This window comes from Pseudomonas moraviensis subsp. stanleyae (assembly GCF_036283065.1).
In the GTDB taxonomy this organism is placed as follows: domain Bacteria; phylum Pseudomonadota; class Gammaproteobacteria; order Pseudomonadales; family Pseudomonadaceae; genus Aquipseudomonas; species Aquipseudomonas stanleyae.
Genome location: NZ_JAADJI010000017.1, coordinates 57,033 through 100,938 on the forward strand (window position 1 = coordinate 57,033; position 43,906 = coordinate 100,938).

42 protein-coding genes, 4 tRNA genes, 1 pseudogene and 1 riboswitch (1 of these 48 running past the window's edge) are annotated in these 43,906 nt (G+C 60.7%); of the genes and pseudogenes, 35 read left to right on the top strand and 12 right to left on the bottom strand.

All coding sequences use genetic code 11. From position 1 onward, the window contains the following. The 5 genes from GXB78_RS26395 to GXB78_RS26415 all read left to right on the top strand — a co-directional run. Window positions 1-47, top strand: partial view of a DUF2066 domain-containing protein gene (locus GXB78_RS26395; protein WP_329517625.1) — the final stretch only. 1,012 nt of this gene lie to the left of the window's left edge; only the last 47 of its 1,059 coding nucleotides appear in the window; its start codon lies beyond the left edge, outside the window; its stop codon occupies window positions 45-47. Between the two features lie 34 nt (window positions 48-81). Beyond that, entirely contained in the window at window positions 82-1,155 is a 1,074-nt protein-coding gene (locus GXB78_RS26400) for an AI-2E family transporter (protein ID WP_329517626.1), read from the top strand. Between the two features lie 205 nt (window positions 1,156-1,360). Then, the gene (gene hda / locus GXB78_RS26405; RefSeq protein ID WP_007919828.1) at window positions 1,361-2,065 is read left to right on the top strand and encodes a DnaA regulatory inactivator Hda; all 705 of its coding nucleotides are present in this window, start codon (window positions 1,361-1,363) and stop codon (window positions 2,063-2,065) included. A 190-nt stretch (window positions 2,066-2,255) separates the two neighbouring features. After that, a complete protein-coding gene (locus GXB78_RS26410) occupies window positions 2,256-2,873 on the top strand; it encodes a C40 family peptidase (protein WP_016773699.1) in 618 nt (205 codons plus the stop codon). Window positions 2,874-3,089: 216 nt separating this feature from the next. Then, on the top strand, window positions 3,090-3,626 hold the full coding sequence (locus tag GXB78_RS26415) for a C40 family peptidase (RefSeq protein WP_329517627.1): 537 nt from the start codon (window positions 3,090-3,092) through the stop codon (window positions 3,624-3,626). A gap of 126 nt (window positions 3,627-3,752) precedes the next feature. Here GXB78_RS26415 and GXB78_RS26420 read toward each other — a convergent pair whose 3' ends face one another. Together GXB78_RS26420 and GXB78_RS26425 are read right to left on the bottom strand one after the other, a co-directional pair. Beyond that, window positions 3,753-5,066 (bottom strand): PQQ-dependent sugar dehydrogenase, encoded by a 1,314-nt coding sequence (locus GXB78_RS26420; RefSeq protein ID WP_329517628.1) that lies wholly within the window; start codon window positions 5,064-5,066, stop codon window positions 3,753-3,755. Between the two features lie 66 nt (window positions 5,067-5,132). Beyond that, window positions 5,133-5,717: a hypothetical protein gene (locus tag GXB78_RS26425; protein ID WP_329517629.1), complete on the bottom strand. Its 585-nt coding sequence runs from the start codon at window positions 5,715-5,717 to the stop codon at window positions 5,133-5,135. A 163-nt stretch (window positions 5,718-5,880) separates the two neighbouring features. Next, window positions 5,881-6,109, top strand: a riboswitch (cobalamin riboswitch). Window positions 6,110-6,191: 82 nt separating this feature from the next. On the opposite strand from GXB78_RS26425, the gene cobO reads away from it, so the two are divergent. The 14 genes from cobO to GXB78_RS26495 all read left to right on the top strand — a co-directional run bounded on the left by cobO (window position 6,192) and on the right by GXB78_RS26495 (window position 17,776). Then, window positions 6,192-6,803 carry a cob(I)yrinic acid a,c-diamide adenosyltransferase gene (gene cobO, locus GXB78_RS26430; protein ID WP_329517630.1) on the top strand — a complete coding sequence of 204 codons (612 nt, stop codon included), beginning with the start codon at window positions 6,192-6,194 and terminating at the stop codon, window positions 6,801-6,803. After that, window positions 6,800-8,200, top strand: coding sequence for a cobyrinate a,c-diamide synthase (locus GXB78_RS26435; RefSeq protein ID WP_329517631.1), 1,401 nt, complete (start codon window positions 6,800-6,802; stop codon window positions 8,198-8,200). Before cobO ends, GXB78_RS26435 begins: the two co-directional genes overlap by 4 nt. Then, window positions 8,197-8,847, top strand: coding sequence for a 5,6-dimethylbenzimidazole synthase (bluB, locus tag GXB78_RS26440; protein ID WP_329517632.1), 651 nt, complete (start codon window positions 8,197-8,199; stop codon window positions 8,845-8,847). The genes GXB78_RS26435 and bluB overlap by 4 nt, the downstream gene beginning before the upstream one ends. Continuing rightward, complete coding sequence (gene cbiB, locus GXB78_RS26445) at window positions 8,844-9,752, top strand: adenosylcobinamide-phosphate synthase CbiB (protein ID WP_329517633.1); 909 nt, start codon at window positions 8,844-8,846, stop codon at window positions 9,750-9,752. Before bluB ends, cbiB begins: the two co-directional genes overlap by 4 nt. Further along, window positions 9,745-10,737, top strand: coding sequence for a threonine-phosphate decarboxylase CobD (gene cobD, locus GXB78_RS26450; RefSeq protein ID WP_329517634.1), 993 nt, complete (start codon window positions 9,745-9,747; stop codon window positions 10,735-10,737). Before cbiB ends, cobD begins: the two co-directional genes overlap by 8 nt. Continuing rightward, window positions 10,734-12,185 (top strand): cobyric acid synthase, encoded by a 1,452-nt coding sequence (locus GXB78_RS26455; RefSeq protein WP_329517635.1) that lies wholly within the window; start codon window positions 10,734-10,736, stop codon window positions 12,183-12,185. Before cobD ends, GXB78_RS26455 begins: the two co-directional genes overlap by 4 nt. 120 nt (window positions 12,186-12,305) lie before the next feature. Further along, window positions 12,306-12,827 carry a bifunctional adenosylcobinamide kinase/adenosylcobinamide-phosphate guanylyltransferase gene (gene cobU, locus GXB78_RS26460; RefSeq protein WP_329517636.1) on the top strand — a complete coding sequence of 174 codons (522 nt, stop codon included), beginning with the start codon at window positions 12,306-12,308 and terminating at the stop codon, window positions 12,825-12,827. After that, window positions 12,824-13,879, top strand: coding sequence for a nicotinate-nucleotide--dimethylbenzimidazole phosphoribosyltransferase (gene cobT / locus GXB78_RS26465; protein ID WP_329517637.1), 1,056 nt, complete (start codon window positions 12,824-12,826; stop codon window positions 13,877-13,879). Before cobU ends, cobT begins: the two co-directional genes overlap by 4 nt. After that, a complete protein-coding gene (gene cobC / locus GXB78_RS26470; RefSeq protein ID WP_329517638.1) occupies window positions 13,876-14,451 on the top strand; it encodes an alpha-ribazole phosphatase family protein in 576 nt (191 codons plus the stop codon). The genes cobT and cobC overlap by 4 nt, the downstream gene beginning before the upstream one ends. Window position 14,452: 1 nt before the next feature. Further along, window positions 14,453-15,175 (top strand): adenosylcobinamide-GDP ribazoletransferase, encoded by a 723-nt coding sequence (locus tag GXB78_RS26475; RefSeq protein ID WP_329517639.1) that lies wholly within the window; start codon window positions 14,453-14,455, stop codon window positions 15,173-15,175. 201 nt (window positions 15,176-15,376) lie between these two features. Continuing rightward, entirely contained in the window at window positions 15,377-15,781 is a 405-nt protein-coding gene (locus tag GXB78_RS26480) for a MarR family winged helix-turn-helix transcriptional regulator (RefSeq protein WP_329517640.1), read from the top strand. Between the two features lie 52 nt (window positions 15,782-15,833). Beyond that, a complete protein-coding gene (locus tag GXB78_RS26485) occupies window positions 15,834-17,042 on the top strand; it encodes an MFS transporter (RefSeq protein WP_329517641.1) in 1,209 nt (402 codons plus the stop codon). After that, window positions 17,039-17,161, top strand: a complete 123-nt coding sequence (locus GXB78_RS26490; protein ID WP_329517642.1) for a hypothetical protein — start codon at window positions 17,039-17,041, stop codon at window positions 17,159-17,161. Before GXB78_RS26485 ends, GXB78_RS26490 begins: the two co-directional genes overlap by 4 nt. Window positions 17,162-17,215: 54 nt before the next feature. Beyond that, complete coding sequence (locus tag GXB78_RS26495; RefSeq protein ID WP_329517643.1) at window positions 17,216-17,776, top strand: glutathione peroxidase; 561 nt, start codon at window positions 17,216-17,218, stop codon at window positions 17,774-17,776. 204 nt (window positions 17,777-17,980) lie between these two features. On the opposite strand, the gene GXB78_RS26500 is transcribed toward GXB78_RS26495, so the two are convergent. The 3 genes from GXB78_RS26500 to GXB78_RS26510 all read right to left on the bottom strand — a co-directional run bounded on the left by GXB78_RS26500 (window position 17,981) and on the right by GXB78_RS26510 (window position 20,377). After that, complete coding sequence (locus GXB78_RS26500; protein WP_329517644.1) at window positions 17,981-19,252, bottom strand: OmpP1/FadL family transporter; 1,272 nt, start codon at window positions 19,250-19,252, stop codon at window positions 17,981-17,983. A gap of 146 nt (window positions 19,253-19,398) precedes the next feature. Continuing rightward, entirely contained in the window at window positions 19,399-19,881 is a 483-nt protein-coding gene (locus GXB78_RS26505; RefSeq protein ID WP_024012180.1) for a hypothetical protein, read from the bottom strand. 271 nt (window positions 19,882-20,152) lie between these two features. After that, window positions 20,153-20,377 (bottom strand): hypothetical protein, encoded by a 225-nt coding sequence (locus GXB78_RS26510; RefSeq protein WP_016773719.1) that lies wholly within the window; start codon window positions 20,375-20,377, stop codon window positions 20,153-20,155. Between the two features lie 911 nt (window positions 20,378-21,288). Between GXB78_RS26510 and GXB78_RS26515 the strand changes: the two genes are divergently transcribed. Next, window positions 21,289-21,612: an SEL1-like repeat protein gene (locus GXB78_RS26515; RefSeq protein ID WP_329517645.1), complete on the top strand. Its 324-nt coding sequence runs from the start codon at window positions 21,289-21,291 to the stop codon at window positions 21,610-21,612. Window positions 21,613-21,787: 175 nt separating this feature from the next. Then, entirely contained in the window at window positions 21,788-23,152 is a 1,365-nt protein-coding gene (gene rmuC, locus GXB78_RS26520) for a DNA recombination protein RmuC (protein WP_329517656.1), read from the top strand. A gap of 659 nt (window positions 23,153-23,811) precedes the next feature. On the opposite strand, the gene GXB78_RS26525 is transcribed toward rmuC, so the two are convergent. After that, on the bottom strand, window positions 23,812-27,282 hold the full coding sequence (locus GXB78_RS26525) for a hybrid sensor histidine kinase/response regulator (RefSeq protein WP_329517646.1): 3,471 nt from the start codon (window positions 27,280-27,282) through the stop codon (window positions 23,812-23,814). Window positions 27,283-27,504: 222 nt separating this feature from the next. Then, window positions 27,505-28,047 carry a TetR/AcrR family transcriptional regulator gene (locus GXB78_RS26530; protein WP_329517647.1) on the bottom strand — a complete coding sequence of 181 codons (543 nt, stop codon included), beginning with the start codon at window positions 28,045-28,047 and terminating at the stop codon, window positions 27,505-27,507. Window positions 28,048-28,150: 103 nt separating this feature from the next. On the opposite strand from GXB78_RS26530, the gene GXB78_RS26535 reads away from it, so the two are divergent. The 4 genes from GXB78_RS26535 (at window position 28,151) to GXB78_RS26550 (ending at window position 32,925) form a co-directional block, all read left to right on the top strand. Then, the gene (locus GXB78_RS26535; RefSeq protein WP_329517657.1) at window positions 28,151-29,338 is read left to right on the top strand and encodes an MFS transporter; all 1,188 of its coding nucleotides are present in this window, start codon (window positions 28,151-28,153) and stop codon (window positions 29,336-29,338) included. A gap of 49 nt (window positions 29,339-29,387) precedes the next feature. Further along, window positions 29,388-29,699 (top strand): cupin domain-containing protein, encoded by a 312-nt coding sequence (locus GXB78_RS26540; protein WP_227973954.1) that lies wholly within the window; start codon window positions 29,388-29,390, stop codon window positions 29,697-29,699. Window positions 29,700-29,804: 105 nt separating this feature from the next. After that, a complete protein-coding gene (locus tag GXB78_RS26545) occupies window positions 29,805-30,956 on the top strand; it encodes a TDT family transporter (protein ID WP_329517658.1) in 1,152 nt (383 codons plus the stop codon). 97 nt (window positions 30,957-31,053) lie between these two features. After that, window positions 31,054-32,925 carry an MFS transporter gene (locus GXB78_RS26550; RefSeq protein WP_329517648.1) on the top strand — a complete coding sequence of 624 codons (1,872 nt, stop codon included), beginning with the start codon at window positions 31,054-31,056 and terminating at the stop codon, window positions 32,923-32,925. 114 nt (window positions 32,926-33,039) lie between these two features. Here the strand turns inward: GXB78_RS26550 and sugE are convergent, their stop codons facing one another. The 3 genes from sugE to rdgC all read right to left on the bottom strand — a co-directional run bounded on the left by sugE (window position 33,040) and on the right by rdgC (window position 35,501). Continuing rightward, on the bottom strand, window positions 33,040-33,354 hold the full coding sequence (gene sugE, locus GXB78_RS26555) for a quaternary ammonium compound efflux SMR transporter SugE (protein ID WP_041479526.1): 315 nt from the start codon (window positions 33,352-33,354) through the stop codon (window positions 33,040-33,042). 117 nt (window positions 33,355-33,471) lie between these two features. After that, window positions 33,472-34,437, bottom strand: coding sequence for a bile acid:sodium symporter family protein (locus GXB78_RS26560; protein ID WP_329517649.1), 966 nt, complete (start codon window positions 34,435-34,437; stop codon window positions 33,472-33,474). Window positions 34,438-34,580: 143 nt separating this feature from the next. Continuing rightward, complete coding sequence (gene rdgC, locus GXB78_RS26565) at window positions 34,581-35,501, bottom strand: recombination-associated protein RdgC (protein WP_329517650.1); 921 nt, start codon at window positions 35,499-35,501, stop codon at window positions 34,581-34,583. A 159-nt stretch (window positions 35,502-35,660) separates the two neighbouring features. On the opposite strand from rdgC, the gene GXB78_RS26570 reads away from it, so the two are divergent. The 4 genes from GXB78_RS26570 to GXB78_RS26585 all read left to right on the top strand — a co-directional run bounded on the left by GXB78_RS26570 (window position 35,661) and on the right by GXB78_RS26585 (window position 36,194). Beyond that, window positions 35,661-35,736, top strand: a tRNA-Val gene (locus GXB78_RS26570). A 19-nt stretch (window positions 35,737-35,755) separates the two neighbouring features. Then, window positions 35,756-35,832, top strand: a tRNA-Asp gene (locus GXB78_RS26575). A 190-nt stretch (window positions 35,833-36,022) separates the two neighbouring features. Continuing rightward, a tRNA-Val gene (locus GXB78_RS26580) sits at window positions 36,023-36,098 on the top strand. 19 nt (window positions 36,099-36,117) lie between these two features. After that, window positions 36,118-36,194 (top strand) — tRNA-Asp (locus tag GXB78_RS26585). Window positions 36,195-36,358: 164 nt separating this feature from the next. Here GXB78_RS26585 and GXB78_RS26590 read toward each other — a convergent pair. Both GXB78_RS26590 and GXB78_RS26595 read right to left on the bottom strand, forming a co-directional pair. Beyond that, entirely contained in the window at window positions 36,359-37,537 is a 1,179-nt protein-coding gene (locus GXB78_RS26590; RefSeq protein WP_329517651.1) for a catalase family protein, read from the bottom strand. Beyond that, window positions 37,534-39,343, bottom strand: a pseudogene (locus GXB78_RS26595) (di-heme-cytochrome C peroxidase). Before GXB78_RS26595 ends, GXB78_RS26590 begins: the two are co-directional and overlap by 4 nt. Window positions 39,344-39,612: 269 nt before the next feature. Between GXB78_RS26595 and GXB78_RS26600 the strand changes: the two are divergent. The 6 genes from GXB78_RS26600 to GXB78_RS26625 form a co-directional block, all read left to right on the top strand. Then, a complete protein-coding gene (locus GXB78_RS26600) occupies window positions 39,613-40,329 on the top strand; it encodes an FKBP-type peptidyl-prolyl cis-trans isomerase (protein WP_329517652.1) in 717 nt (238 codons plus the stop codon). 292 nt (window positions 40,330-40,621) lie between these two features. Beyond that, window positions 40,622-41,077 carry a YkvA family protein gene (locus GXB78_RS26605; RefSeq protein WP_016773733.1) on the top strand — a complete coding sequence of 152 codons (456 nt, stop codon included), beginning with the start codon at window positions 40,622-40,624 and terminating at the stop codon, window positions 41,075-41,077. Between the two features lie 112 nt (window positions 41,078-41,189). After that, window positions 41,190-41,531 carry a helix-turn-helix domain-containing protein gene (locus GXB78_RS26610; RefSeq protein WP_329517653.1) on the top strand — a complete coding sequence of 114 codons (342 nt, stop codon included), beginning with the start codon at window positions 41,190-41,192 and terminating at the stop codon, window positions 41,529-41,531. Beyond that, window positions 41,528-41,899, top strand: coding sequence for a hypothetical protein (locus tag GXB78_RS26615; protein WP_003223109.1), 372 nt, complete (start codon window positions 41,528-41,530; stop codon window positions 41,897-41,899). Before GXB78_RS26610 ends, GXB78_RS26615 begins: the two co-directional genes overlap by 4 nt. After that, complete coding sequence (locus GXB78_RS26620) at window positions 41,900-42,307, top strand: SEL1-like repeat protein (RefSeq protein ID WP_329517654.1); 408 nt, start codon at window positions 41,900-41,902, stop codon at window positions 42,305-42,307. A 240-nt stretch (window positions 42,308-42,547) separates the two neighbouring features. Then, window positions 42,548-43,906: DUF6531 domain-containing protein (locus GXB78_RS26625; RefSeq protein ID WP_329517655.1), on the top strand; the 1,359-nt coding region annotated here is incomplete at its 3' end.

The window sequence follows — 43,906 nt, forward strand, 5'->3', positions numbered from 1 at the left end:
CGCCAGCACCGGCAGTTGCGGCACCGTCGTTGCGGTTTCGCTGGTAAGTCTTTCCTTATATAGAAGCATCAGGAGTGGTAAATGGCCGATACGCGGCGTTGGTTCTGGCTCGGTGGGGTAGTCCTGCTTTGCGCGTTTATATGGTTGCTGCACCCGATCCTCACGCCGTTTCTGGTCGCGTTGTTGCTGGCATATCTGTTCGATCCGCTGGTGGATCGTCTGGAACGCCTCGGTTTGTCGCGAACCTGGGGCGTGATATCCGTGTTTGCCTTGTTCACCCTGATCGTCACCGCGTTGATGCTGGTGCTGGTACCGATGCTCGCCAAGCAGTTGCTGCGTTTGTACGAACTGGCGCCGCAGATGCTCGACTGGTTGCAGCACACTGCTGTGCCGTGGGCGCAAGCGAAATTGGGTTTGTCGGACGGTTTCTGGAAATTCGACAAGGTCAAAGCCGCGATCAGTGAGCACATGGGCCAGACCACCGACATCGTCGGCGTGGTGCTGAGTCAGGCTACCGCCTCGAGCCTGGCGCTGATCGGCTGGCTGGCGAATCTGGTGCTGATCCCGGTGGTGAGCTTCTATCTGTTGCGCGACTGGGATGTGATGATGGCCAAGATCCGCAGCCTGTTGCCGCGTGATCGCGAAGAGCGCGTGGTTGCGCTGGCGGGTGAGTGCCATGAAGTGCTCGGCGCGTTCGTTCGCGGGCAGTTGCTGGTGATGGTTGCGTTGGGCGTGATTTACGCCGCCGGCCTGATGATCGTCGGCCTCGAGCTAGGGCTGTTGATCGGCCTGATTGCCGGGCTCGCGGCGATCGTGCCGTACATGGGCTTCGTCATCGGCATCGGTGCGGCGTTGATCGCCGGGTTGTTCCAGTTCGGTGGCGATCTGTACCCGATGGTCGGAATTGTCGCGGTGTTCATGGTTGGTCAGGCTCTGGAAGGCATGGTGCTGACGCCGCTGCTGGTCGGGGACCGAATCGGCCTGCACCCGGTGGCGGTGATTTTCGCGATTCTCGCCGGTGGCGAATTGTTCGGTTTTACCGGCGTGCTGCTGGCGTTGCCGGTGGCGGCGGTGATCATGGTGCTGGTACGGCATGTCCATGATCTTTACAAGGATTCCGAGATCTACAGCGGCGTCGACGAACCTGAGCTGTAGTGTCGCGAGCGGCCCGGCGCTTGGCCGGGCTGGCTCGTGTGTACGGGCGAGGGCGCCAGAGAAACTGTCACAAAAGCAGTGCGTCAACGCAAACCTTTGATTTTGCTTGGAGTCTGTCGCATTGTGCGCTCAGCCTCACGGGTATAAACTTCGCCAACTTTACACAGAGGCCACTAACGGTTCCTTTGAGAACTGTTCAGTCAGCATGAAACCGATTCAGCTGCCCCTAGGTGTGCGTCTGCGTGACGACGCCACCTTCATCAACTACTACCCAGGCGCCAATGCCGCTGCACTCGGCTATGTCGAGCGTCTCTGCGAAGCCGACGCCGGGTGGACGGAGAGCCTGATCTACCTGTGGGGCAAGCACGGCGTCGGGCGCACACATCTGTTGCAGGCCGCGTGCCTGCGCTTCGAGCAGATGGGCGAACCGGCAGTGTATCTGCCGCTGGCCGAGTTGATGGACCGCGGCGTGGAAATCCTCGACAACCTTGAGCAGTACGAACTCGTTTGCCTGGATGACTTGCAGGTAATCGCCGGCAAGGCAGACTGGGAAGAGGCGATGTTTCATCTGTTCAATCGTCTGCGGGACAGCGGCCGGCGCCTGCTGATCGCCGCGTCCACTTCGCCGCGCGAATTGCCGGTGAAACTGGCCGACCTGAAATCCCGGCTGACCCTGGCGCTGATCTTCCAGATGCGCCCACTTTCCGATGAAGACAAATTGCGTGCGCTTCAATTGCGCGCCTCGCGTCGTGGTCTGCACCTGACCGATGAGGTCGGGCACTTCATTCTCACTCGCGGCACGCGCAGCATGAGCGCGCTGTTCGACCTGCTCGAGCAGCTCGATCAGGCTTCCTTGCAGGCGCAACGCAAGCTGACCATTCCCTTCCTCAAGGAAACCCTGGGCTGGTGATAGTGGGCTTTTGCCAGCTTTCAGGCGCCAGAAAACCCTGTTCCAAGGGCGCTTCACCGGCCAGGCGGGTTAAGCGCTTAGATGTAAACGCGAAACCGGGAAGTCACATAAAGTTCGATTGAATTTGCAAATGAGGACGATAGGGGGCATAGTCTCGGCTTCTTTACAACTACCAGCCACGGTCGTGCCCATGCTAAAGCGCTTCGCACCCCTCGTGCCTCTCGCACTCGTTACCCTGTTATTCGGTTGTGCTGCTCATTCTCCGGTTCAAGAGCCGCCGCAACAGGTCAAGAATTCTGCTACTGCCCAGTCCTCCGTTATTTACCAGGAAGAGCTGGACACCGAAAAAGAACTCAACCAGTTCAACGGCAGCAAGCCTTATCAGCTGCCTGTGCTGGCTGACAGCATCCTCGAACGCGGCATGTCCCTGATCGGTACCCGTTACCGGTTCGGCGGTACCTCTGAAGCCGGCTTCGATTGCAGCGGTTTCATTGGTTACCTGTTCCGCGAAGAGGCCGGCATGAACCTGCCTCGCTCTACTCGCGAAATGATCAACGTTGACGCGCCGCTGGTGTCGCGCAGCAACCTTGAGCCGGGCGATCTGCTGTTCTTCGCCACCAACGGTCGTCGCGGTCGTGTCAGTCACGCCGGGATCTACCTGGGCGACAACCAGTTCATCCACTCCAGCAGTCGTCGCAGCGGCGGTGTTCGCATCGACAGCCTGGGTGACAGCTACTGGAGCAAGACCTTCATCGAAGCCAAGCGTGCACTCGCCATGGCGCCGACCGTGGTCACCGCGCGCAAGTAACCCCGATGTCGCTGCGTTCGCGGCGACAAAAACGGCACGGCGACGGAGTAGACGTAAACTTTACAAGGTGAAGTTAAAGTCTTACTTGAAGTTTGCCGCGTAGCCGCTAGAATCCTGAATCTATATTGATGGCAAACCGCCTGCGTGATGACGCAGGCGGTTTTGTTTCTGTCCATTCGGCAGAGAAAGCCGCAGCCAGATCAGGATGTTCTGCTTATGACGATGTCGGCCCGCCTCACCTTGATCCTTTGCGCCGCGCTGCTCAGCGCCTGCGCCAGCCGCCCACCGCCGCCAGCCCCCGTGGTTCGCGCGCCGATCGTGTTCGGTCCTTCCCAGGCTTTTTCTCCCGTTGCTGAAGACGTGCTGTTCCGTGCCCTCGGCCTGGTCGGTACGCCGTATCGCTGGGGTGGCAATACGCCGGATTCCGGTTTCGATTGCAGTGGCCTGATCGGATTTGTCTACCGCGACGCGGCAGGTATTTCGCTGCCACGCTCAACCCGCGAAATGATCGGCATGCAGGCGCCGAATGTCGGCAAGGAAGGCTTGCAGACCGGCGACCTGATCTTCTTCGCCACCAATGGCGGCTCGCAGGTCAGTCATGCGGGAATTTACGTAGGTGAGGGGCGCTTCGTGCATGCACCGGCCACGGGCGGCACGGTCAAGCTCGACAGCCTGTCGAAGGCCTATTGGCAGAAAGCCTATCTGAGCGCCAAGCGGGTGTTGCAGCCGGGGCAGTTGGCGCATAACCCCTAGCTCGCACACATAACGAACTGTGGGAGCGAGCCTGCTCGCGAAAGCGGTGTATCAGCCAATTCAATGGAGGCTGACACTAAGCATTCGCGAGCAGGCTCGCTCCCACATTTTTGCGTTGCGCTCAGCTTATTTACTGGCCGAAACGCGCCACACCTTGTTCCCCACATCATCCGCCACCAGCAAACCACCCTGCTGATCGATCACAACGCCCACCGGGCGGCCCAGCGCGTTCTCGTCCTTGTCGAGGAAACCAGTCAGCACATCCACCGGTTGACCGGTCGGTTTGCCGCCAGCGAATGGCACGAAAATCACTTTGTAACCACTGTGCGGTTTGCGGTTCCACGAGCCGTGCTGGCCGATGAACGCGCCTTCCTTGAATTGCCCCGCCAAGCGGTTGCCCTCGGCGAAGGTCAGGCCCAGCGAAGCCGTATGCGGGCCGACGGCGTAATCCGGAGCGATGGCCTTGGCCACCAGCTCAGGATTCTGCGGTTTGACTCGCTCATCAACGTGTTGCCCGTAATAGCTGAACGGCCAGCCGTAGAAACCGCCGTCCTTGACCGAGGTGATGTAGTCCGGGACCAGATCGCTGCCGATTTCGTCACGCTCGTTGACCGCCGTCCACAGCGCGCCGCTGGTGGGCTCCCAGGCGAGGCCGTTGGGGTTGCGGATGCCCGAAGCGAAGATTCGATGATTGCCGGTTGCACGATCAACTTCCCAGATCGCCGCGCGGCCTTCTTCCTGATCCAGACCGTTTTCGCCGACGTTACTGTTCGAGCCGACAGTGACGTAGAGCTTGCTGCCGTCCTTGCTGGCGATAACGTTTTTCGTCCAGTGATGATTGAGCGTGCCACCCGGCAGGTCGACGACCTTGATCGGTTGGGTCTTGATCTCGGTGGCGCCGGGCTCGTAGTTGAAGCGCAGCAGGCGATCGGTGTCGGCGACATACAAATCGTTGCCCACCAGCGTCATGCCAAATGGCGAGTTGAGGTTCTGCAGGAACACCGTGCGGGTTTCCGCGACGCCATCGTGGTCAGCATCACGCAGCAGGGTGATGCGGTTCGGGCTTGGCACGCCAGCGCCGGCCTTGCCCATGACCTTTTTCATCACCCAGCCGCGAATGCCTTTGCTGTCATCGGGCTTGGGCGGGGCGTTGGTTTCCGCCACCAGTACATCACCGTTGGGCAGCACATACAGCCAGCGCGGGTGATCGAGGCCTTCGGCAAACGCCGCGACCTGAGTGCCGGCCACTGCCGTCGGTTTCGCACCCTGCGGCCAGCCCACCGCGGGGGCAATGTTCACCGTCGGGATCAGCGTCTTGTTCGGTTCGGGCAGTTTCGGTGACGGGCCAGTGCCGTCGGAGACTTGCAGGCTGGAGGTTTCACCGCAGGCGGCGAGCCCGCCAGCGACAGCGACGATAAGAGCGAGTTGGGCCTTGCGCATTGCTGATCTTCCCTATGAATGCATTCCTAAACATAGAGGAGAGCGCAGGCCCGATGGTTCAACCGCTCAGCCGCGGGCCTCCTTGAACAGCACGGCGATGCCCGGATGATAGTTGCCCGCCTCGCTGCGTAATTTGCGATAGGCATAGGGAAAATACCAGGCCACCGCGCAGGTGTGTTCCTTTTGCAGGTCATCGACCATGTCCTGCAATTCTTCGGGACTGGCGCTGTGCTGGGCTTTTTGCGGAGCAACGAACAGGCAGCCGAGCTTGAGATCGCTGGCGTAGCTGATGCGCCTGGCGTCAACAGTGATGTCGAGCAGGGCCTGGGTCAGGTTGAGGTTGTTGACCCGTGGCCAGCGTTGCGTGGCCTGGATGAATGCGCGGTCGTCGCTGCCGGCGATCAGCAGATCGGCGCGGGCATTGCGCTCGCCTTCTTCGTTCTGTTTGCGCGTAGTCGTGTCGTTGAGTGTCACAAGTTCGGCCGTCCACGCCGCTGCCGAGAGCAGGCCGAGGTTGGCTTTTTCGTCGTGCCAGTACGGCGTGTCATTGTCCCCGCGCACGCTGTTGTAGCGATCAATACAGTCAAACCAGCGTTCCAGCACCGGGCGCAGAAATTCCAGGCGCGGGTTGCTGATGATCATGCCTTGCATCGTCGTCATCCTTATTGTTGTAGTGGGCTTTTCGGGTAAAATCATGGCTCTTTGATATCACTTGTCACAGTCTGGCACAAGATTGCCGCTGCACAATTGATCAGCGGCAGTTATTCGCGCGCAAAGCTCCTCTTCAATTGACGCTCCACCCCCAACCCTCTAACCTTCGCCGCTTGTTTCAGGTGCTCTGTGACATGCGTCGACAGAGTGAAACAGGGAAGCCGGTGAGGGTGGACTTCATGCGAAGCCACGACGATCCCGGCGCTGCCCCCGCAACGGTAAATGAGTGAAAACTGCGCCATGTGCCACTGCCTCGAAAGAAGCGGGAAGGCGCGCAGTCCGGCGAAACGCCGCTCATGAGCCCGGAGACCGGCCTGATCCATCTCAGCGGCATCACGGTGGGCGATGCCAGGCTTTTTGCCGTCTATTCTTGTGCCTGCCCGCCGTTACCCAGCCTCAACGGAGAGCTCCCCCATGACTGATTCCCCCGAGCGCGACGAACGCCATCTGGCGCGCATGCAGCGCAAGAAAGCCGTGATCGACGAACGCATCGCCAACTCGCCCGACGAGTGCGGCCTGGTGCTGGTGCTGACCGGCAATGGCAAAGGCAAGAGCAGCTCGGCGTTCGGCATGCTCGCCCGTGCCATGGGCCACGGCATGCAGTGTGGCGTGGTGCAGTTCATCAAGGGCCGCAACAGCACTGGCGAAGAATTGTTTTTCCGCCGCTTCCCCGAGCAGGTGCGTTTCCACGTCATGGGCGAGGGCTTCACTTGGGAAACCCAGGACCGTCAGCGCGACATCGCCGCTGCGACCGCCGCCTGGGAAGTATCCCGCGAACTGCTGCGCGACCCGGCGATTGGGCTGGTGGTGCTCGATGAGTTGAACATCGCCCTCAAGCACGGCTACCTCGATCTCGATCAGGTGCTCAGCGATTTGCAGGCGCGCCCGCCGATGCAGCATGTGATCGTCACTGGTCGCGGCGCCAAGCCGGAAATGATCGAAATGGGCGACACGGTCACCGAAATGGGCATGCTCAAGCACGCCTTCCAGGCCGGGATCAAAGCGCAGAAAGGCGTCGAACTTTGAAGCAACCACGCCACTGCCCGGCGGTGCTCATCGCCGCGCCGGCCTCCGGTCAGGGCAAGACCACCGTTACTGCGGCGCTCGCCCGTTTGCATCGCAATCAGGGGCGCAAGGTCCGCGTGTTCAAATGCGGTCCGGACTTTCTCGACCCGATGATTCTCGAGCGCGCCAGCGGTGCGCCGGTCTATCAATTGGACATGTGGATGGTCGGCGAGCAGGAAAGTCGCCGGCTGTTGTGGGAAGCAGCTGCCGAGGCCGATCTGATTCTGATCGAAGGCGTGATGGGCCTGTTCGACGGCACGCCATCCAGCGCTGACCTGGCGCGCCACTTCGGTGTGCCGGTGCTCGGCGTGATCGACGGCACCGCCATGGCGCAGACCTTTGGCGCCTTGGCGCTGGGCCTGGCGAAGTATCAGCCGGACTTGCCATTCGCTGGCGTGCTGGCCAACCGCGTCGGCACCTTGCGCCACGCACAATTGCTCGAAGGCAGCCTCACCGAAGGTTTGCGCTGGTACGGCGCGCTGTCCCGCGAGACCGGCATCGAATTGCCGAGCCGCCACCTCGGTCTGGTCCAGGCCAGCGAATTGTATGATCTGGACCTGCGCCTCGACGCGGCCGCCGATGCGCTGGCCAGCAGTTGCGAAGTCGCGCTGCCGCCAGCCGTAGAATTCGCCGCGCCTGACATCATCGAAGCCGAGCCTCTATTAAAAGGTGTGCGCATCGCCGTTGCCCGCGATGAAGCGTTCGCCTTCACCTATGGCGCCAGCCTCGATCTGCTGCGGGCGATGGGCGCCGAGCTGCAGTTCTTCTCGCCGATCCGCGACACGCAATTGCCCGAGGCGGACAGCCTGTATCTGCCGGGCGGTTATCCGGAGTTGCATCACGTCGCGCTGGCGCAAAATTCCTCGATGCTTGCAGCGATCCGTGCGCACCATGCGGCGGGCAAGCCGTTGCTCGCTGAATGTGGCGGGATGCTTTATCTGCTTGATTCGCTGACTGATGTCGAAGGCACTCGCGCGGAATTGGTCGGGTTGCTCAAGGGCGATGCGGTGATGCAGAAGCGTCTCGCGGCGTTGGCGTTGCAAGCGGTCGAGCTACCGGAAGGTTCTTTGCGTGGGCACACGTATCATCATTCGCTGACCACAACCGAGCTGACGCCGATTGCCCGGGGCTTGAGCCCTAATGGCGGGCGTGGCGCCGAGGCGGTTTACCGGGAAGGGCGGATGACGGCTTCTTATGTGCACTTTTATTTTCCGTCGAATCCGACTGCGATGGCCGCATTGTTTGCGCCAGATCGTGAGGTCGCCTTCGCGAGCAGGCTCGCTCCCACATTGAATGGTGAGCTTCCTGAAGAAATGAGATCCCCTGTGGGAGCGAGCCTGCTCGCGAAAGGGCCATGACCGACAACACATTCTCCGAAGCCGAACGCGCAGCGGTTTACAAGGCCATCGCCGAGCGCCGCGACATGCGCCACTTCACTGGCGGCAGCGTCGAGCCGCAGCTGCTGCGACGTTTATTGGAAGCCGCCCATCAAGCGCCAAGTGTCGGCCTGATGCAGCCCTGGCGCTTCATCCGCATCAGCGATCGCGTTTTGCGCGGGCAGATCCGCGATCTTGTCGAAGAAGAACGCATCCGCACCGCCGAAGCCCTCGGCGAGCGCAGCGATGAGTTCATGCAGCTCAAGGTCGAAGGCATCAACGACTGCGCCGAAGTGCTGGTCGCGGCGCTGATGGACGATCGCGAAAAACACATCTTCGGTCGGCGCACGTTGCCGGAAATGGACATGGCCTCGTTGTCCTGCGCGATCCAGAATCTGTGGCTGGCGTCCCGTGCCGAAGGCCTGGGCATGGGCTGGGTCTCGCTGTTCGAGCCGCAGGCCCTGGCGGATTTGCTCAAGTTGCCGGCCGGTGCCAAGCCGCTGGCGGTGTTGTGTCTGGGGCCGGTCAAGGAATTCTATCCAGCGCCGATGCTGGTGCTCGAAGGCTGGGCGCAAGCGCGGCCGCTGACCGAGTTGCTGTATGAAAATTATTGGGGAGTGAGTCAATGAGTGTGGCGTTGCTGAGTGTCGCTGCGGTGGCGCTGGATGCGCTGCTCGGTGAACCGAAACGCTGGCATCCGCTGGTGGCGTTCGGCAATTTTGCCGGGCGCATCGAGCAACGCTTCAACGCCGGCGGTCGTGGCTGGCGCAGCCATGGTGTGACCGCTTGGGTGCTCGCGGTGCTGCCGCTGACCTTGCTCGCCACGGCATTTTCCTGGGCGCCCTACGTAGGCTGGATCGTCGAGATTCTCGCGTTGTATTGCGCCCTCGGCATGCGCAGCCTCGGCGAGCATGTCGCGCCGGTCGCGGCGGCGTTGCGCGCCGATGACCTGGACGAGGCGCGCAAGCGCGTCGGCTATCTGGTCAGCCGCCAGACCGATGAGCTCGACAGCACTGCCGTAGCCCGTGCGGCCACTGAGTCAGTGCTGGAAAACGGCAGCGATGCGGTGTTCGCTGCGCTGTTCTGGTTTGTCGTCGCCGGTGCCCCGGGCGTGGTCCTCTATCGCTTGAGCAATACGCTGGATGCGATGTGGGGTTATCGCAACGAACGCTTCGAACGTTTCGGCTGGGCAGCGGCGAAAATCGACGACGTGTTGAACTACATTCCTGCGCGTCTGGTGGCATTGACCTACGCGCTGCTCGGCAAAACCCGGCTCGCGCTGAAGTGTTGGCGCACCCAGGCGGCCCAGTGGGACAGCCCCAACGCCGGCCCGGTGATGGCGGCCGGTGCCGGTGCGCTGGGCGTCGAGTTGGGTGGGCCGGCGATCTATCACGGCGAACTGCATGAGCGCCCGCAACTGGGCGAGGGCGCGCCGGCCGATGCCGATTCCATCGACCGTGGCTGGCAATTGGTCCAGCGCGGCGTATGGTTGTGGCTGCTGATGCTTTGCCTGGGGGCGGAATTTTATGCTTGAGCACGGTGGCCGGCTGCGCAAGGCTGCACTCGATTACGGGATTGCCGAGGCTGACTGGCTCGACCTGTCCAGCGGCCTCGCGCCGTGGCCGTTCCCGATTCCGGAAATTCCGCTGCGCGCCTGGGCACGCCTGCCGGAAACCGATGACGGTCTGGAACAGGCGGCCTGCGATTATTACGGCGCCGCGCAGGTGCTGCCGGTGGCCGGTTCGCAAATGGCCATCCAGTTGTTGCCGCGTTTGCGCCGGGCCGGCAAGGTCGGTGTGTTGTCGCCGTGCTATGCCGAGCATGCCGAAGCCTGGCGGCGCAGCGGTTACATCGTCCGTGAAGTGCTCGAGCAGGAAGTCGAATTCTTTCTCGACAGTCTCGATGTGCTGGTGGTGGTCAATCCGAACAATCCGACCGGCCTGAGCCTGACCCCGGTGCGCCTGCTCGACTGGCATGCGCGGCTGGCGCAACGCGGCGGCTGGCTGGTGGTCGACGAAGCGTTTATGGACAACACCCCGCAACTGAGCCTGGCGCCGTATGCGCATCAGGTCGGGCTGGTGGTGTTGCGTTCGTTCGGCAAGTTTTTCGGCCTGGCCGGGGTGCGCCTCGGCTTTGTGCTGGCCGAGCGCAAGTTGCTCAAACTGCTCGCCGAACAGGTCGGGCCGTGGGCCGTGAGCGGGCCGACTCGAGTGCTCGGTACGGCGTGCCTGCAAGACAGCGAGGGCCATACCCGTCAACGGATTCGCAGCGACGAAGCGAGCGAGCGCCTGGCGGCCATGCTGACCCGTTGCGGTTTTGCACCGCAGGGTGGCTGCGCGCTATTCCAGTGGCTGATCACCGACCACGCCGAAGCGCTGCACGAATTCCTCGCCCGGCGCGGCATTCTCCTGCGCCTGTTCAGCCACAACAGCAGTGTGCGTTTCGGCCTGCCAGCGGATGCCGCGCAAGAGCTGCGTCTCGAACAGGCTTTGCAAGCTTTCGCCAAGGACCACCCATGACCACTCTGATGGTGCAAGGCACCACGTCCGATGCTGGCAAAAGCACCTTGGTGACGGCGTTGTGCCGCTGGGCCACCCGCCAGGGCATTGCGGTGGTGCCGTTCAAGCCGCAGAACATGGCGCTCAACAGCGCAGTCACCGCTGACGGCGGCGAAATCGGCCGTGCCCAAGCGGTGCAGGCGCAAGCGGCCTTTCTCGAACCGCACACCGATATGAACCCGGTGCTGCTCAAGCCCAACAGCGACACCGGCGCACAGGTGATCATTCATGGCCGCGCGGTGACGACGATGAACGCCGTTGCCTATCACGATTACAAAGCCATCGCGATGCAAGCGGTGCTCGCTTCCCACGCGCGGCTCTGCGCAACGTATCCGCTGGTGATGGTCGAAGGCGCCGGTTCCCCAGCGGAGATCAATCTGCGCGCCGGCGACATTGCCAACATGGGCTTTGCCGAGGCAGTGGATTGCCCGGTTTTACTGATCGCCGACATCAATCGCGGCGGCGTATTTGCGCATTTGGTCGGCACGCTGGAATTGCTTTCGCCGAGCGAACAGGCGCGGGTCAAAGGCTTCATCATCAACCGCTTTCGCGGCGACATCGCCTTGCTGCAACCGGGCCTCGACTGGCTCGAACAGCGCACCGGCAAACCGGTGGTCGGCGTGTTGCCCTACGTCATGGACCTGCACCTTGAGGCCGAGGACGGCATCGACCAACGCCAAACCGACAAGGCCGAGCAGGTGTTGAAAGTGGTGGTGCCGGTGCTGCCGCGCATCAGCAATCACACCGACTTCGACCCGCTGCGTCTGCACCCGCAGGTCGATCTGCAATTCGTCGGCCCGGGACAGGCGATTCCCGCCGCCGACCTGATCATCCTGCCGGGCTCGAAAAGCGTGCGCAGTGATCTGGTTTATCTGCGCGCCAACGGTTGGGACACGGCGATCAATCGGCATCTGCGCTACGGCGGCAAGGTGCTGGGGATTTGCGGCGGTCTGCAGATGCTCGGTGAACAGGTGCACGACCCGCTCGGGCTGGAAGGCGTTGCCGGCTCCAGCGCCGGTCTGGGTCTGCTGGCGTTCGAAACCCAGCTCGAAGCCGAGAAGCAACTGCGCAACGTGCGCGGGCGGCTGGCGCTGGAAAACGCCGACGTCAGCGGTTATGAAATCCATGCTGGCGTGACTACCGGGCCGGCGCTGGAAAACCCGGCGGTGCATCTGGACGACGGCCGTTGCGATGGTGCGCAAAGTGCCGATGGTCAAGTGTTCGGCACCTATCTGCATGGCTTGTTCGAACCGCCTGAGGCGAGTGCGGCGTTGCTGCGCTGGGCCGGCTTGAGTGACGTGCAAGAAGTCGATTACCACGGCTTGCGCGAACGCGATATCGAGCGGTTGGCGGATCTGGTGGAAAAGCATCTGGATACCGGGCTGTTGCGTCAGCTCTGTGGGATTTGAGTTGTCTGGACTGGCCTCTTCGCGAGCAGGCTCGCTCCCACACGGAGACGCGATCAACGGTGGTAGCGAGCCTGCTCGCGAAGGGGCCGGTTGTCTCACCACACATTTTTGGATGAACCCATGCTCCAACTGATCCTCGGCGGCGCCCGTTCCGGCAAGAGTCGTCTGGCAGAGAAACTCGCCAGCGACAGCCATCTCGCCGTGACCTACATTGCCACCAGCCAGCCGCTCGACGGCGAAATGAACCAACGCGTCGCCCATCACCGCGCGCGTCGTCCGGCCGAATGGGCGTTGATCGAAGAACCGCTGGAACTGGCCCGCGTGCTGCGCGAATCCGCCGACGCCGAGCGCTGCCTGCTGGTTGATTGCCTGACCCTGTGGCTGACCAATCTGCTGATGCTCGACGACGCCGAACGTCTCGCCGCCGAGCGTGAAGCGCTGCTTGACTGCCTGGCCGTGCTGCCGGGTGAAATCATTTTTGTCAGCAACGAGACCGGAATGGGTGTCGTGCCGCTGGGCGAATTGACTCGCCGCTACGTCGATGAAGCCGGTTGGCTGCATCAAGCTCTGGCCGAGCGTTGTCAGCGAGTGGTGCTGACTGTTGCCGGCCTGCCCCTGACTTTGAAAGGACCTGCCTTATGAGCCCGACCTGGTGGCTGAACCCGTGCCAAGCCGTGAATGCCGACATCGTTGCGCAAGCGACCGAGCGCCAGCAGCAATTGACCAAACCGGCCGGTTCGCTCGGGCGTCTTGAATCGGTGGCCGTGAGACTGGCCGGTCTGCAAGGGCAGCTAAAACCAACGCTCGATCAAATCTGGATCGCGATTTTCGCTGGCGATCATGGTGTGGTGGCGGAGGGTGTTTCGGCTTATCCGCAGGAAGTCACCGGGCAGATGCTGCTCAATTTCGTCAGCGGTGGCGCGGCGATCAGCGTGCTGGCGCGTCAGCTCGGCGCGCAACTGGAAGTGATCGATCTGGGCACAGTGAATCCGACGCTGAATCTGCCCGGCGTGCGCCATATGAACATTGGCCCGGGCACGGCGAATTTCGTGGCGGGCGCAGCGATGACTCAGGCTCAGGGCGAACTGGCCTTGCAGGCGGGTCGCGACAGCGTGTTGCGCGCGAAAGCCGCCGGGGCGCGGTTGTTCATCGGTGGCGAGATGGGCATCGGCAACACCACGGCGGCGAGTGCGCTGGCCTGCGCCTTGCTCGACTGCCCGGTGGCGCACCTGACCGGTCCCGGCACCGGACTGAATGCCGCTGGCGTCAGCCACAAGGCGCAAGTTATCGAGCGCGCGCTGGCGCTGCATGCCGCGCAGCGCGGCGATGCCTTGCAGACGCTGTTCAATCTCGGCGGCTTCGAGATTGCCGCGTTGGTCGGCGCCTATCTGGCCTGCGCGCAGGAAGGCATCGCGGTGCTGGTCGACGGTTTTATCTGCACGGTCGCGGCGCTGGTCGCGGTGCGCTTGAATCCGGCGTGTCGCGAGTGGCTGTTGTTCGGCCATCGCGGCGCCGAGCCGGGCCATCGCCATGTCCTGGAAACCCTGAGCGCCGAGCCATTGCTGGAACTCGGCCTGCGCCTGGGCGAGGGCAGCGGCGCGGCGTTGGCGGTGCCATTGTTGCGCCTGGCCTGTGACCTGCACGGGCAAATGGCGACGTTCGCCGAAGCGGCCGTGGCGGATCGCCCGGCATGAGCCTGCGCCTGGACCTGCTGCGCCACGGCGAGACGGAACTGGGTGGTGGCTTGCGCGGCAGCCTCGACGACGCACTGACCGAAAACGGCTGGGTGCAGATGCGTGCGGCGGTGGTCGAAGGCGGGCCTTGGGATCGCATTGTCAGCTCGCCATTGCAGCGCTGCGCGCGGTTTGCTGCTGAACTCGGCGAGCAATTGAACCTGTCCGTACATCTGGACAAGGACCTGCAGGAACTGCATTTCGGCGCGTGGGAAGGGCAGAGCGCCGCGGCGTTGATGGAAACGGATGCCGAAGCGTTGGGGCTGTTCTGGGCCGATCCCTATGGCTTCACGCCGCCGCACGGTGAGCCGGTCAGCGCGTTTTCTGCGCGGGTGCTGGCGGCGGTCGGACGGTTACAGGCGGCTTACGCCGGTGAACGGATTCTGCTGGTCAGCCACGGCGGCGTGATGCGGTTGTTGCTCGCGCAGGCTCGAGGTCTGCCGCGCGAACAGTTGCTCAATGTCGAAGTCGGCCACGGCGCGCTGTTTGCGCTGACGGTCGAGGCTGATGGCGCGCTCAAGGAAGGTCACTGACATGTTGCCGCTGTGGATCGCCTTGCAGTTTCTCAGCAGCCTGCCGATTCGTCTGCCAGGCATGCCCGAGCCGCAACAGCTCGGTCGTTCGTTGCTGTTCTATCCGCTGGTGGGATTGTTGTTCGGGCTGATCCTGTGGGCGTTGAATCTGCTTTTCGCCGGCGCGCCGCTGGTGTTGCATGCGGCGCTGGTGCTCAGCGTGTGGGTATTGCTCAGCGGCGCGCTGCATCTCGATGGCCTGGCCGACAGCGCCGATGCCTGGCTCGGCGGTTTCGGCGATCGCGAGCGTACGCTTACGATCATGAAAGATCCACGCAGCGGTCCGATTGCGGTGGTCACGCTGGTGTTGGTGTTGTTGCTCAAATTTGCCGCGCTGCTGGCGCTTATCGAGCAGGGACATGCCCTGGCGCTGATCATCGTGCCGGTGCTCGGGCGGGCGGCGCTGCTGGGATTGTTTCTGACCACGCCGTATGTGCGTAAGGGTGGATTGGGCCAGGCACTGGCCGATCATCTGCCAAGTAAGGCGGGGTGGTGGGTGCTGGGGCTGAGTGCGCTGGGCGGCGTGTTTATCGCGGGTATCGGCGCGGTGCTGATTTCGCTGGTCGGGTTTGTCTGGCTGCGGCGGCTGATGATGCGGCGGTTGGGTGGGACTACCGGGGACACGGCGGGGGCGATGCTGGAATTGCTGGAGATGGCGCTGTTGGTGGGGCTGGTTCTGGTCTGAAGGATTAGCGATGGCCTGACCGGCCCTATCGCTGGCAAGCCAGCTCCCACAGGGGTCTGTGGCCGTACGGGAAATTTGCAACATTCCCAATACCTGTGGGAGCTGGCTTGCCAGCGATGGCGGCCTCACCGGCAACAATGATGTCCGGAATAAATTAATCTGTAACTTGATTTAACACATTAGCGGGTATATACACGCATCATGCTTCCTTCTCAGTGTTTGTGCACCAACCTGCGTCGCGCCGCGCGTGGCGTCAGCAGGCATTACGACGGCGCTCTCGATGGCTTCGGGATCAACGTTGCCCAGTATTCTCTGCTGTGCAATCTGCAGCGGCTGGAGCAACCGAGCATTTCCGAACTGGCCGAGGCCATGGGCCTGGATCGCAGCACTCTCGGGCGCAATCTACGTGTGCTGGAGGGCGAACGTCTGGTGACGCTGGCCGAAGGCGAAGACATGCGCAACCGCATCGTGCGCCTCACCGAAACCGGTGTGCAGCGCTTGGCGGCGGCATTGCCAGCGTGGGAGGCGGCGCAACAGCGGCTGATCGACCGCATCGGTGCCGAGAAGCGCGAAATCTTGCTCAAACTGCTCGACGAACTGGCCTGACGCCGGGTTTTTCGCGCTCAAGCGGGTATATACCCGCGACTGGAGAATAACAATGACATCGATGTGGCGGACGTGCGGTTGGGTGTTGCTGGGGAGTGCGCTGATCCTGGCGTTGTCATTGGGCGTTCGTCACGGGTTTGGCCTGTTCCTGTCGCCGATGAGCGCGCAGTTTGGCTGGGGGCGCGAGGTATTTGCTTTCGCCATCGCCCTGCAAAACCTGATCTGGGGCCTGGCGCAACCGTTCACTGGTGCGCTGGCCGACCGCTTCGGCGCGGCGAAAGTGGTGCTGGTCGGCGGCGTTCTGTACGCGTTGGGGCTGGTGTTTATGGGCTTGGCTGATTCGCCTCTGAGCCTGTCGCTGAGCGCTGGTCTGTTGATCGGTATCGGTTTGTCCGGCACCTCGTTCTCGGTGATCCTCGGCGTGGTCGGTCGCGCCGTGCCGGCCGACAAACGCAGCATGGGCATGGGCATTGCCAGCGCTGCCGGTTCGTTCGGGCAGTTCGCCATGTTGCCGGGCACCCTCGGGTTGATCGGCTGGCTTGGCTGGTCGGCTGCATTGCTGGTGCTGGGCCTGTTGGTGGCGATGATCGTGCCGCTGGTGAGCATGCTCAAGGACAAACCGCTACCGGTACTCGGCCACGAGCAATCCCTTGGCGAAGCACTTCGCGAGGCCTGCTCGCATTCCGGGTTCTGGCTGCTGGCCTTCGGCTTTTTCGTCTGCGGTTTCCAGGTGGTGTTCATTGGCGTGCACCTGCCGGCGTATCTGGTCGATCAGCATCTGCCGGCGACAGTCGGCACTACGGTGCTGGCATTGATCGGGCTGTTCAACATTTTCGGCACTTACACCGCTGGCTGGCTTGGTGGACGCATGTCCAAACCGCGACTGCTGACGGCGTTGTATCTGCTGCGCGCGGTGGTGATCGTGCTGTTCCTGTGGTTGCCGGTGACGACCACGTCGGCGTACCTGTTCGGCATGGCCATGGGCTTCCTGTGGCTGTCGACGGTGCCCTTGACCAACGGTACGGTGGCGACCTTGTTCGGCGTGCGCAATTTGTCCATGCTCGGTGGCATCGTCTTTCTGTTCCATCAGCTCGGCTCGTTTCTTGGCGGCTGGCTGGGCGGGGTGGTGTATGACCGTACCGGGAGTTATGACTTGATCTGGCAAGTGGCAGTTCTCTTGAGCCTGCTGGCGGCGGCGTTGAACTGGCCGGTGCGCGAGCGTCCAGTCGCGCGCCTGCAAGCCGCGGCGAGCGCAGCATGAGCCGGATCTGCACGCGATTGGCCATTGTCGCACTGGCTGCGGCGCTGCTGGCGCTGGTGTGGTGGGGCTGGCAGCGCGGCGGTCTGGCGCTGATGCAATTGGGCATGAGCATTTGCTAGATGGCAGCGTGGCGAGTAACGTCGAAACCTGATGACTGCCCAAGGAAGTTCGACATGTTGATGCGCTGGTGTGCTGTTCCCGCGTTGCTGATGACGTTGACTGGCCTGGCCCAGGCCACTGAATGTCCTGAGCTGCTGCAAGGCTCGCTGCCCAAGCTGCGCGCCAATGAATCCATCGATCTGTGCAAGCAGTACGCCGACAAGCCGCTGGTGGTGGTCAATACCGCCAGCTTCTGCGGTTTCGCCCCGCAGTTCGAAGGACTTGAAGCGTTGAACAAACGCTACAAGGCGCAAGGGCTGGAAATGCTCGGCGTGCCGTCAAATGACTTCAAGCAAGAGTCCAAGGACAGCGCGGAAACCGCCAAGGTCTGCTATGCCAACTATGGTGTGACGTTCAACATGACCGAACCGCAGAAGGTTCGTGGTGATGACGCCACGCATCTGTTCCAGGTGCTGGCGGCGCAGAGCAATGCGCCGAAGTGGAATTTCTACAAGTATGTGGTGGACCGGCAGGGCAAGGTCGTGGCGAGTTTTTCCAGTTTGACCAAACCGGATGATCCGGAGTTTATTGCGGCGATCGAAAAGGCAATTGCCTCGAAACCGCTAAAGCCCTGAAGCCTTGTGATGGCCCTGTAGGAGCTGACGAGTGCAACGAGGCTGCGATCTTTTGATCCTGGGATTTCAAGATGAAAAGATCGCAGCCTCGTTGCACTCGTCAGCTCCTACCGGTTTGTTCGATGTCCAGACATGAAAAAGCCCCGCCTCTGCAAAGAGAGCGGGGCTTTTTCGTGGGCGAGGATTGCGCCTCGCCAAGGTGCATCAGAAGCGGTAAGTCGCGCCGACACCGAAGCCGTTTGCCGAGTTTTCATACTTGGCATCGTAGGTCTGGCCACGAGCATTTTCGTTGCGGATCTTGACCGACTCTTCTTTCAGGTACGAGTACGCCACGTCGATGGTCAGGTCGTCGGTCGGGCTCCAGCCGGCACCGATGCTGAAGATGGTGCGGTCGCCAGTCGGGATGCGTGGCGAGCGGTCTTCGTTGTTAGTCGGCGACTGGTCGAAGGTCAGACCGGTACGCAGCACCCATTCCTTGTTCAACTGGTACGAGGTACCCACGGCGTAGGCCCAGGAGTCATGCCAGTTCTGGTCTTCGTTGATCGAACCGAACTGACCGGCCAGCAGAGGCTGCACGCCGGAGTTCTTCACGGTGATCTTGTCCAGCTGGCTCCAGCGGGTCCAGGTGGTACCGGCGTAGACGTTCCAGCGATCGTTGATCGCCTGGGTGACCGACAGGTCCACGGATTCCGGCGTGGTGATCTTCAGCGAAGCGTCGTACTTCTGATTCGCGCCCACGCCCACGAGCGCCAGTGCGCCGTAGTTGACCTTGGTGTTGCCTTCGAGTTTGTAATCGACCTTGGAGTGATAGGTCAGGCCCAGGCGGGTGGTGTCGGTGGCCTGGACCAGCAAGCCGACGTTGTAGCCCAGCGCGGTGTCGTCACCCTTGATCTTGACCTTGCCGTCCGGCAGCGCCTGGGTGATGGACAGATTGGATTCCAGCGAGCCGTCGATGCGGTTGATGGTCGGGCCGAAACCGATCGATACCTTGTCATTGAAGGCGTAGCTGACGGTTGGCTGGAAGGTGATGACTTGCACTTCGGACTTGCTGCCGAAGTAACGGCCGGCGAAGCCGTTTTCATAATCCGTGATCAGACCGAACGGCACATACACACCGAGACCGAACGCCCAGTGGTCATCGATCGGTTTTACATAGAAGCCCATAGGAACAGCGGTGAAGGGCACCATGTCGCCTTTGTTGCTACCGCCGTTAGGGCTGGAGCTGGCGTTGCTGATATCGGTGTGTGCATCGACAACGGCGACGCCGCCGGTGACTTGCTCGCGCTTGATGCGCGCCATGCCGGCCGGGTTGCCATAGACAGTGCTTGCGTCGTCGGCAGAAGAAGATCGCCCGGCAAAACCAGTCCCCATGCCACTGATGCTTTGTTCGTTGAGGGCAAAACCTGCCGCGAAGATCTGCGTGGAGGCAAGGGTAACGGCGAGGCTAAGGGTGGTTTTGAGCATGACTTTTTTCATTATTAGAACTCCTGGTGATCACCGGGGCGAAAATTACCAACATTTTCGTCCCAGCGCTATAGCCCGTATGCCTTGAGTTAGAGCGGTTTTGTAGGACAATCCGACCAGAATGGCGGCCTGATGCGAGAACTTGTGAAACCGCACGGTCAGCAAGCGACCTGATTCAGCGGTGAAACACAGGTTTGCCAGGCATACGTGAAGTCGCGCAAACGGCCTTGCGGTTGAAAGGTCTGCCGCCAGATGCGCGCCATGCCGAGCAGGTCGGTCGGAGCGGGGAGGGTGGGGTTCTGTTCTTCCACCAGCAGCCAGGCGATGGCAGTGGCGTAACGCAGGTTGACGGTCAGTTCCAGGTGCGGGCCACTGAGGAACGCATGCTGGCTGGCGAGGCCGCGCACCAGGCTGGCGCGCTCCGGATCCAGCGCCAGATAATCATCCCACAGCGCCTGATGCCGATGTTCGGCGATCCGGTAGAGGCCGTGGCCACGGCGGTCATGCAGAGCAGACCCGAGGGCGGACTGGCTGGCGGCGATACCCAGAAGCAGGGATTCGGCAGTTGCGCAGTGGCGTCCCAGATAGATCAATGTGGGGCGGATCACATAGCGGCACAGTTCGCTGGCAGCGATACCCATAACACCCTCGTTTCTTGTTGTTGAGGGCGAGTCCTGAAGGGGCTTTGGCAGCAGTGGATCGAATCAGGCTCGCCGCAAGCGGGTCAAACCGCTTGAGTTGAAGTGTAGTGTCATATTCAGCGTGTAAAGGCCTGTTTTTAAAATATTTCCGCTATCGCATCCCGAGCGTTAGATCGGAACATGCTTAGCAGCGCAGCGCTAACAGTGAAATATCAGGCAATAAAAAGCCCCGCTTTTCAGCAGGGCTTTGCTTTTGCAGCCTGGTCGGCTTTCAGGCAACCAGTGCCTGACGGGTACGCTCGATCACGGCCTGCAGCGGTTCTGCGCTGGAGTATTGATCGGGGTACAAACGCTCGCTGTGACGAGCGATGCCGTGTTCATTGACCACGGTGAAGCTGAAGCAGCCTTTGCGAGCGGCCATGATCAGGCAGTTCATTGGAGCAAAAGCGTTGGTTAGGGTGCGAATGGCATCCTGAGTCTGGATTTGAGTAGACATAGTTATTAGGTGTTCCTACAAATGACACGGATAAGAACCGTGCAACGTTAAAACGTTCCAGTAACGTTGATCACCATTGATCGAACGAAGAACCCGACTGGAACAAAGCAGCCAGTTTGAAGCGCTGATAAATGAGCGCGCTTGGGCTGGCAGGTAGGTACTTAGGAGGACAGGCATCACAGCGAGGGCAAAGGTTCTGGGCCCGGGGTGAAGATCCTGATCAATTTGCAGGTTGGTTCGGTCAGAGTAAGTGTTCTTCGCAACGCCCTTTGCTTTCATTCAAAGGCAGCGTCGTCGCAAGATTTACCTGGAAACCATCGAGGGGTCGGTCCCGCTTTTTTCGGATATTTCTTCCTGTTGGAAGGTTGACCGTGGGAGATGTTCGACCGGAATTGACTTTCAGCTTGGTACTAACGCCGCGGATAGTAACGGATCCATCGAGACGAAGCAAACCCCGCAATGAAAAAAAGCCTGAAGGGACGTGGCTGCAGGTGACCATCCGTCGGAGCGCGGGCTTTCTCGCAAAGACGCTTGGCCTCTTCCGCTGCATAAAACGACCCGAAAAAGCGCACGCATATAACCGTCTCACAGGTACTTGTGCACATTAGTTGCGCAGAGCGTAACGCAACTGTCACATCGATCCTGACTCCAGTCGCTGCCTGTATCAAAAGTTTAAGTCAATGAAAAATATCGCCTTTTTTTGTTGGTGAAAAAATCGTCAGTTTGACTGCGAGCCCCATTCCATAAGGCTTTGCGAGGATCGGAGAGCGGTTGTCCACTGACTTATCCACAGCTTCTGTGGATTGTCCCTAGCGCTTGCTCTAGGACGGGCGTGCCGGGTTTTTTTCGACTTTACCTGTAAGAAAAAGAGAGTAAAGTGGCGCGCCTTCCGATCTGTCCCGCAGTGCTTTATGAAGTTTCGCTCAGTATCAGACTCTGTTACCCCAAACCCGACTCCTGTTACTCCGCCCAAGCGCTTCTCCGTCCGCGTGGCTGAATGGTTGCTCGATGCCCCGCGCCTGAGCGACAGCCCCAGCGCCAAGCACCTTGCCGGGCGCCTGCTCAAGCAACCGGCCCGGGAGGGCGTGGTCGCCGCACAGAGTCGTCTCGGCCAATTGATTTGCCGGGAGTGCGGCAATGCCCGTGACCGGCGTATCGGTCAGGAGCTGTTGCGTCAGGCCGCCCGCGCCGGTGACCGACGCGCGCAGCAGGAACTCGGTCTGATCGAAGACTGAGCTGTCCAAGCCCTGACACCTTGGTTAACCTTCAGGCTTTATTCGATTGGCAGGAGTCGCTATGGCTATGGACTTGACCAGCTTATTGCTCGGTCTTGCAGCAGCAGGGGTGCCGCTGCTGGCGCTGGCCTGGCAACTGCAACGCCGGGCCAGCAGCGCCCAGGCCGATCAGGCCTTGCTCGAGGAGCGCCTGGCCATGGCGCAAATGGCTCAGGACGGCCTCACCGCGCAACTTGAAGCCAGCCGTGATGAGATCGCCGATCTCGGTCAGGCCAACGCCGCCAAGCAGGCAGACCTCGCTGCCCTGCGCCGCGAAGTCGAGTTGTTGCAGATCGAGCGCGACGACGCTCGCGATGCCTCCCACGCCTGGAATCTCGAACGCGCCAACAAGGACGCCGAGTTGCGCCGTCTCGACGCCCAGGCTGCCTCGTTGAGCGCCGAGTTGCGCGAGCAACAGGAAAGCCATCAACAACGCCTCGACGACCTGCAAGGCTCGCGGGATGAATTGCGTGCGCAATTCGCCGAGCTGGCGGGCAAGATCTTCGATGAGCGGGAGCAGCGTTTCGCGGAAACCAGCCAGCAACGCCTCGGCCAGTTGCTCGACCCGTTGAAAGAGCGCATCCAGTCCTTCGAAAAACGCGTGGAGGAGAGCTATCAGGCCGAAGCCCGCGAGCGTTTCTCGCTGGCCAAGGAACTCGAGCGTTTACAGGCGTTGAATCTGCGGCTGAGCGACGAAGCGACCAACCTGACCCGCGCGCTCAAGGGCCAGAAAACCCAAGGTAACTGGGGCGAGCTGATTCTCGAGCGCGTTCTCGAGCACGCAGGTCTGGAAAAGGGTCGCGAGTACCAGACCCAAGTCAATCTCAAAGGCCCGGACGGTGAGCGCTTCCAGCCCGATGTGATCATTTATCTGCCCGGCGACAAGCAGGTGGTGGTCGACTCAAAAGTCAGCCTCACGGCCTATCAACAATATGTTGCGGCTGATGACGACACCCTCGGTCAGATCGCGATCAAGCAGCACGTATTGTCGTTGCGCAATCATGTCAAAGGCTTGGCCGGCAAGGATTACAAACGCCTGGAAGGCTTGCACAGTCTTGATTTCGTTTTGTTGTTCGTGCCGATCGAGGCGGCGTTTTCTGCTGCGTTGCAGGCTGAGCCGTCGCTGTTCCAGGAAGCCTTTGACCGCAACATCGTGATCGTCAGCCCGACCACACTGTTGGCCACATTGCGAGTGATCGACAGTCTGTGGAAGCAGGAACGGCAGAGTCAGAACGCCCGGGAGATCGCCGAGCGCGCGGGTTGGCTGTACGACAAGTTCGTGTTGTTTATTCAGGATCTGGACGAAGTGGGCAATCGTTTGCAGCAATTGGACAAGGCTTACAGTTCGGCGCGTAACAAGCTGACAGAAGGGCGCGGCAATCTGGTCAGCCGCAGTGAGCAATTGAAGTTGCTCGGTGCGCGGGCGAGCAAGAGTTTGCCGGCGGATTTGCTCGAGCGGGCGATGACTGATGCGGATGGGTTGGTTGAGTTGCCTGAATAAGAGGTCGTTTTTTTGGGGTGATTTGGGGGCATATCCGGTGCTGCGGTGAGGGCGGCTGGCGGTTTCGCCCTTACGGCGACTTACTTTTTTACAAGCGCCTAAAAAAGTAAGCAAAAAACGCTTGCTCCTGCGTTCGGCCCTCGCAGGCTCGGGTTCCTTCGCTCCGGGACTGATCCGGGCGCAGCGGCTCCGGTTTGCTTCGCTGCACCTCCTTCCGCTGTGTCTGGCTGCGCCAGACGGTCGCTGCGCTCCCACGCCCGGATCAATCCCTCCGCTCAGCCTTCCGACGTCGCCCGTGGATCAAGATCAAGATCAACAGCACTCGAGCTAACGCTCATTGTTGAGTGGTGCGGCTTCGCCGCGGGCAGCTGCGCTGCTTTGCTTTTCTGCGGAAGCGAGCCTGCTCGCGAAGGCGACCTGAAGGTCAACCCATTTCCATCGAATTCACGCAATCCACCTGTAGGAGCTTCCGAAGGCTGCGATCTTTTGATCTTGCTTTTCTGCGGAAGCGAGCCTGCTCGCGATGGCGACCTGAAGGTCAACCCATTTCCATCGAATTCACGCAATCCACCTGTAGGAGCTGCCGAAGGCTGCGATCTTTTGATTCTGCTTTTCTGTGGGAGCGAGCCTGCTCGCGAAGGCGTCTGCAAGGTCACCTTCTACAGCGGCAAATACCGACTCAACAGGGCCCGCAACGCCGCTGGCTTCACCGGTTTGGCCAAGTAATCCAGCCCTGCCGCGTGCACTTGGGCCACGGTCTCCGGGCGTCCATCCGCACTGATCACCACGCCGGGCACTGGCTCGCCCAGACGCGTACGCAACCACGCCATCAGCTCCGTGCCGGTGTCGCCATGATCGAGGTGATAGTCGACCAGGGCGAGTTGCGGCCGTACGCCCTCATTCAATATCGCGGCGCATTCGTCGCGATTGCGTGCCGTCCACACCTGGCAGCCCCAGCGGCTGAGCAGGCTGTTCATGCCAATCAAAATGCTGTCTTCGTTATCGATGCACAGCACCTGCGCGCCGCTAAGCAATTTACCGTTCAGTTCCACGGCTGCGTTCGCGGGAGGCGTTTGTGTGCGCGCCAGCGGCACCGTCACGCTGAACACGCTGCCGCGCCCCGGCCAGGAGCGAACGCGCAAGGTATGCCCGAGCACACGGCACAAGCCGTCGGCGATCGCCAGGCCGAGGCCCAGGCCTTTTTCGGCACGGGTCTGGTGGCTGTCGAGGCGTTTGAATTCTTCGAAGATTACTTGCTGCTTGTCTTCCGGAATGCCCGGGCCGCGATCCCAGACTTCCAGGCATAACTCACCACCGCGCCGACGCACGCCAAGCAGCACCGGGCCCTTGGCGTAGCGGAACGCGTTGGTGAGGAAGTTCTGCAAAATCCGCCGCAGCAGTTTGATGTCACTGTCGATGCGCAATTGGCTACCACGCACGCGGAACATCAGTTTTTGCTCTTGGGCCAGCGCTTTGAACTCGGCACCGAGGGTGTCGAACAGTTCGTTGACGGCAAAGGCCTTGCGCTCCGGGTTGATCTTGCCGTTTTCCAGGCGCGAGATATCCAGCAGATCGCTGATCAGGTCTTCCGCCGAACGCAGCGAGCTGTCGAGGTGTTGCACCAGTTGCTGCGCCTCCGGGCTCAAGCCTTCGTTCTGGTGGGAGAGGGCGGCTGAGAACAGCCGTGCGGCGTTCAGCGGCTGCATCAAGTCGTGGCTGACGGCAGCGAGGAAGCGTGTTTTCGATTGGTTGGCCGCCTCGGCATTGCCCTTGGCTTCGGTGAGCGCGACGTTGAGTTGCGACAGTTCCTGAGTGCGCTCGCTGACCCGTTGCTCCAGCCCTTCGTTGGCCTCGGTCAGCGCCTGTTCGGCTTCGCGGAACGCGGTAATGTCAGTGAAACTCATGACGAAACCGCCGCCAGGCATCGGGTTGCCGATCAGCTCGATCACTCGACCATTGGGGAACAGCCGCTCGGAGGTATGCGCGCGGCCCTGACGCATCCAGTGCAAGCGGCGCGCAACGTGCACTTCGGCCTCGCCGGGACCGCACAGACCGCGTTCGGCGTTGTAGCGAATGATGTCGGCAATCGGCCGGCCGACGCTGATCAGGCCGTCGGGGTAGTTGAACAGCTCCAGATAACGCCGGTTCCACGCCACCAGTTTCAGCGACTGGTCGACCACGCTGATGCCTTGGGTGATGTTTTCGATCGCACCTTGCAACAGCGCTCGGTTGAATTGCAGCACTTCCGAGGCTTCGTCAGCGATTCGGACTACGTCCTCCAGCTGCATTTCCCGACCTTCGATGGCGGCTTTTACTACGGCGCGCGTCGAAGATGCGCCAAGGACACCGGCGAGCAAGCGTTCGGTGTGGGCAATCCATTCGCTGTCGGCGTTCTGGTTGGGGTTAAAGCCTTTGCCCTGGCGGTAGGCGAAACGAATGAAGCTCTGCCGCGCACGTTCTTCGCCGACGAAACGTGCCGCCAGTTGCAGCAGATCATCGATCTGCACCGCCAGCATCGAGCGACCATTAGGCCGTGCGCTGATTTCCTGACCGATGAAACGCCCGGCCTGCCAGTGTTCCGAAACCCGCGTGCGCGACAGCACCGAGACCCAGGCGAACAGGGTGAAATTCCCGGCCAGCGACAGCACCACGCCTTGGGTCAACGGCGTGATCGGCAGGTTCAGCGGATTGCTGTGCAGCCACGCCAATCCCGGAAAACTCGCCAGCGACCAGCCGAGGCTGTGCGCGGCAATCGGCAACACCAGCGTGTAAAACCAAAGGAAAGTGCCAGTAGCGAGGCCGGCGAACACGCCACGGCGGTTGGCTTGTTTCCAGTACAGCGCGCCGAGCATCGCCGGCGCCAGTTGCGTCACGGCGGCGAAGGCGATCTGGCCGATGGTTGCCAGGCTCGCGGTCGAGCCGAGCAAGCGATAACTGACGTAGGCCAGCAGCAGAATCACCACGATGCTCACGCGGCGCACCGAAAGCATCCACTGGCGGAACACTTCGAACGGGCGCTCGGCGTTGTTGCGGCGCAGCAGCCACGGCAACAGCATGTCGTTGGAGACCATGGTCGACAGCGCGACGCTGGCGACAATCACCATGCCAGTCGCTGCCGATGCACCGCCGATAAACGCCAGCATCGCCAGCGCCGGATGGGCCTGAGCCAGCGGCAGGCTGATCACGAACGAGTCGGGCAGCACATGGCTGGGCAGCATCATCTGACCGGCGAGGGCGATCGGGACTACAAACAGTGCGGCCAAAGCCAGATAGGCGGGGAACACCCATTTCGCCAGACGCAGATCCTGCGGGTCGATGTTCTCCACCACGGTGACGTGAAATTGCCGCGGCAGGCAAATGATCGCCATCATCGCGACGCCGGTCTGTACCACCATCGACGGCCAGTTGATGGTTTCCTTCCAATAGGCTTCAAGGCGCGGGGCGAGCATCGCCTGATTGAACAGGTCGTCGAAACCGTCATACAGGCCGTATGTGACGAAGGCGCCGACGGCGAGAAAGGCGAACAGCTTGACCAGCGATTCGAAGGCAATCGCCAGCACCATGCCACGGTGGTGTTCGGTGGCGTCGAGGTTGCGCGTGCCGAAAACGATGGTGAACAACGCCAGCACCAGCGACACGATCAGCGCCGTGTCCTGAGCGCGGGTGCCCATGGCATCGGCGCCGGCGCCGATCAGCAGGTTGACGCCGAGGACGATGCCTTTGAGCTGCAGGGCGATATAGGGCAAGACGCCGACCAGGCAGATCAGCGCTACGACCACCGCCAGCGATTGCGATTTGCCGTAGCGCGCGGCGATGAAGTCGGCGATGGAGGTGATGTTCTCCTGTTTGCTGATCATCACCATTTTCTGCAGGACCCACGGCGCGCCCACCAGCAAGAGGATCGGCCCGAGATAGATCGGCAGGAATGACCACAGTTGTTCCGCCGCCTGGCCGACCGCGCCGAAGAAGGTCCAGCTGGTGCAGTAGACCGCCAGCGACAGGCTGTACACCCAGGCGCGCACCCGCGGCGGCAACGGCGTGCTGCGACGGTCGCCGTAAAAGGCAATGGCGAACATGATGGCCATGTAGGCCAGGGCAACGACGGCGATCAGCCCGGTGGACAACGGCATGCAGCACTCCCGACAAAAGACTCCCCGGCACTCCTGCCTGGGCGGACAGTCTCGCATGCGCGCGGCGGTTAGTCAGTGTCGACCAAGGTCGTGGCGTGGCGGGGTGTCGCAGGCGGGGTATCGGGTGGTTTTTGTGGTGACCGGGCGGGCCTCTTCGCGAGCAGGCTCGCTCCCACGGTTGGAATGCATTTCCTTGTGAGAGCGAGCCTGCTCGCGAAGGCGTCAGTCCTGCCGCAATGCAATATCGATCAGGCGATGCAACTCATCAACCTCCAGCGCCGCCGCCGAAAACAAAATGCGGAACACCACCGGCGCCACCACCACATTGATGAGACGATCCACGCTCGGCGCCTTTTCATCGGGATAACGATCAACAATCGTCTGCAACTGCGCAGCAATGATCGCCACGCAATAGCCCGGCGTCGCGCTCGCCTGCACGTCGCGCATCATGTTGCGCCCGACCTCCGAACTCATCTCGTCGAGATACTGCTCGGCCCACGCACGGATATCGCCGCGCAGGCTGCCGGTGTCCGCCGGTTCGCTATCCGGGCGCATGCGGGCGAGGGCGACGTCAGCCAGCAACGCCGCCAGATCACCCCAGCGGCGATAGATCGTCGACGGCGTAACGCCCGCGCGAGCGGCAATTTGCGGGACGGTCACGGTGGAACGTTCCTGCTCTTGCAGCAGCGCATTGACCGCCGAATGAATCGACTCTTGCACCCGGGCGCTGCGACCACCTGGGCGTAAACCTTCTTTAATAGCCATGCGGCAGACCTTAACACAAAGAATTTGCTTTAAGCGTGAGGCGGTAGCACACTGCGTAAAAGCAAAAAGTTAGCTTTTGCGGAGTGTGCCGATGACCAGCCCCTTGAATGACCTCGCTTCTCACCGTTCCAGCCTGTGGTTTCTGGCGATCACCTTACTCAGTTTTCTCGCCGCTTCCACCGCGCCGACGCCGTTGTATCACTTGTATCAGGATCAGTTGCACTTCTCGGCGGCGATGCTGACGCTGATCTTCGCCGTTTACGCCTTGAGTCTGCTGGCGGCGTTGCTGACGGTCGGTTCGCTTTCCGACCATCTCGGACGCAAACCGGTGATCTTCACCGCCGTGGCGCTCAATGCGCTGGCCATGCTGCTGTTCATTTATGCCGACAGCGTCGCATGGTTGCTTGGCGCGCGGGTGTTGCAAGGGTTCGCCACCGGCATGGCCACTGCCGTCTTGAGCGCAACACTGCTCGACACCGATCGCCAGCAAGGGCCGCTGATCAACAGTGTCGCGCCGTTACTCGGGATGGCCTTGGGCGGTTTGGGCTGTGGCTTGCTGGCAGAATTCGCACCGGCGCCGTTGCAGCTGACTTACTGGTTGCTGTTGGCGCTGTTTGTGTTGCAGGGCGTGTATGTCTGGCGCCTGCCGGAAAGTGTCTCGCGGCAAGGCGGGGCGTGGGCGTCGTTGCGGCCTACCTTGCACGTGCCGGCGCAAGCGCGTTCAACGTTGTGGCGAGTGCTGCCGCTGAACACCGCAACTTGGGCGCTGGGAGGTTTTTATGCCTCGCTGGCACCGTCACTGGTGCGCACGGCCACCGGCTCGACCTCCAATCTCATCGGCGGCGCGACGGTCGCGGCGCTCACCGTAACCGGCGCGTTGATGATTTTCACGATGCGCAATCGTCCGGCCGCTCAGGCGCTGCGGCTGGGCGCGAGTCTGCTGCCGGTCGGGCTGCTGCTGATTCTGCTCGGCGTGCATGGCGCCAGTCTGTCGCTGTTTTTCTTCGGCACACTGGTCGCCGGTTGCGGCTTCGGTTCGGGATTCCTCGGTGCGGTGCGCAGTCTGGTGCCGCTGGCCTTGCCCCACGAGCGAGCCGGGTTGATGTCGGCGTATTACGTGCTCAGTTATCTGGCGTTCTGTCTGCCGGCGCTGCTGGCCGGGCATCTGGCTCGCCGTTTCGGGCTACTGGCGACCACTGATGGCTACGGCGTTGTGTTGATCGTGCTGGCCGTGGCTGCGCTGCTGCTCAGTCTGCGGCCCCAGGCGGGTAAAACTTGCAGTGCTCCTTGAGCGCCGCGGTTTCGGTTAGCCTTGGCGAACTTCTCTCACGGATCGACTCATGAAGATTATCCGCAGTAAATCGTTTACCGCCGAACGCGCCTGGGGTGCGCTGGACATCGCCAATATGAACGGCATCACCACGCGCCTGCACTGGACCGATCAGCCGTATAAATGGCACGTCAACGACGGAGAAGAGGTGTTCGTGGTGCTCGATGGCCGGGTGCAGATGCACTATCGCGAAGGCGGCGAAGAGCGGCAGGTTGTGTTGGACACAGGCGATATTTTCTATGCCTCGGTCGGCACCGAGCACGTCGCCCATCCGCAAGGCGAGGCGCGGATTCTGGTAATCGAATCGGAGGGTAGCGTTTAGCTGATTATCTGGAAAACAGATAACAGTTAGAGATATTACCCGTTATATCGATATTCGATTCGGATCTACCATGGTCTCAACCTCACCTGAGGACAGGAGATCATGATGATTTGCCCCAACAGTGTCACCCCCGGTTTCAAGCCTTTCAGCCAGCTTCAGCATCCGCGCGAAGTGATCCGTCAATTCACACCGAACTGGTTCGCCGCGACCATGGGTACCGGTGTGCTGGCATTGGCGCTGGCGCAATTGCCGCTGGGGATTTCCGGTTTGCGCGCCGTGGCCGAAGCGCTGTGGCTGTTCAACATTGTGTTGTTCACGTTGTTTACCGCGGCCTACGCCGCGCGCTGGATTTTGTTCTTCGACGAGGCGCGGCGGATTTTCGGCCATTCCACTGTTTCGATGTTCTTCGGCACTATCCCCATGGGCCTGGCGACGATCATCAACGGTTTTCTGTTGTTCGGCCTGCCGCGTTGGGGCGACGGAGTAATCCAACTGGTTGAAGTGTTGTGGTGGATTGACGTGGCGATGTCGCTGGCCTGTGGCGTGCTGATTCCATACATGATGTTTACCCGTCAGGAGCACAGCATCGATCAGATGACCGCGGTCTGGTTGCTGCCGGTAGTGGCGGCGGAGGTGGCAGCGGCCAGCGGCGGCTTGCTCGCCCCGCATTTGACCGATGCCCATGCGCAACTCATCGTATTGACCACCAGCTATGTGCTCTGGGCTTTCTCCCTGCCGGTGGCATTCAGCATTCTGACCATCCTGCTATTGCGCATGGCCTTGCACAAATTGCCCCACGAAAACATGGCTGCGTCGAGCTGGCTGGCGCTGGGTCCGATCGGCACCGGTGCGCTGGGCATGTTGTTGCTGGGCGGTGAGGCGCCAGCGATTTTTGCCGCGAATGGTCTGCCCGGTGTCGGCGAAATCGCCTCGGGGCTGGGCCTGGTGGCGGGGATTACGCTGTGGGGTTTTGGTCTTTGGTGGATGCTGATGGCGCTGCTGATCACCGTGCGTTATCTGCGTGACGGCATTCCGTTCAACCTCGGCTGGTGGGGCTTCACCTTTCCGTTGGGTGTGTATTCGCTGGCGACGCTGAAGCTGGCGAGCATTCTCGACCTGACGTTTTTCACTGTGTTCGGCAGCGTGCTGGTGATTCTGTTGGCGGCAATGTGGCTGATCGTAGGTAAACGCACCGTGCAGGGCGCGTGGCGTGGCGAACTGTTTGTCTCGCCGTGTATCGCAGGTTTGAAGAAATAAACTGAAAAGTTTAGGTAAGGTGTGGCCTGGATCGCGGTGCGGGATTCCAATAACAAGCACCCCAGGCCTCTCTACCTAACATCAGGAAACACGGAAGATGAGTCACCCCTCACAGTTCAACCTGTTGCGCACCCGGCGCTTTTTGCCCTTCTTTATTACCCAGTCGCTCGGCGCGTTCAACGACAACGTGTTCAAGCAGTCGTTGATCCTCGCCATTCTGTATCGGCTGACCATCGAGGGTGACCGCTCGATCTGGGTCAATCTCTGCGCGCTGCTGTTTATCCTGCCGTTTTTCCTGTTCTCGGCGCTGGCCGGGCAATTCGGGGAAAAATTTGCCAAGGACGCGCTGATCCGTCTGATAAAACTCGCGGAAATCGCCATCATGGCCGTGGGATCGATCGGCTTTCTCTTCGATCATCTGTCACTGATGCTGGTCGCGCTGTTCGCCATGGGCACGCATTCGGCGTTGTTCGGCCCGGTGAAGTATTCGATCCTGCCGCAGGCTTTGCGCGATGACGAATTGGTCGGCGGCAACGGTCTGGTGGAAATGGGCACGTTTCTGGCGATTCTCGCCGGGACCATCGGCGCGGGCATCATGATGTCGTCCGAGCACTACGCGCCGGTGGTCTCCGCCGCCATCGTCGGCATTGCCGTGCTGGGTTATCTGGCCAGTCGCAGCATTCCGCGTGCGGCAGCATCGTCGCCGGAAATGCGCCTGAACTGGAATATCTTCAGCCAATCGTGGGCGACGCTGAAACTCGGCCTGGGCCAGACGCCAGCGGTGTCACGCTCGATTGTCGGCAACTCGTGGTTCTGGTTCGTCGGGGCGATCTACCTGACGCAGATCCCGGCCTACGCCAAGGAATGGATGCACGGCGACGAAACCGTGGTCACGCTGATTCTGACGGTGTTCTCGGTGGGCATCGCGCTGGGTTCGATGCTTTGCGAAAAGCTCTCCGGGCGCAAAGTCGAGATCGGCCTGGTGCCGTTTGGCTCGTTTGGCCTGACCGTGTTCGGCCTGTTGCTGTGGTGGCATTCCGGGGGAATCCCGGACAGCGTCACCGGCCATAGCTGGATTGCCGTGCTGGGCTTCGTTCACACCTGGGCGGTGTTGATCGATATTCTTGGTCTGGGCATTTTCGGCGGCTTCTATATCGTGCCGTTGTACGCGCTGATCCAGTCGCGCACGGCTGAAAACGAACGGGCGCGGGTGATTGCCGCCAACAACATACTCAACGCGCTGTTTATGGTGGTGTCGGCGATTGTTTCGATCGTCTTGTTGAGTATTGCCAAGCTGTCGATCCCGCAACTGTTCCTGGTGGTGTCGCTGCTGAACATCGGCGTCAACGCCTACATCTTCAAGATCGTTCCGGAATTCAGCATGCGCTTCATGATCTGGCTGCTCAGCCATTCCATGTACCGCGTCGAACACCGCAACCTTGAAGCGATCCCGGACGAGGGCGCGGCGCTGCTGGTGTGCAATCACGTGTCATTCGTTGACGCCTTGCTGATCGGTGGCGCAGTGCGTAGGCCGATTCGCTTTGTCATGTACTACAAGATCTACAATCTGCCGGTGCTGAATTTTATCTTCCGCACGGCGGGCGCAATTCCTATCGCCGGACGCCAGGAAGACATCCAGATCTACGAAAAAGCCTTCACCCGCATTGCCCAGTATCTGAAGGACGGCGAATTGGTTTGCATTTTCCCGGAAGGAAAATTGACCGCCGATGGCGAGATCAACGAGTTTCGCGGCGGCGTGACGCGGATTCTCGAAGAGACCCCGGTACCGGTGATTCCGCTGGCGCTGCAAGGATTGTGGGGGAGTTTCTTCAGTCGCGATCCGCACAAGGGCTTGTTCCGTCGTTTGTGGTCGCGGGTGACGCTGGTGGCGGGGCCGGCGATTACCGAAGGGACGGAACCGGCGAAGTTGCAGGGGTTGGTGGGGGAGTTGCGCGGGGCTCTTAGATAGTCGGTGTATCAAAGGGCCTCTTCGCGAGCAGGCTCGCTCCCACAAGTGACCGTGTTCCAATGACGGAACGCGGTTGAATGTGGGAGCGAGCCTGCTCGCGAAGACGGTAGTGGCTTAAGCGCTCACTTTAAGGCCTATCAAACCCGTGACGATCAACGCCACACTGGCCAGCCTGATCAGCGCCATCGATTCACCGAACAGAATGATCCCGGCGATCACCGTGCCCACGGCACCTACACCAGTCCAGATCGCATAAGCCGTCCCCAGCGGCAATTCCTTCATCGCCAGGCCCAATAGACCCAGACTGATAGCCATCGCGGCAACGGTCAGGGCGGTGGGGAGTGGGCGGGTGAAGCCATCGGTGTATTTCAGGCCGACGGCCCAGCCGACTTCGAACAGGCCGGCGCAAAACAGAATGATCCAGGACATGCAGGACCTCCATCGATTGACGGGGTCGTCCCCAGATTAATGACTCGATCGAGCCGCAGGGTCGTCCCCGCGTTGCGCAATAGTGACGAGCATTAACCCGAGGATCAAGTTTTCAGGTCAGTCGGCGGCCCGTTGCGCAAGATTGTCGCGGTCTTCCTTTTCACTCATGCGCCGGAAGTACGTCGACAGCAGCGCACCGGAAATATTGTGCCAGACGCTGAACAACGCGCTCGGCACTGCCGCCAGCGGCGAGAAATGCGCACTCGCCAACGCAGCGCCCAATCCCGAATTCTGCATGCCGACTTCCAGTGCCAGCGACTTGCGCTGAGCCAGAGGCAAACCGAACAGGCGCCCGGTGAAGTAGCCGAGCAGATAGCCGAAGCTGTTGTGCAGCATTACCACTGCCATGATCAGCAGACCGGACTCGGCGATTTTCGCCTGGCTCGCCGCCACGACGGCGGTGACGATAATCACGATACTGACCACCGACACCAGCGGCAACACATCCACCGCATGCCGCACTTTGTCACCGAGCAGACGCTGCGCGACCACGCCGAGGACGATCGGCAGCAATACCACTTGCAGGATCGACCAGAACAGCTCCATGAACGAAACCGGCAACCAGGCTGAGGCCAGCAGCCAGATCAGCGCCGGGGTCAGCAACGGGGCGAGCAGGGTGGTGACTGCTGCAATCGCCACGGAAAGCGCCAGATCGCCGCGCGCCAGCCAGGTCATCACGTTCGACGAGGTGCCGCTCGGGCAACAGCCGACCAGAATCACGCCGACGGCGATTTCCGGCGGCAGGTGAAACACTTGGCAGAGCAACCACGCCACACCGGGCATGATCACGAAATGCGCAACCACGCCCAGCGCCACCCGCCATGGATGGCGAGCGACGGCGGCGAAGTCGTCGAGTTTGAGGGTCAGGCCCATGCCGAACATCACCAGGCCCAGCAGCGGCACGATCGCGCTTTTCAGGCCGATGAACCACGCCGGTTGCAGGAACGCGATGACCGCGAATATCAGAACCCAGTAAGCGAAGGTATTGCCGACAAAGCGGCTGAGTGCGGCCAGTGCGCGCATGGCTTGATCCTTATTTTTGGTTACACCACATAACATTGTGGGAGCGAGCCTGCTCGCGAAAGCGGTGAGCCAGACACATTAATGTTGCTGGCACACCGCATTCGCGAGCAGGCTCGCTCCCACAGGTTAAATACTCATCAGAGTCAGATCCCCTGCGGCATCTCTTCCCCACCCAACGCTTCAACCAGCGCCGGCAGGAAGTCGCCGAAGGTCAGCATCATCAAGGTGAAGCTGGCATCCAGTTGGCCCAGGGCTTCGTCACCACCGTCCTGTTCCGCTTGATCCTGCAGCAGATCCTCGAACTTCAGGCGCTTGACGGTCATCTTGTCGTCGAGCATGAACGACAGTTTGTCCTGCCAGGCCAGTGACAGCTGAGTCACGACCTTGCCGGTGCTCAGGTGCAACTGGATTTCCTCGCTGGTCAGGTCCTGACGCTTGCAACGGACGATGCCGCCGTCTTCGTGGGTGTCGCGCAGTTCGCACTCATCCAGCACATAGAAATCGTCGGCGGCTTTCTGCGTGGTGACCCAATCGGTCATCACCGCTGTTGGCGCCATTTTCACGGTCAACGGACGGACAGGCAGGGTGCCGATCACTTCGCGCAGGGTCGACAGCAGGTCTTCGGCACGCTTCGGGCTGGCCGAGTTGACCAGGATCAGGCCCTGTTTCGGCGCGATCGCGGCAAAGGTCGACGAACGACGAATGAAGGCGCGCGGCAGGAATGCCTGGATGATTTCATCCTTGATCTGATCGCGTTCCTTCTTGTAGACCTTGCGCATCTGCTCGGCTTCGATCTCTTCGACCTTTTCCTTGACCGCGTCACGCACGACGCTGCCCGGCAGAATGCGTTCTTCTTTACGAGCGGCGACCAGCAGGAAATCCCCGCTGACGTGCACCAGCGGCGCATCTTCGCCCTTGCCGAACGGTGCAACGAAACCGTAAGTGGTCAGCTCCTGGCTTGCACACGGCCGCGCCAGTTTGGTCGCCAGTGCAGTCTCCAGCGCCTCGGCATCGACAGGCAGGTCTTGGGTCAGGCGATAGATCAGCAGGTTCTTGAACCACATGGGGTGAGTCACTCCTTTATACAAAGGGGGGCATTATTGTCTTCGCCGGGGCATAGGCCAACCCTTCTCTAAGCCTTTGGAAGGCCTCGGAAAATTATTTAAAAAAGTGCTTGCCAGAGGTTGGGGTGCTCCGTAGAATGCGCGCCACACCGAAGCGAAGGGTGATTAGCTCAGCTGGGAGAGCGTCTGCCTTACAAGCAGAATGTCGGCGGTTCGATCCCGTCATCACCCACCATTCGTTTCAAGTGTTTAGCGCAGCGGTAGTTCAGTCGGTTAGAATACCGGCCTGTCACGCCGGGGGTCGCGGGTTCGAGTCCCGTCCGCTGCGCCATATTCGGTAACCTGGAACACTGAACGCCAGGTCACCACGGAAAAACCCGCTGAGGCGGGTTTTTTTCTGTCTCAAGGTTGTACCCGCGGGATGTATCGTTTCACCGGTTTTCAGATTTTTTTGAAAAATATTCAATTAAATCAACACTTTACGAAAACTTGTGGCATAATGCGCCCCGTAACGAAGCGAAGGGTGATTAGCTCAGCTGGGAGAGCGTCTGCCTTACAAGCAGAATGTCGGCGGTTCGATCCCGTCATCACCCACCATTCGTTTCCAGCGTTTCGCGCAGCGGTAGTTCAGTCGGTTAGAATACCGGCCTGTCACGCCGGGGGTCGCGGGTTCGAGTCCCGTCCGCTGCGCCATATTCGGTATCTGGAACTGAAGCCAGATACCACGGAAAGCCCGCCTTGTGCGGGCTTTTTGCTGTCTGCGATTTTGTAGGAGCTGACGAGTGCAACGAGGCTGCGATCTTTTGACTTTTTTAAACAAGATCAAAAGATCGCAGCCTCGTTGCACTCGACAGCTCCTACATGGGATGTGCTGAGGCATTCTGGCTGTGCCGGTAGTCGCTCACCGCCTCATAGACCGCCCTGCGCAAGCGATTGATCCCGCCAATCGGCCGATGCGCCTCGATGCCGAACCACGGATTGAACGACAGGTTGTCGCATTGCAGACTCAGCGCCGGCGTATCGAAGTCCTGCGCCGGCACAGTGATCCGCGCCACGGTTTCAAACGGCGCATCCTGCTCGTCCCATTCAATACTGGTGTCTTCGATCGGCATGTACCTGTTGGCGTCCTGGCGCTGGATCTGCAGGACGAAACACGCCGGCACCCGGTCCGTCGACAATTGCTGGTTCAGTGCGCTGCGCAGAAAATTCGGCAGGTCGTGATTCTGTTTGGGCAGGGTATACGCCGGGCAACGGTCGGGATCCGGCACGACGCGGAATTTGGCATTGGCCTCACCGAATTTGTAGGGCGATACCGAAAAGTACGTGCTCTCGGTCGGGCTGTCCGGCGGCGGTGACAGGGTGGCCAGTGCGATAAACAGATGGCGCACCTGCCAGGTACGCGGATCCCATGTCGGAAAAAACGCCATGACCTTCTTGCCGTCAGCCTGCGCCGCCACATTCTGACGGTACTCGGCGACATCGCTGACAAAGAAGTTCGGGTGGCTGAACATCACAAAATCCTGTTCACGCCGGTCACCGCTAGCGCTTAGCAGTTGCTTGCCCGGCACGTCGAGAAGCTTGATCGCCATTCCTCGCGCATCGCGAATGCTGTCGAATTGCGGATAGGCATTGCCGTTGGACAAGCGGATCAACGCCTGCCAGGTCTTGCCCGGATCGCTGAACACACCTTGCCGCAGCGATTGCTCCAGTTGCGTTAACACCTGTACTTGCGCCTTCACGCAGCCATGCGCCTTGGCGTGCGCATCACGCAGATAGCGCGTGCTTTCGCGGTGTTGGTCGACGATGCGCACTGCGGTTTGAATGATGTCCTGCGTCATTGCCGCTTCCCCCGCTGGAATCTGCTCCTGCGCGGATACCGGCCCACGATGCTGCCAGGCGAACCACGCGGTGGCGATGGCCCAGCCGAGGAGGGCGATGCCCAGCACGATCAGCAACGACTTGCCGAGCAAGCGCCCCAGCCATAGCCAGAAACGCGCCAATGGCGGCAGTTCCCTTTTGAATGTCGGCATGATCATGGCAACTGCGCCTCCAGTGGTCCGCCCAATACTTTCAGGTATTCGAGCAGCGCCCAGCGCTCCTCGGGTTGCAGGAGGCGGCCGATCACCCCGTTGCCGCGAGCGCCGGCGCGGAATTCGTGGCCGCTGTTGTGGTTGCCACTGATGCGCGTGTCGAACAGGAAACCGTTGGTGAAAGGCTCGGTGCGGTAGCCGAGATGGCGCGGATCGTATTCGACTGTGCCTTTATAGAAGGTGGTTGCGCGCTCATCCTGCGGTGACAGCAACTGATAGATGCTAGGCACCGAACCGTTGTGCAGAAATGGCGCAGTCGCCCACACGCCGGCCAGCGGTCGAGCCTTGTAAGCGACTTTTTCGCGCACGCCGATCGGCAGGCCGAAACCGTCCATACGCGGTTTTTCTTCCGGGGTGATCTGCGCTTCGCGATAGGCGCGGTTTTCCACGAACGCGGTGACGTAAGCCAGGCCCTTGGCCACCGATAGTTGGCTCGGATCGAGCGACTCTTTGGGTTCGGGGTGCAGTTTGACGTCCATCTTTTCCAGTTCTTTGACATCCCATTGCAGTGCGCTCAGGTCGAAGCGGTGGCTGGCAATGTTGTTCGCGGCGTTCGGATCCGTGCCGATGACATTCACCGGAATCATGTGCAAATGCTGCACCCAGCGTTCGCCTTCCCGGGACTGGCGCGGGACATGGCAGCCGGCGCAGTTTTCGCTGAACAGCGCGCGGCCCTTGGCGGCCAACGGCTTGTCGACCGCACCGAACAGATCTTCCGGCCAGGTTGGCGGCTTCAGCTGTTGCAAAGTTTCTTCGATGGCGTGCAGATCGCGCACGCGTACGCTGGAGGGGTAGCGCTCAGCGCCTTGCAGCGGTTGGCTGTTGGCATCGAAGAAATTCAGCGTGGCACCGACGCCGAGCGCTTCGCCGATATTGCGTGCCATCGGCTGCTGCGCCGAGCCATTCCACTGCACCCAATCAAACGTCCACATGTCCCACAGTTGCGGGTAATCCACCGGCGCATCGGCCACGCGGTAGTTGGCAGGAGAAATCGCATCGCCAAACGTCGCGTTGGCAATCCGGCCGAACGCGTCGGTGCGGCCCGGGCCCTCCTCGGTGGGGTAGAAGCCGCGATGGGTGTCGTTCCAGGCCACTTTGAGGAAAGTATTCAGCGAGGTTTTGAAGTCTTCGCGCAATTGCCCGTGGCGCGCTGCGTACTCGTCGCCGAGCACTTTGCGGGCGAAGCGTTCGAATTTCCACGGGTTGTAGTAGGTCGAGGCCAGACTTGCGACCAAGGCCTGTCCGAAACTGCCGCCGCGCAATGTAGGAACGCTGGAAGGCAACACATGTTGCGCGGTACCGCCATCGATGCGCACGGCCTGACCTTTGAAGCGCAATTCGCCGGTGTGGCAAGCGGCGCAGGTGATGTCCAGAAAGTGTTCGGAGGCGTTGCCGGGATTCTGGTGTCGGGCGAAACCGACGGGCAAATTGCCCGGATTGTTCAAGGTGGCTTTTTGCTGCGGGTCGACCAGAAAACCGAAACGGGCGAGGTATTCGGGGGAGGCGAAGCGCTGTTCGGAAAAAGGCAATTCCAGTGCCTGGAACCACTCGTAACGCAAGCCTTACTTGCGTACCTTGCGGTGTGAAGTAGTAAGTCTGCCGTTGTTCTTCGCTCCACTGGTCCAGGTAACGTACCTGTTGCGGCGGGGTGTAGAAGGGCAATTTCGGATTGGCGACGTAATAAACAATCACTGCAACGGCGATTACCGCCAGCAAGGTCACCAGACTGAGAACGCGGAATAAGAGGCGCAAGTTAAACATCCTTGTCGAATTGTTGCGCTGTTATGCCTGAGCTGCGACTGCTGGGCAAGTGGCCATTACGTCAGAGGCTGCGGCAAGCGCCGACGAGGCTTGTCATCCGTGGATGACAGAAGCTTCATCCAGCCATCGGCCAAATGCGTTTTAATCCCTGAACTTATCAGAAGATTCCTGCTCTCATGCCGGTAGCCATTGGTCGTGGCGGCCTGATAAGCTCGCGGCTTTACTCGATTGCCCATTCGGCGCATGAACAAGGAAATAGCATGAAACAGCATCGGTTGGCGGCGGCGGTAGCCCTGGTTAGCCTGGTACTTGCGGGTTGTGACTCGCAGACCAGCGTAGAGCTGAAAACCCCGGCGCAAAAAGCTTCCTACGGCATCGGCCTGAACATGGGCAAAAGCCTTGCCCAGGAAGGCATGGATGATCTGGACTCCAAAGCGGTAGCCCAGGGCATCGAAGATGCCGTTGGCAAGAAAGAACAGAAGCTGAAAGACGAAGAACTGGTCGAAGCCTTCGCCGCGCTGCAAAAGCGTGCTGAAGAGCGTATGGCCAAGATGAGCGAAGAGTCGGCAGCCGCCGGCAAGAAATTCCTCGAGGAAAACGGCAAGAAAGCTGGTGTAACCACCACCGCTTCCGGCCTGCAGTACGAAGTAGTGAAGAAAGCCGATGGCCCACAGCCAAAGCCGACCGACGTCGTCACTGTTCACTACACCGGCAAGCTGACCAACGGCACCGTCTTCGACAGCTCCGTCGAGCGCGGCAGCCCGATCGATCTGCCAGTCAGTGGCGTGATCCCGGGTTGGGTTGAAGGTCTGCAACTGATGCACGTTGGCGAGAAGTACAAACTGTACATCCCTAGCGATCTGGCTTACGGCGCTCAGTCGCCTAGCCCGGCAATCCCGGCCAACTCGGTTCTGGTCTTCGACCTGGAACTGCTGGCCATCAAGGATTTAGCCAAAGAAGACGCCGCTGCCAAGTAACACGCAACGGCTCGAAAACAACGCCTCGCTTATGCGGGGCGTTGTTGCATCTGCGGGTTGGGAAAGGTAAACAGAGCGAACTGACGCCGAACAACACAGTCATAGCTTTGAGGCTGCCCGCGCTAGCCGCCCTGAGCCGCCAAGTCAATGAAATATTGGGCTTTTTTATGTGAGTAAAAAACGCCCGATCTGAGCGCAGCCCTTATGAAACGGGGCTCTCAGCGCTGAAATGCAGCTCTGTTCACAAGGTTATCCACAATTTGTGTGGATAACATTTCAACGGGAAGAATAGATGAAAGCTCCGTGGAATTTCGCTCGATTCCTGCCCTTGGCCGGACGCCTGCTCGCCCGTGGACGCCTGCCGACCCTGTTGTTTGCCGTGGCCAGCAAAGGCGCCGCGCAGGGCAATCGTCTGGGCAAGCTCAAGGATGATCTGCGCTTGCTGCAGTCGCTGTGCCTGGCCTACTGGAGGGGTGAATACCGTGCGATCAGCGCCAAGTCGCTGATCTCGGTGGTGGCGGGCCTGATGTATTTTCTCAGTCCGGTCGATGCCATCCCGGATTTCATTCCGATGTTCGGCATGCTCGATGACATTGCCGTTCTCGCCTGGCTGATGAAAACACTCGATGACGAACTCAACGCCTTCCGCTTGTGGCGCAAGCGCCAGCAACCGGAAAAACTCGCGGTAGTTGAACGGCTGCCGGATACCCCTGAACAATTGCAGTTGCAAGGTCCGAAAAAGCCCTGACTGACAAAGACTGCCTGTAGATAGATGCCCCCCGCGACCTTGGCCGCTGTTAGGATTACACTTCTAGGGAAAAGTGCCGACTCGCTAAGTGTTGTTGTCCTACGGGGTAGTCATGGATATTCAGATAATTGCACGCGATGGCGAACCCGAATACGCGGTTCTGCCGTGGGCTCAATATCAGGCTTTACTGAAAGCAGCAGGGATCAACGCAACACCGGCGCAGCAGCCCGCAGTGCCGCTCGCCGCCTCGCCGGAGCCGATTCTTCCGAGTCTGGATCAATTACGCAGTTTGCGCGAAGGGAAGGGCATCGCCATCGAGGCGCTGGCCCGCACGGTAGGCATCAGCCCGTCTTATCTGGCCATGATCGAAAGTGGTGAGCGTCAGCCCGACGCCGCGATTCGCCGCAGCCTGGCCTGGGAACTGACGGTGCCAGGTTGGAGGGATGAATCGTGAGCGTACGCATCAGCCGTCAACATTGGGACGGATTGCTGGGGGAACTGGATCAGGCGCGCCGTCAGCGTCATCTTTTGACATATCGAGCCTTGCTTGAGCGTTTGCAATTGCCGACCCCGGCGATGCAAACCCTCACGGCTGCGCTAGAACATCTGGCCGCACTGGACGCCAAAGCCGAACAGCCGTTGCGCAGTTCGCTGGTCATCAGTCAGGGTGCGAGTCGTTTGCCGCGTACCGGTTTTTTTGAATGTGTCGAGCGTCTGGGGCGTTTTTCCGGGCCGTCGGACGGCGTCGCGGCGGCCTCCTGGCATGCATCGGAAGTGGTGCGCGTTTTCGAGTACGAGTACCCGGAATCGGCGGAGGCCTGAGTGTTTCTGCGCCTCAAGGCGCGGGCCGGATATTGGCTGGCGCGCAGGCTGTTTCATTGGTCGTGGTTCGTTCGTCAGCCGCGTGGCTGGCGCTGGCTTGAAGGCCAGCTTGCGCGCATGGCCAACCTCGGCGATGTCGGCGCGCAAAGCTTTTACGGGCACATTCTGACCTTTCGTGGCGTGGGTCTGGGCGCACGTGAAGAAGGCGTGCGTTTACTGCGTCTGGCAGCATTGGCCGGCGACGCTAAAGCGGCCTATCAAGTCGGCGTCATCAGTCTTGCCGGTACGCCGAGCAAAGCCCCCGATCCCGCGGAAGCCGCCCGTTGGTGGAGCATGGCCGCCAAGGCCGGGCATCCGTTGGCCGAAGTGAAGCTGCAACAGCTGAAGGCCGGTGATTCAACGCTGTAATTCCAGGTATGTCTTTGAAGTAAACGCGGCGTGAGGTTTTCCTCACGCCGCGTTTTGCGTTTTTGCTCGCGCGTTTTTCGCTGGATGCTTGATTGCAGATTAGTCCTACATCCTTTGCCTACTCGCCTGACTTCTTTCCTCTCTGATCCCCCGCACAGTTCCCGCGACTAATTTCTTGCGCGAGGGACCGCTCATGCTCCAGCCCGTTTTTCAGCTCACCTTGTCTGCCTGCGTGTGTTGATGGAAGCCATCGCTCGCATCGAGCAGGAACTCGACAGCTTTCCGCAAACGCTCAGTCTCTACCGCAAACAGCTCGATCACTGGCTCAGTCGCAGGGCGGACCAGATCAGCGAGGCAGCAGATCTGCCGTCGCTGGTGGGCATGGAGCGGATCATTCGCTTCGGTGATCGCAGCGCGGCAGTGAGCAGCAGCGACGACGAATTTTCCTCCAGCGTCGTCCAGTGCCGGCAGGGCGGGCTGATGCAGATCGAGAGCAAGTTCGAATCGGTCTACGACATCCCGCTGGGCAACATCACCGTCGATGTGGTTGGCGTGGAAAGCGGCGAGACCACCCCGATCACCCTTGATCAGCAGGGCAAGGGTGAGTTCAGAGGCGACGAGGGCAAGTTCTACCGCGTGCATGTACACGGTGCTGTCACCTCCGATCAGGTAGCCGAGCTGTTCGAATCCTATGACGGTTTGACCGGCGAACTGGACGGCTGGCTGCGTAGCGAGTGGCAGGGTTTCAAGCCGCAATGGTCACAGTCGGTGGCCACAGCGGCCAGTAACGGCATGCTCGCCGGCAGTTGGGCGGCCATCGAAGGGGTGTGGGACAGCCTCGGTCTGCTCTCGGAAATTCTCCAGGATCCCAACAAGTTTGCCGAGCGTCTGGGCAGCGGCGCGGCTGAGCTGATCGAGCTGGCGCAGACCGCGCCCGATCTCATGGAAAAGCTGCAACTGCTGGTCAGTGATGAGGCAGCGATGTGCTTGCTGCTACGGTCGGCGAGCCTGTGGCTGGATATGCTGCCGCCCAGCGAGGTCGCCGGCAAATCCGCTGAAGTGGCGTCGATGATGATCGTGCAACTGATCATCGATGTGTTGATCAGCGTGGTGCTGACCTTTGTCGGAGCAGGGGCGGGAATCGCCTATCTGACGCTGCGTCTGGCCGACCGTGCAGCCCAGTTGTTCAGCGTAGCCAAGCGCCTGGTCAAGGCGCTGTTTGGCATCGTCAGCACGTTTATCGAATACGTCGATCGCTACAAAGCCGTTGCCGCACGCGGTATCGCAGCCGGGGTGAAGAAAGGCCGGATGCAATTGCGCTGGGATGCCAAGCGCAACGCCATGTTAAAGAAAGACGAACATCACGACGACGTCCCCGACCAAGCGAAAAACCCCAACGGCGATGCTGCCGACTGCGTGCCCAACACCTGCAAAAACGGCTGCCCGGTGTCGATGGTCACCGGCGAAGAACTGCTGACCCTGACCGATGCGGTGCTCGACGGCGTGCTGCCCTTCGAGTTCACCCGCTTGTATCGCAGCAGTGCCGTCGAGATCGACATCGGTCTCGGATTCGGCTGGAGCCATACGCTCGCGCATCGT

Coding starts and splice junctions, on each gene's coding strand:
- GXB78_RS26400 (WP_329517626.1), top strand. CDS start 82: ATGGCCGATACGCGGCGTTGGTTCTGGCTCGGTGGGGTAGTCCTGCTT.
- hda (WP_007919828.1), top strand. CDS start 1,361: ATGAAACCGATTCAGCTGCCCCTAGGTGTGCGTCTGCGTGACGACGCC.
- GXB78_RS26410 (WP_016773699.1), top strand. CDS start 2,256: ATGCTAAAGCGCTTCGCACCCCTCGTGCCTCTCGCACTCGTTACCCTG.
- GXB78_RS26415 (WP_329517627.1), top strand. CDS start 3,090: ATGACGATGTCGGCCCGCCTCACCTTGATCCTTTGCGCCGCGCTGCTC.
- GXB78_RS26420 (WP_329517628.1), bottom strand. CDS start 5,066: ATGCGCAAGGCCCAACTCGCTCTTATCGTCGCTGTCGCTGGCGGGCTC.
- GXB78_RS26425 (WP_329517629.1), bottom strand. CDS start 5,717: ATGCAAGGCATGATCATCAGCAACCCGCGCCTGGAATTTCTGCGCCCG.
- cobO (WP_329517630.1), top strand. CDS start 6,192: ATGACTGATTCCCCCGAGCGCGACGAACGCCATCTGGCGCGCATGCAG.
- bluB (WP_329517632.1), top strand. CDS start 8,197: ATGACCGACAACACATTCTCCGAAGCCGAACGCGCAGCGGTTTACAAG.
- cbiB (WP_329517633.1), top strand. CDS start 8,844: ATGAGTGTGGCGTTGCTGAGTGTCGCTGCGGTGGCGCTGGATGCGCTG.
- cobD (WP_329517634.1), top strand. CDS start 9,745: ATGCTTGAGCACGGTGGCCGGCTGCGCAAGGCTGCACTCGATTACGGG.
- GXB78_RS26455 (WP_329517635.1), top strand. CDS start 10,734: ATGACCACTCTGATGGTGCAAGGCACCACGTCCGATGCTGGCAAAAGC.
- cobU (WP_329517636.1), top strand. CDS start 12,306: ATGCTCCAACTGATCCTCGGCGGCGCCCGTTCCGGCAAGAGTCGTCTG.
- cobT (WP_329517637.1), top strand. CDS start 12,824: ATGAGCCCGACCTGGTGGCTGAACCCGTGCCAAGCCGTGAATGCCGAC.
- cobC (WP_329517638.1), top strand. CDS start 13,876: ATGAGCCTGCGCCTGGACCTGCTGCGCCACGGCGAGACGGAACTGGGT.
- GXB78_RS26475 (WP_329517639.1), top strand. CDS start 14,453: ATGTTGCCGCTGTGGATCGCCTTGCAGTTTCTCAGCAGCCTGCCGATT.
- GXB78_RS26480 (WP_329517640.1), top strand. CDS start 15,377: ATGCTTCCTTCTCAGTGTTTGTGCACCAACCTGCGTCGCGCCGCGCGT.
- GXB78_RS26485 (WP_329517641.1), top strand. CDS start 15,834: ATGACATCGATGTGGCGGACGTGCGGTTGGGTGTTGCTGGGGAGTGCG.
- GXB78_RS26490 (WP_329517642.1), top strand. CDS start 17,039: ATGAGCCGGATCTGCACGCGATTGGCCATTGTCGCACTGGCTGCGGCG.
- GXB78_RS26495 (WP_329517643.1), top strand. CDS start 17,216: ATGTTGATGCGCTGGTGTGCTGTTCCCGCGTTGCTGATGACGTTGACT.
- GXB78_RS26500 (WP_329517644.1), bottom strand. CDS start 19,252: ATGAAAAAAGTCATGCTCAAAACCACCCTTAGCCTCGCCGTTACCCTT.
- GXB78_RS26505 (WP_024012180.1), bottom strand. CDS start 19,881: ATGGGTATCGCTGCCAGCGAACTGTGCCGCTATGTGATCCGCCCCACA.
- GXB78_RS26510 (WP_016773719.1), bottom strand. CDS start 20,377: ATGTCTACTCAAATCCAGACTCAGGATGCCATTCGCACCCTAACCAAC.
- GXB78_RS26515 (WP_329517645.1), top strand. CDS start 21,289: ATGAAGTTTCGCTCAGTATCAGACTCTGTTACCCCAAACCCGACTCCT.
- GXB78_RS26525 (WP_329517646.1), bottom strand. CDS start 27,282: ATGCCGTTGTCCACCGGGCTGATCGCCGTCGTTGCCCTGGCCTACATG.
- GXB78_RS26530 (WP_329517647.1), bottom strand. CDS start 28,047: ATGGCTATTAAAGAAGGTTTACGCCCAGGTGGTCGCAGCGCCCGGGTG.
- GXB78_RS26540 (WP_227973954.1), top strand. CDS start 29,388: ATGAAGATTATCCGCAGTAAATCGTTTACCGCCGAACGCGCCTGGGGT.
- GXB78_RS26545 (WP_329517658.1), top strand. CDS start 29,805: ATGATTTGCCCCAACAGTGTCACCCCCGGTTTCAAGCCTTTCAGCCAG.
- GXB78_RS26550 (WP_329517648.1), top strand. CDS start 31,054: ATGAGTCACCCCTCACAGTTCAACCTGTTGCGCACCCGGCGCTTTTTG.
- sugE (WP_041479526.1), bottom strand. CDS start 33,354: ATGTCCTGGATCATTCTGTTTTGCGCCGGCCTGTTCGAAGTCGGCTGG.
- GXB78_RS26560 (WP_329517649.1), bottom strand. CDS start 34,437: ATGCGCGCACTGGCCGCACTCAGCCGCTTTGTCGGCAATACCTTCGCT.
- rdgC (WP_329517650.1), bottom strand. CDS start 35,501: ATGTGGTTCAAGAACCTGCTGATCTATCGCCTGACCCAAGACCTGCCT.
- GXB78_RS26590 (WP_329517651.1), bottom strand. CDS start 37,537: ATGATCATGCCGACATTCAAAAGGGAACTGCCGCCATTGGCGCGTTTC.
- GXB78_RS26600 (WP_329517652.1), top strand. CDS start 39,613: ATGAAACAGCATCGGTTGGCGGCGGCGGTAGCCCTGGTTAGCCTGGTA.
- GXB78_RS26605 (WP_016773733.1), top strand. CDS start 40,622: ATGAAAGCTCCGTGGAATTTCGCTCGATTCCTGCCCTTGGCCGGACGC.
- GXB78_RS26610 (WP_329517653.1), top strand. CDS start 41,190: ATGGATATTCAGATAATTGCACGCGATGGCGAACCCGAATACGCGGTT.